The organism is Deltaproteobacteria bacterium, from assembly GCA_019912665.1.
Classification (GTDB): Bacteria; Desulfobacterota; GWC2-55-46; order GWC2-55-46; family GWC2-55-46; genus UBA5799.
In genome coordinates this window covers 1-57,671 of sequence record JAIOIE010000032.1, presented here as the reverse complement: position 1 = coordinate 57,671, position 57,671 = coordinate 1, and the positions used below count along the sequence as shown (strand labels likewise).

Below are 57,671 nucleotides of genomic sequence, written 5' to 3'. Positions count from 1 at the left end.
ATACTGGAACCCGCGATACTAAAAGGAGTTGATCTGGAAGGTGCTGAACTTGTTGGGGCGCAATTGGAAGGCGTTGATTTAGAAGGTGCAAGATTGGAAGGCGTTGACCTAAGCCAGACGATTGGCCTTAAACCGGATCAGCTTGGAAAATCTTGTATAGATGCTAAAACGATTTTTCCGGAAGGTGCCGAATTTGAAAAAGTGAAAAAGAAGAGAATCGAAGAACTGAAAAAGGAAAAAGATAAGAAAGAAAACGAGAAAGAATGTCCGTCAAAAAAATCTTAGCCTTGCGATAGCGTAACCCAACAAATTATATTCCTAAAAACTAGATTGTTTCGCTTTGCTCGCAATGACGGACAAAAAACCAAAGCCCCCCGGGTTTCCCCGGGGGGCTTTTCAATTCAATCCTTTCCCCGCCTGAAAACTACTTCGCGGTCCCGGCGAGTTTCTTCTTGTAGTCCTCGATAGCCGCGTGGAGGGCGTCTGCCGCGAGGTTCGAGCAGTGCATCTTTACGGGCGGAAGGCCGTCGAGGGCCTCGGCCACCGTGCTGTTCGATATCTGCTCGGCCTCGTTAAGCCCCTTGCCCTTAACAAGCTCCGTCACCATCGAGCTTGTGGCTATGGCCGCGCCGCAGCCGAAGGTCTTGAACTTGACGTCCGTAATCACGTCGTTCTCGACCTTGATGCTGAGCTTCATTATGTCGCCGCACGCCGGGTTGCCGACCGTGCCCGTGCCGTTCGCGTCCTCGATCTCGCCCACGTTCCTCGGGTTCGAGAAGTGGTCCATCACCTTTTCGCTGTACATATTTTTCTCCTTTTCCCTGAGCGTCATGACTTCACATAACTTAGTTCTGACGCTCCGGGTATATCCTTAAGTGTGTTTTCTGCCGCCCTATATATTATTCCAACTCTGGAATTTTTGTCAATCCTGCTTGGTTCTACTTTGCCGCGGCATACAGCGGCGACATGGCCCGCATCCGCTCGACTATGGGCGGCATGGTCTCGAGGAGGAAATCAATCTCCTCTGCGGTGTTCGATTTACCCAGGCTGAACCGTACCGAGCCGTGCGAAAGCTCGTGGGTCAGGCCCATGGCGATCAGCACATGCGATGGCTCAAGGCTCCCCGAGGTGCAGGCAGAGCCGCTTGAGGCCGCTATGCCCTTCATGTCGAGGTTAAGGAGGAGCGATTCGCCCTCCACGAACTCGAAGCTTATGTTCGACGTGTTGGGGAGCCTTTTATCCGGGTGCCCGTTCACCTTTATGTGCTGGACCCTCCCGGCCATGCCCTTCTCAAGCCTGTCCCTCAAGGCTTTAAGGTGCTCTATCTCCTTGTCCATGTCGCGGAGGGCTATCTCCGCGGCCTTGCCCATGCCGACTATGCCGGCCACGTTCTCGGTGCCGCCGCGCCTGTTCCTCTCGTGGTGGCCGCCGTGGATGAGGGGCACGAGCCGCACGCCCCTTTTAACGAAGAGCGCGCCTATGCCCTTTGGGCCGTAGAGCTTGTGCCCGGATATGGTAAGGAGGTCGCAGTTTATGTCCTTTACGTCTATTCTGGTCTTTCCGGCTGCCTGGACAGCGTCCGTGTGGAAGGCTATGCCCTTTTCCTTCGCTATCGCGCCGATCTCCTTCATGGGGAAGAGAACGCCTGTCTCGTTATTGGCGAACATGACGGATATGAGTATGGTCTTGGGGGTTATGGCGGCCTTAAGCTCTTCGAGGCTCAAGAGGCCGTCTTTATCAACCCCGAGATATGTCACCTCGAAGCCCTCTTTCTGGAGGTGCTTGCAGGTATTCAACACTGCCGGGTGCTCGACGTTCGTCGTTATGATGTGGTTGCCCTTGTCTTTTTTCGCGTAGGCGAGGCCCTTTATCGCATGGTTATCGCCTTCGGTGCCTGAGCTTGTGAAGATGAGCTCGGTATTCCCGCAGTTAAGGAGTGCGCAGACCTTATCCCGTGCGTCCTCGACCGCTTTCCTCGTGCCGCGGCCTGCCCAGTGTATGGATGAGGGGTTCCCCCACTGCTCTTTAAGAAACGGGACCATGGCCTCGAATACCTCTTCGGGCACAGGAGTCGTCGCGTTGTGGTCAAAGTATATCCGGTTCAATGTGCTCAAGCCTCCCTTTATTCAAAATTGATCTTTTCCCCGGACTCTGCGTCAGTCCGTGAATAAAAATGCTCACATATTATTCATATATGCTCCGCTTTTTATTCCCGGCCTTCCTTGATTGCGGGGAAAATCTCTAATTTTTGCGTCGCCTTTATGGCTCAAGACCGCGTTTGCTCGGTTATACCGCATACGTTGGTGTTTACGGGCGGGTGGCCGGATTTAAGGGCAAGGGCCTCCCGGCTAAGATCCTCTATGGAAACCGAATTAAGGAATTCGGAAATCTTCTCTGCAAGGCACTTCCAGACGCGCTGGGTGGTGCAGGTAGTCGCCCTGTCGCACCCCTCTGAATCGTCGTCGAGACAGGCGACCGGGTTCATTGGCTCCTCGACCACGGATATGATGTCGCCCACGCTTATGACTGAAGGCGGCTTGGCGAGCACATATCCGCCGCCGGGGCCCCTAACGCTTTTGACTATCTTTCCCTTCCTGAGCTTCACGAAAAGCTGCTCAAGATAGGAGAGCGAGATGCCTTCCTCAGCCGAAATGTCCTTCAAGGTCACTGGTTTTTCGCCGGAATGGCAGGCCAGGTTCACCATCGCCCGCACCGCGTATTGACCTTTTGTAGATAACCTCACTTAAACTCCCTTCCATGCGTAAGAAAAACCATGCTACTTTTACAATCTAATATACCTTATCAAAATTGTCAAGTATTAACACCCCTGAAAGGGCCGTTCAAAACGAGAGCTGGAAAAATTCAAAAAACCCTGTTTCAGGTATAGACATGTTTTTTTCGCCCTGATATAATTCCCTTGTATGGAAAAGACTCCGAAATTCAAATACTTACCTGACAGGGCGCTCAATTCCCTCGTAAAAGGCCTGGTACGTGAATACAAGGTCTACGGAACAATTGAGAAAGACGGCTTCCCCGCTTTCGGGGAGGTCTCGGACGCTGGTGAGCTTAAGCTTACGCAGTCGCCGAGCCACCTTTCGGCAAAGGGGTTCCTCTTCCCGCAAAGGGAGGTGCTCCTCAAATTCAACATGCAGTCATCCACCCATGTCCCGGTAATAGAGGCGGAAAGGCAGGTCCTTTTCGGCCTGCATCCCTGCGACATAAGGGCGCTCGCATTGATGGACAGGGTCTTCGCCCACGGTGTGGCGGACCCGAACTATCTTTTCAGGCGCGAACATACCATCATCATAGGCGCGGACTGCATGCCGGACGAATACTGCTTCTGCGACAGCCTCGGCACCGGCGAAGTCGAAGATGGCTTCGACCTGTTCCTTCATAAGATAGGCGGGGGGTACCTCGTAAGGATCGGGAGCGAGCGGGGCTTGGAGCTTCTGGATAAATACGCCCGGACGCGAGAGCCCGGAAAATCGGCGCTTAAAGAGCTTGAGGAAGCCAACGAAAGGCGGCGCCTTGCCTTCAGGGCAAAGCTCGACGCCTCGCCAGAAGAGCTTCCGGCAATATACGCCAGAAGCGACGAAAGCCGGGTCTGGGAGAAGATAGGCGCTATATGCACCGGCTGCGGCTCCTGCAATAACGTCTGCCCTACCTGCTACTGCTTCGACGTGAGGGACGAGGTCGGGGCAAGCCTCGCCGAAGGCGAGAGGGTAAGGACCTGGGACGGCTGCACGCTCGAAGACTTCGCGAAGGTGGCCGGAGGGCACAACTTCAGGAAGACCCGGGCCGAAAGGCTAAGGCACAGGTTCAACAGGAAGTTCAGGTATCTCACTGACACCTTTGATTCGCTCTTCTGCGTGGGGTGCGGCAGGTGTTCGAGATCGTGCCTGGTAAAAATAAACATAGTGGACGTAACAAATGAGCTCATACGCGAAAATGCCGGAACATAAGGAAGAGGCGCTCTCAAGGGGCATGGACTCCCCCTATCTCCCGTTCCTGGGGATGGTGGAGCGCTCTATAAGGGTGAGCGAAAAGGAGAGGCTTTTCGTAGTAGCCCCCTCGAATGAATCGCTCCTCGACTACGGGCCGGGCCAGTTCTTCATGGTCGGGCTCCCCGGCTACGGGGAGGCGCCCATCTCCATTACCTCCGGGCCCGGAGAGAAAAAGATCGAGCTATGCATAAGGGCCGTGGGAAACCTGACGAACGCCTTCCACAAGCTCCGTAAGGGCGACCGCATCTGGCTCAGGGGGCCGTTCGGCAGGGGCTTTGACCTCCACGCACTGGAGGGGAAAGACATAGTATTCGTGGCCGGCGGCATAGGCATAGTGCCCATGCGCTCGCTTCTTAAGGCCGTGATCGAGAAGCCCGAGCGCTTCGGGAGGCTTACGCTTATCTACGGCGCGAAGACCCCGGAGGAGATGCTATTTGCCGAAGAGATGGACGGCTGGAGGCGGCGCGGCCTCGATATTCAGGCAACCGTAGACAGGCCCGACGGGCTCTGGAAGGGGCATACAGGCCTCGTGACCGCCCTCATCCCCAAGATAGAGATGAGCCACATGAATACCGCTGGCGTCATAATCGGCCCGCCGGTCATGTACAAGTTCGTGATATTGAGCCTCAATGCCAGGGGGATCGGCTCGGAAGACATCTTCGTTTCTCTTGAGAGGCGGATGAAATGCGGGGTCGGCAAATGCGGCCACTGCCAGATAAACAGCATCTACGTATGCCAGTGCGGCCCGGTCTTCAGGCTGTCGGAGCTAAAGGGGATGCCGGAGGCGTTCTGATTTAGCAGGCTGCTGAAAAAGTCCATCTGCTTCGTTGTCTTCGTCACTGGACACTCCGGCGTACACGAAAAGTACGCCTCATTCCTCGCTCCCCTGTCCAATTGGGGCCTCGCATCTGGAGCTTTTTGAGCAGCCTGAATAAAACGGAGTTTTTCAGCAAGCTGTTAATTTAAACGAGGGAAATGAATCCCCCTCCTTTTTAAGGTGGGGGATTTTTTTTATTCTTTCCAAAAAGGCTTTTTAACGCGCTGCCGCTCTTTTTTGGGCATAAGGCTCTCGCTACCGCTCGCCCTTCCCCCAGCCTTATGCTCGCAACGCCTTATGCCCGGGTGTGGTTTGAAATGCAAAAAGAAAAAGATATAGTTTTTTTGTCTTGAAACAAACCCCGGAGGGCAAGGCGAGCGCTGCATAAGGGAGGAAGAGCGTGAACGGGGAGGGGGACAAGCGAGTCTTGCCCCGAACCGCGCGGAAGCGCGGAAAAGGTTTTTGCTGTTAAGAGTGCGAATAACGCACCCTGCCCTGTCCCTACATTATCGTCTGAAATAGCCGTATGACAGGCGCTATAAGGAAATCAAGCCACTTCTCCCTGTACATCGAGGGGTCGAACGGGACGGAGTCGGCCTTCCATTCCTCTATGATGCGCTCAAGGTCCTCTATCATCTCCCTTTCCCTGAAGCACACCCCGGCCTCAATCCCGTAGTCGAATGACAGTATGTCGAGGTTCTGCGAGCCCACGACCCCTTCCTTTCCGTCGACCAAAAGGACCTTCGCGTGATTCATCTCGTTCTGGATGTGGAACCTTATTCCGGTCGACGCGAGCGCTGATATGTAGAAGAAGTTCGTCTTCGTGATGAGCCGGTGGTCGGTGCGGCGCGGCAGTATCATCTCGACTTCCACGCCCCGGAGCACGGCCTGATGGAGGAGCGCTACCATCCACCGCCTCGGGAAAAGATACGGCGTCACTATCACGATGCTTTTCCGGGCCCTGGCTATGGCGCTCCTGTAGTGCTTCTTTATGAGCCTCTTGCCGCTCGGGGGCTGGTGCTCGAGGAACCAGATGCGCGCCCTTTCCCCGAGCCTCGCCCTCCTTTCGCAGAAGCGCACTACCGATGAGTCTCTCCCTCCGCACATGATGTATGTCCGGGCAAAGGAACAGCTGACGTTATTCACTATCGGCCCTTCGAGGCGAATCTGCAGGTCCTTCCACTTTAGAAATACCCGGTGGATGTTGACCCCGCCTATGAAAGCGACCTTCTCGTCGACGATGAGTATCTTTTTGTGCGTGTGGCGGAACCAGCGGCTGAAGAGCATGAGCTCCGCCCCGGACCCCCGAATATCCTCTATGGCTTCCCTGCTCAATTCCGAGCTCCCGAAGGAGTCGATGATTATCTTCACGCGCACGCCCTCGCGCGCTTTTCTCTTGATCGCCTCGAAGAAGGCGTGCCTGGGGGTGTTGTCCACGAAAATGTACATCTCGAGGTAGATGGACTCCCTCGCCTCAGATATGGCCTCGAGCATCGCGTCCCAGGCCTTCTCGGTCGTGGAATAGAATCTATATCTCATGGTCGGTTCCGCTTGCGAATCACGGTGCGAAAGATGAGGGCCGGGAAGCGAGACCTTTAAGGCGAGAGCCGCAGACCTTAGGCAACTCTAAAAATTAGAGATTTTTCACGCAATCAAGGAAGGTCTGGAATAAAAAGCGGAGCATATATGCGAATATGTGAGCATTTTTATTCCTGGCCTGACGCAGAGTCCGGGAAAAAGATCAATTTTTAGAGGTTGCCCTTACTTCCTGCCCGTCTGGATGAGATACTCCCTCCTCGAGTAGTCTATCCAGGTGTAAACCGTAATCAAAGCCGTGGCCCCGGCCAGGAACGGGAAAAAGGCGTCTCTGCCGATGAGCATGGCATAGACGACAGTCAGTATCTGCAATACCGTCGTGGATTTTCCGAAAACGCTCGGGGACGCAGTGACCTTTCTGCCCATGCCGCGGAGCGCCATGACTCCGGCCAGAAGGAAAGAATCCTTGAGTACGACGGGTATCGTGAGCCAGAGCGGCAGGAGCCCCTTGGCCGTGAGCGCAATGTACGCGCTCATAAGGAGGAACTTGTCCGCGAACGGGTCCAGGTAGGCGCCGAACTCGGTCCTGAGATCATACCTGCGCGCGAGGAAGCCGTCTATCCCGTCAGTGACCCCCGCTATTATGAAAATGGCGGCCGCCGTGTAAAGCTCCTCGATAACGACGAAATAGAGAAAGACCGGGACGAGTGCTATCCTCAGGACCGTAAGGAGGTTCGGGATATGCTTCATCTTCCGATGGAATTTCTCCCCCCTCTCAGGAGCCCCTGTCAGGGCAGCCATTTGAAATAGGTCTTTTTAGCCCGCTCCTCAGCCTTCCCCGGCGGCAGGGTCGTGAATACGGCGTCCACGAACTTCTGCACCCTCGGCTCATAGGCCTTGTACATGGCGAGGTGCATGGGCGCCCTGTCCAGGTTAAGGTCCGATTCCCTGCTCCTGTGGTCGGCTTTCCAGAGTAGCTGCCCCGCGGCCGAGCGGAGCTCGAATGAGGCCTCTATGCTCAGGGAAGCGTACGGAAGGAAGCTGTCCTTGTCCCAGTCGGTTACGCGTATGTAAAGGAGCGCGTCGGCCCCAAGGAGGGCGGCCGCCTCGTTAGTGGGCCGGGAGGCCCAGTCGTCGGCCTTCAGGCCGCCCTTTTCGAATTCCTCAAGCGGAACGGTAAGGTACTTGAGGCCCGCAAGCTTCTCCACGGACATGGCCCTGAAAAGGCGGCTTATGTCCTCGGCCTCGCCGGGGGCTTTCTCTTCCCAGACGACCGGGAGCACCGCGACCTTTCCGGGCGCGGCCTTCGCGTATCCGTCCGTGATGACGTGCCTGACTGCCGGCCCGCAGCCTCCGAGCATAAGGGCAAGCAGTATGGCAGTGAGGAGCTTTTTCATTCCAGCGAGAGCCCCTCCGAGGGCCTTATGATGATCTGCCCGGCCCCCTCCACCACGGCGAAGTTCTCGGGCACCTCATTGGCTATCCTGGCCGCGAGCATGCGCGCGCTTGCTCCGGTCTCCGCAATGAGCGTGACCCTGCCCGGAGAAAAAGTCCTATACGAGAGATGTTTTATGACGGCTATCTTCCTGAGAGATGAGAGGAGCCCTGTAAAGGTCTGGTAATCGCCGACATCTATTATGTTTATGACGAGCGGGCTCTGGTAGGCGCTTACGGAAAGGTATTTGGCTATCGCGTCCCGGAGCGCGTCCTTGTCGACCGAGGCCTCGATCCAGACATGGTAAAACTCGACACCAGCGCCGGGCGAGGCGTCGACCGGGAGCGGCCCGCCGGCCGGGAGCGCGTCCATGTGCATGACCAGGCCTTCGGAACGAATCCTGTAATTGAGGACATATGTGCCGGGGTTCGAGGTCAGGTCCTTTATGACCGCTTCGGGCGCAACGAGCGATTCTTTTACGAGTATGGAATTAACCGCGTCCCTCACGGCGTTCACGAGGGCCCCGTCCAGGGCCGAACGCTTCATCCGGGCCATGTCGTCGGACTTGGCGGCAGTGCCTTCCGTTGGTATAATTACGATATCAGCCGCTTCCGCGGTTTTAATGTGCCCGACAGCCGAAACGGCGAGCAATATGAAAATCAGCAAATATCTCAATCGAGGAACCCCCTTACAAGCCCTATTATACAGTTTTTGTCCCCCGGATTGAACCATCTTATTTCAGGGTCTTTCCTGAACCAGGTCATCTGCCTTTTCGCGTAGTGCCTCGTGTTCCTCTTTATAAGCCGGACGGCCTCGTCAAAGGCGTACTCGCCCTCTATGAAAGCGGTCATTTCCTTATAACCCAAACCGCGCATCGGCTTCAAGCCGGAATGGTGCCCCATCGAAAGGAGCCTTCTCGTCTCATCCAGGAGCCCTGCCTCGACCATCCTCTCAACGCGCCTGTCTATGGCCGCGTATAGCTCCGCCCTTTCCATCGAGAGCCCTATCTTAAGGGTCTCGAAGGGAGCCGGGGCAAATGAGTGCTCCTCCTGGAGATCCGAGATGGGCCTTTTGGAGAGGCTGTATACCTCCAGGGCCCTTATGACCCTGTGGAGGTTATTGGGGTGTATTCGGGAGGCGCTAACCGGGTCCGCCTCCCGGAGCTTTTCATGGAGGGCTTCCCTGCCCTTTTTTTCTGCCTCTTCGAGGAGGCCCCTCCGGAGGTCCCAGTCCGCTTCAGGACCTTCGAAAAGCCCCTGGGTAAGGGCCTTTATATAGAGGCCCGTTCCGCCTGCGATGACGACCCTCTTTCCCCGTCCGAGTATCTCCTGTATCTTCTGAAGGGCGTCCTCCCTGAATTTTGCGGCCGTGTACTCTTCCGAAGGGTCGACCACGCTTATCAGATGGTGCGCCACCCCGGCCATCTCGTCTTCCGATGGCTTGGCCGTGCCGATATCCATGTGCCTGTAGACCTGCATGGAATCGGCGCTTATGACCTCGCCGTCGAATAGGCGCGCAAGCCCGGCTGCCAGGGCCGATTTGCCGGAGGCGGTGGGCCCGGCTATGACAAGAAGCTTCTCCATCCGCGAAATTATACTATTTTCAAAGGGTTATGTCACGAGCCGGATGAGGGTTATCTCGGGCGGGCAGTTGAACCGGACGGGTATCATGACGACACCCACGCCCCTTGATACGTATACCTGGGTAGCGCCGTTCCGGACGAGACCGCCCGAATATTTCTGGCCGAAGCCGGAGGGCACTACCGGGGCGAACGAGAAGGGGAGCCTCACTTGGCCGCCGTGGGTGTGCCCGGATAGGACAAGGTCCACCCTCTCGTCATCAGGGAGGTACTCTGCGTAATCGGGGTGATGAGACAATAAGATCCTGGGCACATCCTTCGGGGCGCCCCGAAAGGCCTCTTTCGCATCAGGCGCGTCTTCGAGAAAGTCTCTTACGCCTCCTATGCAGAACGCGTCCCTGCCGGACTCAATGAAAGTGTGCCTATTCTGAAGGAGGGGGATCCGGTAGGAGTCCATGACCTCTTCGGTATAGCCCGTTCCGATGAAGTGGTCGTGGTTCCCGAGCACGGCCAGCGTCCCGAAGCGGGCCTTGAGCCCTGAGAGGGCCTTTACGGCAGGTGGCATGTACTTCCTGCCGTCGTCGATATAATCGCCGGTAAGGACAAAGAGGTCGGGGCTCAGGCTATTCGCCTCTTCAACGACCTTTTCTATATAGCCTAGGCCGACGACAGGGCTGTGGTGGATGTCGGTAAGGTGGCAGATGGTAAATCCGTTGAAGGAGGGCGGCAGGCCGTTTATCCTTATCGCGGCCTCCTGGACCCTTACGCCCCTTGGAGCCAGGACCGCGCTCTCGAAGAGGAGCGCGCCGCCGAGGAGGGCCCCGCCCCTAAGGAAGTCGCGGCGGGAGATCATCTTCCTACCTCCCGAAGAAGGACTCTATCTCCGTTCTTGAGAGCCTTTTCACGACCGGCCTGCCGTGAGGGCAGTGCCCGGCGAAGTCTATCATGGCCATCTCTTTCAAAAGCGCCTGGGCCTCTTCTTTCCTTAGCGGCCTCGGCCCCCTTATGACGCTGTGGCATGCGATCCTCATTAATACGGATTCGACCCTCTCCTCGGCCCTCCGGCTCCCTCCGTGAATGGAGAGCTCTTCTGCCATGTCCTTTATGAGGGAGGCCGAGCTCCTTCCGGCAAGTAGGTCCGGCACGGACTTAAGAAGGAATGTTTCTCCCCCGGCCTTTGTGGACTGGCCGAAGGGCATGAGCTCAAAACCCATTTCGGAAAGATACTTTAGAGACTTGAGTATCAGTTCCTTCTCCCCGGGTGTCGTCTCTATCCTCTCCGGGAGAAGGAGTGCCTGGCTCCTTATGGAGCCTGAGGCGAGCCTTTTCTTCAAGGCCTCGAAGGCGCACCTCTCGGCAGCGCCGTGCTGGTCTATTAGATACGCCTCCCCGCCATTCTCCGGGCTTTGGGCAACGATGAACTCGCCCCAGAGCTGGCCTATCACTTCAAGATCAAGGAACTCGGGGTTTTTTACGTCCTCGGTAAGTTCCGTTACTTCTGAGAGGCCTAGCTGGACGGGCCTTTCGGTGAACTGATAGCTCGCGGCTGGTTCGTTCAACGCAGACGCCTGCCGCTCTCCCCGGCCTATATAGGGAACCGTCTCCCTCCTCTTTATTGCGGAGACGGCCGGCCTGGCCCTGGCCGCGAGCGCGTCCCGTATCCCGAACCTCACCAGGTCGTAAATATAGCCCTGGTTACGGAAGCGTACCTCGCTCTTTGCCGGGTGGATGTTTACGTCCACGTCCTCCGGGGGGATTTTGAGGTCCAGGACCGCGAACGGGTACCTCCCGCCAAGGAGCCCCCCGTATCCTTCAAGTATAGCACGGTTAACGGACCTGTCGCGGACCCACCTGCCGTTTACGAAGGTATGGATGTGCCTGGCCGTCGGAAAGCTCAAGTCAACCATTCCAATAAAGCCCGTAAGGTCAGGCGTCTCTACCTCGGCGAGTCTTTCTCCAATCTCCGGGCCGAAGAGGTCAATTATCCTCTGCCTCAGTGTGCCCGGCAGGGCCTCAAGGGGCCTTCCGGAGCCGTGCACTATCCTCAGTCGCTTATCCGGGTTTATGAGGGCGATCTTCCTGAAGGTATCGAGGATGCGGCCATATTCGGATTCGGCCCCGCGCATGAACTTGAGCCTCGCGGGTGTGTTATAGAAAAGGTCCTTTACCTCGATAGACGTGCCCTCTGGGCAGCCGTCGGAGGTTATTATCGGCTCTCCTCCCCCCTCCACGACCACCCTCGTGCCCTCGACCTCTCCGGGCGGTCTCGTCCGTAGCGTTACGATTGAAACCGCAGAGATGCTTGAGAGGGCCTCGCCCCTGAATCCCATGGTCATAATCCTTTCGAGGTCCTCCTCGCTCTCTATTTTGGAGGTTGCGTGGCGGGCAAAGGCAAGGGAGGCGTCCTCCCTTGAAATACCGCAGCCGTTATCCACCACACGGATGAGCCTTTTTCCGCCCTCGGCTACGGTTACGGATATGGCCATTGCCCCGGCGTCGATGGAGTTCTCAAGGAGCTCCTTCAAGACGCTCTCGGGTCTTTCAACCACCTCGCCCGCGGCTATCTTCGAGGCAAGGGACTTATCGAGAAGCCTTATCCTTTTCATGCGATGGATTTTACTACTTGGGAGGGGAAATGCCAAGCGGTAGGAGAAGAACTAAGAGCAACCGTAAAAATTGGAATTTTTTTCCGCAGTCAAGGAAGGCCGGGAATAAAGATCGGAGCATATATGATAGTATGTGAGCATTTTTATTCACGGCCTGACACAGAATCCGGGGAAAAGATCAATTCTAGAGGTTGCCTAAGGGAGGTGCTTCGAAAGGGGACAGGAGCCGCACCTGGGCTCTCTGGGCCTGCAGAAGTCCTTTCCGGTCCGGACAATTAGGGCGTGATACTCGTTAAAAAGGCGCTCATCCAACGGCAGGTTCTCCATGAAAAGGGACTTCACGTCATCGTATCCGGCACCGCCATTAAGAAGCCCGTGCCTCTCGAATATCCTCTTGGTATAGGCATCGACAACGAACTCCGGAAGTCCGGCGGCGTAGAGGATAATGGAGTCGGCGGTCTCAGGGCCTATGCCGTTTATGGAAAGGAGCTCTGCCCTGAGCTTTCCGGAATCCTGCTTAAGGAGCTTATCGAGGCTACCCTTGTGCGCGGAGTGGAGGTGGTCGAGAAAGCTTCTTAGCCTCTTTGCCTTGATATTGAAGTATCCTGCGGGCCTTATGAGGGTTGCAAGCTCGTTATGGGAAAGCGCACGCATGCGTTCCGGGCAGAGGACCTTTTTTTCCCGGAGGTTCCTTATGGCCTTCTCGACATTGGTCCAGGCCGTATTCTGGGTGAGAATGGCCCCGGTGATTATCTCGAAGCGGGTCCTCCCCGGCCACCAGCCCTGGGGGCCGAATGCCGAGAAGAGAGAGGAGTAGTATGAAGTTATGATCGAAGAGAGGTTATTTCCGTGTTTCATCGAGTAGAAGGCAACCTCTAAAAAATAGAGATTTTTCCCGCAATCAAGGAAGGCCGGGATAAAAAGCGGAACATATATGACAATATGTGAGCATTTTTATTCACGGCCTGACGCAGAGTCCGGGGAAAAGATCGATTTTTAGAGGTTGCCAGAAATCAAATCCCGGAGAGTCCTTTAAGTTCAGCAATCTCCCTTTCGGTCAGATGCCTCCATTCGCCGGGTTTCAGGGCCCCTAATTTCAGCCCCGCGAACTCTATCCTCTTCAATTTCTGCACCGGGTGTCCGATGGCCTGGCACATCCTCTTAACCAGGTGGTTCCTGCCCTCGAATACGGTAAGCTCTATCCACGAGTTCTGGCGGGTGGCCCTGACGAACTTTACCTTTGCCGGAAGGGTCTTCCCGTCCTCAAGGTGGACTCCTTTTTCGAGCTTCTGAAGTTTTTCCTTGGTTGGGACGTCGCTCACCTTTACGAGGTACTTCTTCGGGACCTGGAATGTCGGGTGTATGAGCTTATTCGAGAAGTCGCCGTCGTTCGTAAGGAGGAGCACGCCCTCGGCGTCGTAGTCGAGCCTGCCCACTGGATAGACCCTGGCCTTTACGGCAGAGACGAGCTGGGTCACCACCGGTCTTCCGGCCTCGTCGGAAACAGAGCTAATGAAACCCTTGGGCTTATTGAGGAGGACATACACCCTGGGCCCGCCGTATCTGATCCTCTTTCCGTCTACCTCTATCCTGTCGTTAACGGGGTCTGCCTTGGCGCCGAGCTCAGTTATTGCCCTCCCGTTCACCCTCACCCGGCCCTCGGTTATCATCTCCTCGGCCTTCCTCCGGGAGGTTATCCCCGCGTTCGCTATTATCTTCTGGAGCCTCTCCAGTTGCGGCGCTTCCGGAGGCGCTTCCCTCTTCGGCCTCCTCCCAGCCGCCCCCCTCTCCGTCGGGGTCGACGGCTTCCGGCCCCTCTTGAGGTTCGGCGCCGCTGGCCTCTTCGTCCTCTCCGGCCGCTCCGTCCCCTTCCGGCCCTCTGTCCTGGGTCCTTTCCTCTCCGCCTTCGGAGCTTCCTTCCCCGTCCTGGACCGGCCTTTCGATTGCGTCTTCCTCGGCTCCCTGCCCTTCTTCCCGGGCATACTCTTCCTCCATTTTCTTAAGATCTTTGAGGCTCGGCAGGCAGGAGAGGTCCTTGAGCTCGAACGTCTCAAGGAACTCCTTCGTGGTCCCGTAGACCACGGGCCTGCCCGGCGCCTCTTTCCTGCCGACTATCTTTATGAACCTCTTCTCCATGAGGGTTGCGAGGACGCCGCCGGAGTCCACCCCGCGCACGGCCTCTATGTCGCCCCTCGCTACAGGCTGCCTGTACGCCACGACCGCCAGGGTCTCCATGGCCGCCTTGCTTATCTTCTGAAGGCCGATTTTAAAGAACTTCCGGAGGAAGGGGGCGAACTCCGGGTTTGTCCTGAACTGATATCCGTTCGCCACCTCTTCGATGAAAAAACCCCCGGCTTTTGTCCTGTAATCCTCTATCAACTCGTTCAGGGCGGCCCTCACGGCTGCCTTGTCCTCGCCTTCGAGCACCCCTGCGATCCTCTCGAAGCTTATCGCGTTCTCGGCGGCGAATATGAGCGATTCAATTACGGGCTTCAGGCTCTCTTTGTCCAGCATAGGCTCTACTCTTCCTTATCTTCGATCTGGTCTTCGTTTTCTCCGGGGCCGCGCTCGAAGGCGTCGGCGCCTTCGCCGCCCTCCTCTTTCCTCTCCTCGGGCATGTAGACCCTTATGACGCCGTCCTCTGTCTGGTGCACCCGTATCATGAGTAGCTTCGCAAGCTCAAGCACCGCGAGGAAAGTGACAACGATCTCGCCCCTGGTCGCGCCCTCGGGGAAGAGGGAGACGAATGTCGCGCTCTTCTCCTTTCCGAGGAACTCAATGATGTCGTTTATCTTGTCGGCGATCCTGAAGCGCTCGGATGTTAGCTCGACCGTCCTCTCTTTCGGGGCGCGGGCAAGCACCCCCTTTATGGCCTCCATGAGGTCGAAGACAGAGACGTTCACGAACCCTGCCCCGTCCTCGAGCTCCTCAAGCTCCACCTCCGCGCCCCGCGTGAACACGTCCCTACCGAGCAGGTTTTTCTCGGAGAGCTCCCTTGCCGCTTCCTTATATCTCTGGTACTCGAGGAGCCTTCTTACGAGCTCTTCCCTCGGGTCGCGGCCTTCCTCCTCCTCGGGCTGGGCCTCCTCGTCCACCGGCAGGAGCATCCTGCTTTTTATGTGGACCAGTGTCGCTGCCATGACCAGGAACTCGCCCGCGAAGTCGAGGTTCATCTCCTTCATCATCTCGATGTATTCAACATACTGCTCGGTTATGGAGGCTACCGGGATGTCGTATATGTCCACCTCGTTCTTCTTTATAAGGTGGAGGAGGAGATCGAGCGGCCCCTCGAATATGTCGAGCTTTATGTTATACGTTTGGGACATGGGGCGGCTACGAGAGGCCCATAGCGGACCTGACCTCCTTCATGGTCTCTGCGGCGACGGGGGCGGCCTTCTCGGCGCCCTTGTCGAGTATGCCGCTGACCCGCTCAGGGTCGGCGGCCAGGTCTTTGCGCCTCTTCTGGATGGGCTCGAGCATGGCGAGCACCCTGGGTATTACCGACCTCTTGCACTCTATGCAGCCTATGAGGGCCTTTGTGCAGCCTTCCCTCACCCAGCTTATGGTCTTCTCGTCGGAATAGAGGTTATGGAAGGTGATGAAGAACGGGCAGAGGTCCGGGCTGCCCACGTCCGTCCTCTTTTTCCGGGCCGTGTCGGTCATCATGGTAAGAATCTTCTTTTCCACCTCGCCGGGCTCGTCCGAAAGGAATATTGCGTTATTGTAGGACTTGCTCATCTTCCGGCCGTCGGTCCCGAGGACTTTGGGTATGGCCGTAAGTAGCGTCTCGGGCTCGGGGAAGACGTTTCCATAGAAATAATTGAAGCGCCTGGTTATCTCCCTCGAAAGCTCCACGTGCGGGGCCTGGTCTATGCCCACCGGCACCTTATTCGCCTTGTAGACGATTATGTCCGCGGTCTGGAGGACCGGGTAGCCCAGGAAGCCGTAGGTATGGAGGTCCTTGTCCTTTATCTCCTGCAGCTGCTCCTTGTAGGTCGGGTTACGCTCAAGCCAGGGTAGCGGAGTTATCATGGAAAGGAGGACCAGGAGCTCCGCGTGCTCCTTTATGGAAGACTGCCTGAAGATGACCGCCTTTTCAGGGTCTATGCCAACCGAGAGCCAGTCAAGGACCATCTCCCTCACGTTCTCCCTTATGCCGGAGGGGTTCGCGTAGTCGGTCGTGAGCGCGTGCCAGTCTGCCACGAAAAAGAAGCACTCGTACTCCTCCTGGAGCCTGAGCCAGTTGGCAAGCACCCCGTGGTAGTGGCCGAAATGGAGCTTTCCGGTAGGCCTCATCCCGCTCAGCACCCGATGCGCCATTTAGTATATACCTCCCATGAGTAAGCCTACCATCACGAAGATGACAGGCGAGATGAACTTATGGAGCGCCCCGGTCATAATAAGGAGGAGAAGCACGAAAAAGCCGTACTGCTCGAATTTGGCCCAGGCAAAGGCCTGGCTCGCGGGGAGGAGGTTTCCGAGGACCTTGCTCCCGTCGAGCGGCGGAACGGGTATCATGTTGAAAACTGCCAGGGCCACGTTTATACGGATGCTGAGCTCGACCATCGTGAAGAGCGGCCACATCACATTCGGCATGGACCCCAGGAGGGACGGCCCGGCGATGATTAGCGCCTTATAGGCCAGGGCCGAGAGAGCCGCAAGGAAAAGGTTGGAGAGCGGCCCCGCTACCGAAACCATTATTATGTCGCGCGAAATATTGCTGAAATTCCGAGGATTTATGGGCACCGGCTTGGCCCAGCCAAAGAGGCCGGAAAAAAATAGCATGATTGTGCCGATGGGGTCCAGGTGCTTTATGGGGTTGAAAGTGACCCTGCCCAGCATCTTGGCGGTCGGGTCGCCCAGGCGGTTCGCAACCCAGGCGTGGGCGCACTCGTGCACCGTGAGCGCCAGCAGGACCGGCGGCACCAAGAGAAGCGTCCTTTGCAGAAATTCCTGAACCATGCGAAATCCCTTATTTTGCCAGTAATCTAAAATTTTAACAGATGAATGAGAGACGGGTCAATGCAAATATTGGAACAAAAAAGACTGGAATAGATGAAAGCCCGGCGCGGACGACATGGCCGCTAAGCGCGCCTCCCGGCGCGGCCATGCCCTTTTTTTATGAAGGATTTAACGATCCGCTCTTCGTCCTCCCTCGTGGCCGTCTCGCCGTCGATGCGTTTCTTAAGGAGGGCCCTCAATATATCGCCCATGAGGGGCCCCTCGGCCACTCCGAGTCTCTTCAAATCTCCGCCCCTTAGTTCCGGCCTTATGTGCCTGAGTGTAGTAATATGGACTGAGAGCGCCTTCCGGGCCGGCTCCTTCCCGGCCTTTGCCATGAGGTAAAGGACAAGCTCCAGCGGAAGCGGGGAGAGGAGCTCGTAAATGTCGCTCCCTTTCCTTGCGGCCCCGGCCTGTATCTTGCCGAGGGCCTTCCGGGCCTCTTCCCTCCGGCCGAGGACGTCGAGCCTCTTCTTTCCCGATATCCCGAGCCTTGCCACAAGTGCCGAGAGCTCCCCATCTTTAAGCCTGTCCGTAAGGGCGAGGAAAAGGACGAGCCAGGATTCAACCCGGTCCTTCTCGTAGAGGAGCTCGTACCAGGCGAGCGCCTCCTTTCCGCGCCTGAAGAGCCTTTCGGATTCCCTGTCCCAGGCAATCGATGGGTGTATGAGCTTAAGGAGGCCCAGGTCAGAAAGCCGCTTAAGGGCCTTGCCCGAGGTCTCTTCCTCGAGTATGCTCTTAAGCTCCTCGGCTATCCTCGGCCCTGAGACGGTCCTGAAGCCGTCGAGCTTTACCGAGTTCTTTATGAGGTTCTGCGTGTGTTTTCCGATTGAGAAATCGAACTTCTCGGCGAACCTGACTGCGCGGAGCATCCTGGTCGGGTCCTCTACGAAGCTCAAATTATGGAGCACCCTGATGGTCCTCTCCTTCAGATCCTTCTGCGCCCCGAAAAAGTCTATGAGCTCGCCGAACCTGCCGGGATTGAGGGCCACCGAGAGGGTGTTCATTATGAAGTCCCTCCTGTAGAGGTCGAGCTTCAGGGACGACTGCTCGACTGTCGGCAGCGCCCCCGGCCTCTCGTAGTACTCAAGCCTCGCGGTCGCAACGTCGAGCTTGTAGCCGTCACGGAAGACCAGCACGGCTGTCTTGAACCTGTGGTGCGGCCTGACCGAGGCGCCGCGCCTCCGGGCAAGGTCCTCGGCGAAGACTATCCCGTTCCCGCCCTCTATAACTATGTCTATGTCCAGGTTTTCCCGCCTCATTATGAGGTCGCGGACGAACCCGCCGACAACATAGGCCTTGAAGCCCCTCGCCTCCGCGACCTCTCCGGCCTCCTTCAAAAGGTCCATTGCCCAGGCCGGGAGCCTCTCCTTCATAAGGCCGGAGACGACGCGCACCTTCTTTGTCTCATCCCGGGCGGCCCGTAGCTCTTCCTGGAGGAGCTTAATGAGGTCTGTCCGGGTTATTACGCCCACTACCTTTTTATCTTTCAATACCGGGAGGAGCCTTTGCCCATGGCCCACGACCTTCTCCCTAATGCTCTCTATCGAGGCGTCGTGGCCGACCCAATCGACCTCGGTCGTCATGTAGTCCTTTACGGGCGCGGCCCCCAGGCCGTGGTAAACGGCCTTGTCCACGACCTGCCTGGTTATGACCCCCTGCACAGTCCCGTTCCTCACTACCGGCGCGGCGTTTATGCCGTATCTGCGCATGACCTCCATCGCGTCCTTGAGCGCGGTCCTGGGGGAGAGCGTGATCGGCGGGAAGGACATGATGTCCCCGGCGGTCCTCGCGGGGACTATGTTCGCCCGGATGGCCTCGAGGAGCATCTCCCTGGCCTGCACGAGGGTCGCCCCCTTCAAGGTGGCTGAGGCCGCGTTCGGGTGGCCTCCCCCTCCCAGGGCCTTCAGTATCCTGCCCGCGTCAGCGCGCGGGTTTCTCGACCTGGCTATGACGTGGACCCTGTCCTCCGAATCGACGAGGAGGAAAAGGCATTCCATGTTCTCTATGTCCCGCAGCTTGTGCGCGAGCACCGCGATATCGCCCTTGTACTTCTCGAGGTAGGCCTCGGCCACTACGACCTCCACCCCTCCGACGGAGTACCTGGCCTGCGACTGCAGGAATTCGTTAAGGAGGGATACCTCCTCGGGGGTAAGCTCTTTCCGGAGGAGGTCCGAGACGGTCTTGAGGTCGGCGCCTGACGAAAGGAGGAAGGAGGCGGCCTCGTAATCCTCTTTAGTGGTGGATGGATAGGAAAGGAACCCTGTGTCCTCGTATATTCCGGCCATCATTATGGTGGCCTCCTCGGGAGTGGGCGCGATGCCCCGCTCCCGGAGCACATGCGCTAAAAGGGTGGTGTTCGACCCGAAGGGCCTCCTTACCTCAACGCTCCCCGAGAGGTCGCCCGGAGAGGCCGGGTGGTGGTCGTATATGTGTACGTCTGTTCCCGGCCTTTCCGCAGCCTGGACGAACGGCCCTATCCTCAACGGGGAACTCACATCCACGAGGATAAGGCGGCGGATTCCGCCTATGTCGATGTCCTTTATGCGGCTTACCTCCGTGGGGAGCGGGAGCGTCTTTAGAGCGTCCCGGAGCGGCTTCTCAACCGAGCCGGGGAAGGCGAGGAGCGCATCCGGATATAGCCTTTTGGCCGCGACCATCGAGGCGAAGGCGTCAAAGTCGGCGTTTACGTGGGATGTTATGACTTCCATAAGGGCGATATTAGCATATTTGAAAGGCGCGGGCGAAAAAAAGAGGGCAGGCCCAGGGGCCTGCCCTCTCAAGCGATCCGGATTTTACTATCAGGATATTGAAAAGTCCTCCTGGACTTTTTCAACCACGGCTTGGCCGGAATGAATCCGTCCAAGCCTCACAAATTGCCCGACTTTCAAGTCTTCGCGATTTGGCGATCCATCCGTGGATTGCTCAGCAGGGTGTTTTTCAATACCCTGCTATTTCTTTTCCGTCCCCGCCTCCCCGGCCGGCTTCTCGTCCTTTTTCCCGTCCTTCCCGGCATCCGCCTCCTCTATTACCGGAGCGGGCTGTGAATGGCACCTGAAGCAGTCGTCTATGGGGAAAGCCACCTTGGTGTGGCATACGCCGCAGTACTGCCCGGAGATTATCTTCATCATGTTCATCTCCGGGTTCCCGCCCTGCTGCTGCTTGAATATGGACTCGTGGCACGAGGTGCAGTCCAGGACCTTGGTATGCGCCTTATGCGGGTACTTGACATCCGGCGGGCTCGGCTTGAACTTGGTCGTGGGGATTATTATATCCATGTCGAACTCGAAGAGCTCGTCGGTGCCGTCAGGGTTTGCCGCGGCCTTTGAAGCGCCCGTCTCCAGGGCCTTTACCCAATCGACCTTGTTCCCGAAATAATCTTTGGGGTGGTCCTTCAGCCTCTCGGCCATGTTCCGGTCCTGCGGAAGGCCGTATGAATGGCACTTGTCGCATTCGAAGGGCGCGAAGGCTATGTTGCCGTTATGGCAGGTCCCGCACTGCTTGCCCTCGAATATCTCGGCCATGGTTATCTCTGCAGCGCCGGCCTTGAAGCCGAAGCCCAGGTCGGTATGGCAGACCTTGCACGAGAATTTATTCCGGTGCACCCAATGGGGGAATACCACTGGCCGCATGTCGTTCTTGCTCGCGTTCTTGTCCAGGACCACGTTCCCGTACGTTTCCGGGTTCTTGGGCTTCCTCAAGTCGGTCTCCCATGTCACGCCGGCCTGGGCCCATTGATAGACGAAAACCCCCCCGACGGCCAGGGCCGCCGCGGTCAAAAATCCCATTAACCTGATGCTCCGCACTTTGGACCTCCTTTGCTCCCTTACAATCTCAATAACCAGTATGGCATAAGGCGCATAACTTCATGTACTCTACTCTCAAAAAGCCTGGGTGGACCGCTTTCCCGTGAGGCTCGTGGCAGGTATGGCAGACCATCTCGCCGTCGTCCGTCAGGGGCAGCCTGGGCGGGACGTTTATATTCACTATCAACCCCATGGGATGGCGGGTGACCGGGTGGTTGCCAATGTTCCCGTGGTGGCACTTTACGCACGTGGTCACGGGGTCCCTGGTAAGAAGCGGCGGCTGCTCGCTATGGCACATCGAGCAGAGGTCTTCCCTGCTGAAATCATGCGGGTTGACGATGACGGCCCGCCCCTCCCCGCCGTCCTCGGCTGCCCTGCATTCCCTTGCAGCCAGTCCGGCGGCCACGGCCAGTAGCCCCAGCGCCGCTATAGTGGTCAATATTATTTTCATCAATCTCGAAGAGCGTCAGGCGCCTTTGCCCTGTCCTCAATAGGAGCAATCGCTCAGATTCTGGCAGTCATGATTGACTTCGGTCCCTGGTATAGCGATATCCTCGAAAGAATCGTTGCACACCTTCTCGGTCGACGGGGTTATGGTCCTGAAGGTTATCTGCCCGTCCATCGCCCCGGTGGTCCTTGGGCTCTTGTAAGAATCAACGCAAGCCCCGTTCATGAGCCTGTACCCGAGCGGGTCCGAGTCCTCGAGCGTGCCGGCCCCCGCATTGCTGCCGTGAATGCCTTTTATCTGGTCCACCGTCTCGGTCGGGTCATACCACCCGCCGTGGCACGAGAGGCATAGTATCCCGAACTTGTTCGAGTCGTTGCCGGTCCCGGTCCCCTGCTTATAGAAGGGGGAGTCGGTCCCTAGCCCGTCGGGCGGGTGCGAGACCCTCGAATAGTTAGCCTTCGGGCCGATGTAGCCCTCGTCCCCGTAGACCTCCCGCTTGTGGCAATTGTAGCAGAAGTTCTTGGTGGTGCCGAAACCGGTGGCGTTCGCCTTGAGTATCCATTTCTCGTTCGAGCCGTGCACGCCCGAGGGATCGGAAGAGACGCTCGAGCCGTGGCAGGCGGAGCAAGTAATGGTGCTGTCGTGCGTGACATTGTAATAGCCGGTGCGTTCCCAGGTGTCCGGGAGGTCGACATACCTGAACGTGTTCGTAAGCCCGAGGCCGTTGTCCGGCCAGTTTGCGTTGGCCGGGGGCGAGCTTACGGGCATGTTCCTGCCCTGGGCGAAGACCGGGTGAAAGCCCATGTTGTTGACGTTGAAGTCCGCCGTGGGGTCGGACTGCTCGACCTGCGACCCGTCCGCGTTGCCCGAAGGCGCATAAGGCGGCATGTTGCCGTAGGCGTAATACGAATGGCACTTTATGCAGAGATACCCTTCGAGATTGTTGCCGCCTGGGTTTGTAGAGGTGAAATCGACCACTTCGTAGGCCGTAACCGGCTCCCCTGCGGCGGGCCAGGACGAGGGCTTGACTCCCCAGCTCCCCAGTATGTTCGCGCCGATGATGTTCCCGTTCACGCCGCCCATGGCCTGGTTTCCTTCCATGGTGCCGTGCGGGTTGTGGCAGTCGGCGCACTCCGCGTGCCTGTTGTCCCTCAGGTTTTCAGCCGATTCCCTGGCCGGGTCGCCGGCGAACTCCCTCGAAGGGACATGCAGCCCCCATGTGGCCTTGACGTCGTGCTTATAGGGATATGCGAACTGGGCGGTGAGGTCCTTTGAAGCCACTTTGCCATTGTGGCAGTTGAGGCAGAGCCATTCCTCGTTCTCGATATTTGAGGTAGACGGGTTCGTGCCCTTCAACAGCGCCTTCCCGGCCGCGCCGCCGTGGGAGCGGTGGCAGGCAAGGCAGCTCTGCATCTCGGGCGTGTCGTCGCTGAAGCCGGCTTCGCCCAGGTCCTCGTGCCAGGGGTTCACCCCCTCGCCGTTCCATGTGGCCGTGGACGTGCCGTGCACCGACGGGTTGGTCTCCCAGTATCTCTTGTCATGGCATATCTGGCAGAGGCCGCCGTTGGAGAGGCTCCCGAGGAGGAACTTGGGGAACTCGGTGCCGTGCGGGTCGTGGCAGCTCGTGCATTGCATCATCCCCGTACCGTCGAGCTTGACCCTCTGCTGGGACTCGCTCAGCGGGTCCCTTATCTCTTCGTTCGACGGATATGAGCGGGAGTACTCGAAAGAAATGGGGTGGTCGTCCATCAGGTCCGTGCCGATATGCGAGGTGGAGACCGCCCCGAGCTTCCCCTCCTCTATGCCGGCGCCGGTTACACTCAGTTCCCTCCCGTGCCCCTTTCCCGGAAGGTTGAGGAGCGAGCCTATGGCAATGGTGCCGTCATGGCAGGCGAGGCAGAGCTTCGATGCGCCGGTCGGCTGCCCGAGCGTGGGGGAGTTGGGCTCAAGCGTCGCGGCCAGGGTCTGGCTCATGTAGACGTCATAGGTGGCCCCGGAGTCCTGTTTATTCCATGCGGGCCCGGATGGGTTTGCGTTGTGAGGCGTGTGGCAGAAGACGCATACCTCGGTCGTATCGCCGGATTTTATCTCGCCTGGGGAAAGCGAGCCGAAGTTATGCTTCGTGTTGGTAACGGCCGCAAGCGAATATCCGCCAGCCGCGGCCAGAAGCCCCGTTACCAGTGCGGCGGCCAGCGCATTCCGTCCCTTGTTCCCGGTCTTTCCCTTTATCGGATTAGACGACATCTTCCTTCCTGCGGTCGAGCCTGCGGGGCTTCAGCCTTCCCCGAGATAATCGAATACCTGCACCCTGCCATTATACGAATCCGAGACGTAGATCCTGTTGCCGTTATCTATGAATATGCCGCTCGGAAGCCAGAAGGTCCCGGCTGATTTGCCGAGGGTGCCGAAATTCAGGAGAAACCTTCCTTCCCTGTTGAATATCTGGATCGTGTCGAAGAGGGCGTCGGCCACATAGATGTTCCCGTCCTTGTCGAGCGCGATGCCCTTGGGCCTGCCGAAATCGCCCGTTCCGTCCCCCTGCCTGCCGAAGGAGCTCAAGAACTTCCCGTTGCCGTCGAATATCTGGACCCTGAAGTTCAGCGAATCAACGACGTACACGTCGCCGCCCCGGTCCAGGGCCAGATCGACCGGATAATTGAACTCCCCTGTCTCTTTCCCCCTCTTTCCGAAGGAGCCGATCTCCGCGCCCTTCAGATCAAAAATACGGACGCTGTGGGACGCGGTGTCGGATATGTATACTTTTGCTTCGGCCTTGTTGATGGCGATGCCCGTTGGCCTTTCGCCCGCGGCGAACGAGAAGAGGAACTTGCCCTTGGGATTGAAGACAAAGGCCTTACGGGCTACGGAATCGGTAACATAGATATTATTCTGGCCGTCCGTGGCGGCGGCTATTGGGGATTCGAACTGTTCGTCCCCGGGCTCTTCTATGAGGATGTAGTTCTTCCTGGCAAGGTCGAAGATATGTACCTTCTTGAAGGCCGTATCCGCGACTATGAGCCTTCCCGTTGAATCAACGGTTACGCCGTACGGCTTTATAAGCCGGTCGCTCTTTTCTCCGAGTATGAAATCGGCAATCCTCCTGAAAAACCCGGCGTTCGCGCCAATGTCCTGTGGCCTGCTGATAGTCCGGAGATAACTAACCCTTGCCGGTTCAGGAGGAGACGGCCAGATAAGGGGGGTCTGCGGCGTGAGCATTTCGCTTTTCTGCTCCGGGCCGGAAGCGCAGCCCGAGAGCGTAAACACGGCGAACGCAAGCGCTGCGGCGAGCCCGAGGACGCCTGAGGACCGGGCCCTTTTGGCCCTTTTATTTTTCGGGACTGCATACATCAGGAAATGACCCTATTTCCTGTGACAGTACTGGCAGATATCAAGTCCGGCGGACCTGAACCGCCGGGTGGTGTCGGCACCCCAGTCGGCCCTGCCCGGAAGAAGCCCTCTCTCGTGCGGGTTGTGGCAGGTGGAGCACATTATCTGGCCTGTTTTCGGGTCGAGCGGCAGGATAGTCGGTATGTCCTTCAAGGTCATCCTGATGTTGTCATGGATAATCTTGGGAGGCACCCTCAGGTGGTTCGGCGCTTTCTTCAAAACACTAAGCATGGCGGTCGGCTGGACGGTCGGATGTACTGGGACAGTATGGCAGCTCCTGCAAAGCTGGACCGGGTCCTCGAAATAGAGCTTCACGTCCTTTATTGTGAGGTTCTTGTCAATTGCCGGGACTTCCTTATGGCATACCACGCACGTGCCCCAGAGCACCTCTCCTGTCTCGCCTATCTGGTTGTGCGGGTTGATGACCGTGAGGAGCGCCTCGGCCCTCTGGTACGGAGGCGGCTCGGGCGGGGCTGGGACCGGGGCGGCCGGGGCCTCTGCTGACCAGGCTTCGCCGGAGAGGAGGAGCGCGCCGGTTAGAAAGATGACCTTGAGGATGCCTGATTTCCTGGACATGTTGGCTACCTTCTTTAAGATGCCGGCCTGAGGCCGTTTCGTTTTTAGGCAAGCTCTAAAATTGATCTCTTCCCCGGACTCTGCGTAGGTTACGCGAATAAAAATGCTCACATATTCACATATATGCTCCGCTTTTTATTCCCGCCCTTTCTTGATTGCAGGAAAAATCTCAAATTTCAGAGCTTGCCTTTAATCACTGCTCCGAAAAGGCGTAAATGGAGCCGTCCTCGGAGCCTACGTAGACGGCCTTGTCAGTGATTGCCGGAGAGGACTGAATGCTACCCTCGGTCATGTATTTCCAGACCGTCTCGCCGGTATATATGTCAACGGCATATAAGCCGCCGTCGTCGCAGCCGATATAGAGAAGCCCGGAGGCGGACACCGCCGGGGTGGAGTTCACCTCGTCCGGGAACTTGTAGACCGCGAGCTCCCTTCCGTCCGTCCTGTTGAAGACGGTCACGTCGCCCTTCTTGGAGGCCATATATATCCTGTCGGCGGTGACGACCGGAGAGGCATAGGCGAGCTTGCCAAGGTTCTTCCTCCAGACATATTTGCCGTCTTTGACATTTAGCGCGTAGAGGGTCCTGTTATACGAGGAGACGTAGACTATGCCGTCCCGCACTACCGGCGAGGAGTATATGGCTGATTCGGTCCTCAGCTGCCAATTCCTTCCGCCGGTCTTTGCGGAGGCGGAGTATATCACCCCGTTCTTGCCCGCGTAATATACCGCCCCGTCCGCATATGCCGGGGAGGCGTATATGCCGCTGTATTTCTCATAATCCGGGACGTTCATCCTCCAAACCCTTTCGCCGTCCTTTGTGCCGAGGGCATAGAGGTAGAGGTCCTTGGAGCCTATGTATACCTTGTCCTCGGCCACGACCGGCGAGGTGAGGACCGGGCCGCCGGTCTCATGCTTCCAGACGAGCTTGCCGGTTTCGGCTTCCAGCGCATATACGAAACCGTCCCTGGACCCGAAATAAACCCGGCCCTTGTCAACGGCCGGGGAGGAGAATATCTCGCCGCTTGTCTCGAATTTCCAGACGACGGCCCCGGTCTTCTCGTCAAGGGCGTATAGGTGCTTGTCATACGAGCCAACGAAGACCTTGCCCTTGTAGACCGCCGGGGAGGAATAGACCCGTCCGCCGGTCTTGAACTTCCATTTGAGCGCCAAGGGCGGCCTGGGCGCCCTCTCGACGAAGGGGACATTCTCAGGGCTCTTCATGAACTTCGGCCAGTCCGCTGCGGCCTGGCCGAAAAAAAGCGGCAGCGCGGCCATTGAGAGGGCAAGCGCTGCTGTGACCTTCCTTGCTGTTAACCTCGACTGCTGCATAGTTCCTCTCAGACCTTCATCTTTGAGATTTCGTGGGATATGCTCTTCCGCTCCCGGGCTATACCCTTGAGGGCTGCGGCAAGCTCTTTTGCATCGCGGGCGGGACCCTCCAGCCCCCTCGACTCCCTTTCAAGGGCTTGCCCGGATTTTTTGAGGGAACCGAAAAGGGACGCGAGTGAGACGGTCATCGCATTGAACGCGTCCGCCAGCCCGCCCGGCATATCGTTCGAGACCCGCCGCGTAAGGTCGCCCCGGGAGACCCCTTTCACTGCCTCCCTGAGCTCAAGGAGCGGGAGCTCTATCCGGCGGAGGACAAAGTAGCCGATGACCGCGGAGACGGCCAGGACCGCGGAAACGGTTACGGCTCCGAGCTTCAGCAAGACAGGGACCGCGATTTCAGAGGTGGTCCGTATCTTTATATGGATTTTATATAACCCCTGTCCAAGTTCCCTGTCAATTAAAAAATAGGCGGCGAGGAGGTTCGCCGCAAGCCCCAGGAGGACCGTTCCAGCAAAGACCGCCGCGAACCTAGACTGGAGCTTTTTATCTACGAAATAGTTCCTTCTCCTCCAACTCGTGCCGCGCGGCTCACGCATCAGGCCTCCGGGCCCGGGCTCGATCCGGGCTATATGATAGTACCCTGGAATTAAAACCCGATTAAACCAGGGTTAATTCGTCCGGCGCTCCATTTAGCAGGTCATTTATTGTGGCACGCAAGGCAGAGCCTGCTGTATTCGTTGCTCATAACGAGGTCGTTATGGAATTTCGAGAACGGGTTATGGCAGCTCCCGCATCCGACGTTCCCGGCAAAGAGCTTTATCTCGGGCGGTAGCTTGTCCACCGGCTTATACGCTCCGCGGTATTTGCGCCTTGCGTCTATGTAGGATACCCCTATGGGATGGCTGAGCCCCGAGAGGCCGGACCTGTGGAAGAGCGGCCCCGCTATTTCCCTACCGCCCACGACGGCATCACTCCCGGTGAGGGCGTCGTGGCATGCCATGCATCTCAATGAAAGCTCGTCGAGCACGCCCCCGACCTCCATGGGGATATACTTCAATGAAGCGGAGCCCGTGACGTGGGCGGAGCCGAGCGAGATCTTGTGGAGCTCGCTCTCCAGGTCGTTATGGCAGAACATGCAGAACCCCGGCCCGGCGGCCCTGGAGCGGAGGCGGAACGGCCCGAACCCCTCCATATGCACCGGGTGGCATGTAACGCAGGTCACGTCCCCCTTCCAGTCGAGCGGCAGGTTGGCCGGCACCTGCATCGAGGGCCTCACGTCGACCGGATGCGACAACTCGAACTCGGTCTCGTGGCAGTCCATGCACATACTCGATATGTCTTTGAGGAATGCGCGCGGGGTGTCGCCAGGGGCCGGTTCCTTGATATGGCACTCTAGGCACCTGCCGTTGAAATCGTGATAGCTTGTCCACTGCCGGGAGTAGAGGAGCGCTGCCGCGCCCACTGCGGCTATTGCCATTAATACGGCCAGCGCGCCCTTAATCGCTGTCATGGGTCTTCACGCTTGAGAGGGCCTGCTGGAGCCTTTTTACGTTCTCGCGTAATTCGCGGACCGCAGACCCGGCTTCCGGTGGGGGCGGCCCTTCTTTTTCGAGCAGTTTAAGAAGCTCCTGCTCGGATTTTTCAAGAGCTTCGACTGCGTCGGCTACGGCCCTTGCCGAATGGTTGATTGACCTGACCATCGAATTGAGGTCCTCTGCGAGCGCGACGAGCTGGTCGCTACCCCGAAGGCGCGTAAAAAGTGCAAGGTCGCCAGAGCCTATCGCTTCCATATTCCGGGCGAGCCTGAAGACCGGCCCAGCTATCCTGTGGGAATAGAGTATTGAGACCACGGCAACTGCCGCGGTTGCGACCCCGAGGATAAGCACCGAGTACGAGGAGGCGAAGACAAGTGGCAGGGCCTTTACCTTGAGCTCGTAAAGCGTGAAGACGGCCTGGCCATATGAATCCCCCATGCCCCTCGAAAGGGAAAAGACAAGTAGCAAAAGGAGCCCGGCGGCCCCCGCGAGCGTCGCGAGGCAGAGCTTGAGGCCGAACCTGAGCTTGAAGCCCAGCCTTAAAAGGCGCGAGGCGTCCGTATTTTTGCGGGTATCCGGAGCGGCCATTTTTCCCGGCTCTATTAAAGGATTTTTCAAACCGGACTGGGAGAAAAGGTCGAGGTGAATGAGAAAACCGAGCGGCAGGATTCACAGGCATTATATCCGAATACGCCGCGCATGTGAAGCCGGGGAGCGCGCACCTCTAGTTCCTCTATTGAAAATTATTGAAAAAACCAGCCGTTATGAATATAATAAAAAGCTCTTTTCCGTCTTGCCCGCCGGAAAGCTCAACTGAACGGCAGGGCAGAAGCCGCGGGCTCCCTTTCGCGGCCAAGTCAAGGCGCGGCGGGAAAAGGCGGGAATGACGTTTTCCCGAACACAATTTGGGAGGAGAACCGAAGATGTCAAAGGTCATGGCAAAGGACGCGTTTCTCAAGGCATGCCGCAGGGAAAAGGCCGGCTACACCCCGGTATGGCTCATGCGCCAGGCGGGCCGTTACATGAAGGAGTACATGGCCATACGGGAGAAGCATTCGTTCCTCGAGATGTGCAGGAACCCCGAGATAGCCGCCGAGGTGACCCTCCAGCCCATAAAGGCGTTCGACCTTGACGCCGCAATAATCTTCGCGGACATACTCCTCCCGCTCGACGGCATGGGCATTAACCTCGAGTTCGCGAAGAACGAGGGGCCCGTGATATCGAACCCGGTCAGGACAAGAAAGGACATAGACGCCGTAAGGGTCATAAACCCCGAAGAGCATGTGCCCTATCTCCTGAAGGCGATTAAGCTCGTTAAATCCGAGCTTAATGGCAAGGTCCCGCTTATCGGTTTCTCCGGCGCCCCCTTTACGCTCGCGAGCTATATCATCGAGGGCGAGGGCTCCAAGAACTACATAAACACGAAAAAGCTCATGTACTCGGACCCTGAGGGCTGGAAGGCCCTCATGGAGAAGATATCCGACGTCATAATCGTCTACCTCGAGGCGCAGATAGAGGCCGGGGTGGACGCGGTCCAGCTATTCGACAGCTGGGTCGGCTGCCTCGGGCCTGACGACTATAAAAACTACGCCATGCCTTACAGCAAGAGGATCATCGAGACCGTAAGGAAAAAGGGCGTGCCTTTCATAAACTTCAGCACCAATACCGGAACATACCTCGACACCATCGCCAAGACCGGCGGGGACGTCGTGGGCGTGGACTGGAAGGTGAGGCTTGACGAGGCCTGGAAGACCATAGGGTATGACAAGGCCATCCAGGGGAACCTCGACCCCGTGGTCCTCTTCGGCCCTGTAAGCGAGATACGGAAGAGGGTGAAAGAGATACTCGACATGGCTGGCGGCAGGCCCGGCCATATATTCAACCTCGGCCACGGCATCATACTCGGCACGCCGGTCGATAACGTAAGGGCCGTAATAGACAGCGTGCACGAGCTTAGCGCAAAGTAATTAAAAGGGGCATCCAGAAATGGCTGAACTTCCGTTAAAGGGAATACTCCTTCTCGCGTTCGGCGGGGCGGATTCGATCGAGAGCGTCGAGCCTTTCGTAAAGAACGTCCTGAAGGGAAGGCCCGTGACGCCGGAGCTCGTGGCGAGGACCGTCGAGCGCTATAAGCTCATAGGCGGAAGGTCCCCTCTCCTGGAAATAACACTCGCGCAGGCCAGGGCTCTCGAAGATGAGCTCAACTCCGGCCCGGACGCCGCCTTCCGCTACAAGGCCTACGTGGGCATGCGCTACTGGCACCCCTTTATAGCCGAGACCGTGAGGCAGATGAAGGATGACGGCGTCGAGGAGGCGGTAGCCATCATCATGTCGCCCTTCACCTCGATTGTGGCCACGGGCGCATATGAGACGGACGTTGAGAACGCGCTCAATTCGCTCGGCAACGGCCCGGCCATATCTTTCATGCCCTGCTGGCACATAGAGCGGGCCTTCCTCGACCTCGTGGCCGGGAATATCCAGAGAGAGCTTTCGGAATTTACGGACCTCAAGGACGCGCTCGTCATATTCAGCTCGCACAGCCTGCCGAAGGTGGCCCTGCAGGGCGACCCTTACGAGATGATGGTAAACCAGTCCGCCTCTCTCATAATGGAAAGGGTCGGGAAGGCCGACTACAGTGTCGCGTACCAGAGCAAGGGCTCCGGGCCCAGGGAATGGCTCGGGCCGCAGACCGAGGACGTCATAGCAGAGGCCGCGAAGCGCGGGAAAAAGGGCGTCGTAGTGGTGCCGCTCGGCTTCGCCGCCGACCACGTGGAAACCCTCTACGACATAGACATACTCTTTAAAGACCTCACGCGCTCGAACGGGCTGGAGTTCAGGCGCACTCCGTCCCTCAACACGGACCCGGCCTTCATCCGCATGCTCGCCGGCATAATGAAAAAGCCGGCTGAAAAGAAATAATGAAAAGAGTCGTAATAATCGGGGGCGGCATAGCCGGCCTCGCCACCGCATGGAGCCTCCGCGAGCAGGAATCCGAGGGCTCCGCCTTCGAGATTGTCCTCCTTGAGCGTAACGACAGGTTCGGAGGCAACATACAAACCGAAAAAAAGGACGGGTTTCTCATAGAGGGCGGCCCTGACTGCTTCCTCTCGGAGAAGCCCTGGGCCATGCAGCTCTGCAAGCGCATAGGCCTTTCGGGGAAATTCCTCCCCACGAACGACAAAAACAGGAAGACCTTTGTCCTCTCAGGCGGCCGTCTCCACGTGCTCCCGGAGGGGGTCATCCTCATGATCCCCACCAAGATACTCCCGCTTGCGACCTCAAGCCTCATATCCTGGCCCGGAAAGATGCGTATGGCAATGGACCTCTTTGTCCCGAAGAGGAAAGGCGGGGGAGACGAGAGCCTCGGTGATTTCGTACGAAGAAGGCTCGGGAAAGAGGCGCTCGAAAAGATAGCCGAGCCGCTCGTGGCGGGAGTCCACGCCGGAGACCCTGAGACCATGTCGGTCAGGGCGAGCTTCCCGAAGTTCGTCCAGCTCGAGGAGGAAAGCGGAAGCCTTATCCGCGGAATGATTAAGAAAATGGCCCAGGCAGCTGCGCACAGGAAACCGGCCCAGGCCGGAGGCCAATCGGCTCCGGGCGGGCGGGTCACAATGTTCATGACATTGAAGGACGGCCTCTCGGAGCTTATCGAGACGCTCACCTCAGGGCTTGAGGGCATGGAGAGAACGGTCTTAAGAAAGGGCGTCCAGGCCGTCTCAATCGAGAAGGCAGGGGCAGGATACCGGGTGACCCTCGAAGGCGGCGGCTCGATAGGTGCTGACGCGGTCATAGTTGCGGCCCCGGCGTGGGCGGCGGCATCGATATTGAAGGGCGAGGACGCGGCGCTCTCGGAGAAACTTCTTACTATCCCCTACGTTTCCACGGCCACCGTCTCCATAGCGTTCAAAAAAAAGGATATAAAGCACCCGATGAACGGCTTTGGGTTCGTGGTGCCCAAGGTGGAAGGGCGCAAAATCATGGCCGCGACCTGGACCTCGGTAAAGTTCGCCGGACGCGCCCCGGACGACTCGGTCCTCATACGGTGTTTCGTTGGGGGGTCGAAAAACGCCGAGCTCGTCTCGCTAGGAGACGCCGAGATGATAAAGCTGGTAAGGGAGGAGCTCCGCGACATAATGGGTATAGGGGCCGAGCCGGTGCTCGCGAAGGTATTCAGGTGGCGGAACTCCATGCCCCAGTACACCATCGGCCACGAGGAGCGCGTCGCCTGGATAGACGAGCGCCTTAAAAACCACCCGGGGCTTTATCTCGCGGGAAGCGCCTATTACGGCATAGGCATAAGCGACAGTATCCGCTACGGCGAGGTCGTTGCCAAGCGGGTCGTCAATCAGCTTACGGCTAATCGCTGACACCCCTTTTCGGAATCTCCTCAGACCAGGCTATCCGTCTGCCGGGATCAAATCCCGCTCGCGAAAAATAATGCCGCTCCATTCCAGAAAACCTGAAAAAAACCTGCTTTCTTCAAAAGATATGCTCGGTAGGGAATACTTTTCGGTTCCTGCCCCATTTGGGTAGGAAGGCTTGATTGAAAAGATATTCGGAATTTGCAAAAGACTTTTAACGTGCTACCGCACTTTTCGGCATAAGGCTCCGCTCCCTTTCTGCCTCCATCCTCCGGGCTCGGCCCTTGAGTCGTTCGGCCCCAAAGGGGGCCTCGCTTTTGCAACCCCGCCTCGCCCGCCCCTCCCCCATCCCTATGTTTGCTCCGCCTTATGCCCGGGTTATTTTGAGAGCAAAATAAAGACCCGCAGGCCGGAAAACCCTAAAGAAAAGCCGTCTTTTTCCCGATAAGTAATCGGGGCGGGGGATGCGTTTATTTCCTCCCCCCATTTCTTTTTTGGAAGGAAAGCTTGATGAAAAAGATATTCCGGGTAATCTGGTCCGATTGCAGGCCTACCCTCTCCATAGGGACAAAGACACTCCTCGCATTCCTTCTCATCATATCGGTGCTCACCGGCGGCTTCTATTTCTTCGTCTCAGTGAAGTTCTCCTCCCAAGCCCACCAGGAGGCCATTAACGAGATCGACTCGAAGCTCCGGGGAGCTTGGAGCCTTTTCCAGTCGCGCCCCGAGCAGATGAAGTTCGGCATGCTCCAGGCCGCGAGCGAACGGGCGGTGAAGGCGGCTGTCAAGGCGCGCGATTCCGAATTCCTCGGCAGGAACCTGATCGGCTACTCCGAAATGAGGCCTTACGTAGACCTCTGGGCCGTCGTTGACGGCGGCGGGCGGGTCATCGCAAGGAGGGACAGGAGAGCCGGGGACCTCCTTGAGATAAACGGCGCGGTGGGAAAGGCCCTTGAAATCGGCGGGCCTGTCATATCCACCGAGCTCGTGCCCAGGGAATTTCTTGAGAGGGAAGGGCTTAAAATCCCCGAGACCGACGAGCACGGGCTTATGCAGCTGGTAGTGGTGCCCATTATCGAGAACGGCGATGTAACGGGGGCTTTCGTCACCGGCACGCTCCTTAACGGTAACGGCTGGCTCCCGGATACCGTATACAGGTATTTCAACGTGAACGCCTCGGTCTTCACGATAACGGAAAAGGGCGCGAAGGTAGCTTCGGCCCCGGGGTTTCAAACCGGGGTCTTCAGCCCGCTCACCCGGCTGGACCACGGCATAGAGGGCCTGCTGCCCGAAGGGGGTGGCTTCATCGGAGAGACCGAGCTCGACGGAAAAGGCGTCTTCCTTGGGATAGAGCCGATATTCGGGCTCGACGGCAAGCCCATAGGCGCGCTGGCCGTGGCCGAGCCGATCTCGAAAGTCGAGGCGCATATAGCTCGCATGAAATCGCAGATACTGTGGGTGGCCGCGGCCGGGGTCCTCTTCTCGCTCCTCCTCGCGGCCCTCACTTACAGGGACACATTGAAGCCCGTCAGGGCCATAAGGAGCGCGATGGACGAGACGGCCTCAGGCAACCTCGACGTGGCCCTTGACATCAGGACCAAGGACGAGTTCGAGAGCATCGGGCAGGGCTTCAACGTTATGGTCGCGTCCATAAAGACCAGGGAGGACCGGCTTGAAAGCTTTAACCAGCTCTCAAAGGTGCTCCTTCAGTACAACGACCCGGAGATGCTCCTGGAGAGGGCCCTTTCCAAGATAGCGGAGCTTACGGGCTCTGAGATCGGGGTCATATACATATACGACGACGAGACCGGGATATTAAAGCCCGAGGTGCTCTGCGGGATAAGCAAATCAGGCCTTTCCGGCACGGAAAAGGGGGAAGGACTTGCCGACCGGTGCTTCTCGGAGCAGAGGACGCTCGCCCTCCTCGACCTTAGAAACGCAAGCGGGCCGGTAATAGACGCCGGCATACTCAAGTTCAACCCCGCGGGACTCGTCTGGCTCTGCCTCACCTATAACGAGAAGCCCATGGGCGTATTGCTACTCGGTTCGATCGAGCCGTACGAGAAGGAGATGCTCAGGCACATGGAGCACCTTGTAAACCAGATATCAATCGCCCTTGATAATGCGATGGTCCACAAGAAAATCGAAAAGCTCTCCATGACCGACCCCCTTACGGGAGTCTTCAACAGGCGGCGCTTCGGCGAGCTGTTGAAAGAGCAGTTCAAGGCCGCCTCGCGGTATAAATACGAGACCGGCCTCCTGATGATGGACGTGGACAACTTTAAATACATAAACGATACCTTCGGCCACCAGCAGGGGGACCTGATACTCTCGGAGATTGGAAGGCTCCTCAGGGAGAACACCAGGTCAACGGACGTGCTTGCAAGGTACGGCGGAGAGGAATTCGTCTGCCTTGTGACCCATACCGGAAAGGAAGGGCTGCTTGCGCTCGCCGAAAAGATCAGGAAGACGGTCGAGATGCACCGTTTTCCGGGCTTGAGGGACTGGCAGGTCACCATGAGCGTGGGCGCAGCGCTCTTCCCCTCCGATGTGGTAAGATGCGAGGTAGACCTCGTCAAGGCAGCGGACGAGAACCTCTATTTCGCGAAGAGGAACGGGAAGAACCAGGTCGCTTTTGAAAAGCAGTCTGAAGCCAGGCTGGTATGAATATGTTGATTTTTAATATTGCCAGAAAACCCTCCGGTTCGTAAAGGCCCTACAATCACGCGCCCTATCCTGATCCGCTTAACGCTTAAACCTTTTTTAAACATGAATCAAGACCGTCTGGACTAATCCGGCCCAAAGAAGTTATAATCGTCGCATGAGTACCGGCGTTAAGGAAAGGTCTTCTTTCTCTGCCATATGCGTCGAGCGCTGCGGGGGCATTTGCTGCGACCCCTGGTGGGGCATCATCTCGTATCCGTTCGCAAGGGAAGGCGGCCTCAGAAACCCTTCCGCTTTCAGGGCCGAGGTGCTTAAGGGCATAAAGGCGCGGGTGGAGAGGATAACGGACGCCTACAGGACATCCGGGGAGGAGCCCCGGAGACTATTCGGCCAGCCCGAGAGGTATAATGTAGTAGTAAAGGACATACGGCGGTCCGGGCAGGCGCTCACTATGAATCTCATTGCCATGTTCGCCTTCAGGTGCTCTCTATTAGCGGAGGACAAGTCCTGCTCCATCCATCCATCCATTATCGGGCGCGAGATAAGGCCCCCGCATTGCGGCGAGCTCGGCTCTCCTGATGCAGGCCCAGGGGAAAAGGGCTTTTGCAGGATAATACACGAGGCCGGCGCTGCCAAAGGCGATGGAACGGCGGTCCATGCGGCCATAGAAAGGGAGAAGGGCATCTCGAAGAGGAGCTTCAGCGAAGGCGCGGAAAATGCCGAGGAAGCGGCGGAAAAGGTGGTCGAGGCCGTCCGGTCGTGGTGCGAGGCAAGCGCGCCTGACCTTTTGCCTGAGGAGAGGCCCGCACAACCCGGCCGGAACGACCCCTGCTGGTGCGGAAGCGGCGCGAAGTTCAAGAAGTGCCACGGCAGGTAATGTCTTTCCTTTATCAACGAGCAGGATATTGAAAAAGCCTTTCCTGGGACTTTTCAAGTTCTCGCAATTTGGCAATCCGTACATGGATCGCGTAGCGGGGTGCCTTTCAACACCCTGCTAAGGCCTCTCTCCCCTTGCGATGAGCGCGACCGGCCCCCTCGGCCCTGCCGGAACGCTTTCCTTGATAAGCGCCACATCCTGGCCGCATACCCTGTAATCGAAAAACTTCTCTCCCGACTGATGGTATGCCGTGTACTTGACGGACACGCGGCTGCATCCCTTTTCCATGCTGCTGTACTTTGCCTCGTACCTCGCGTCGTTTCCGGCCCTCACAAAATCCATCTGCAATGACGAGGCCTGGAGGGCTATCTCTTCAAGCAGCCCTTTGTCTTCCTGAACCTCCGTTTTTCCCGCCCTGACGGACATGGCCTCAAACCTTGCTATCTTTTCCTGTTCTTCTGCTTTGACATAGTCCAGCCAATCAAGCCCGCGGCCCCGGCTCAAGCGGAATTTTTGAGGCTCGCCAGGGCTGTATTGATAGTCCTTTTCGATTATGAACCTCGGGTCTCCCTCGCATGCGAAATACCAGGGGTACTTGCCTTTTCCCGATGATGCGATATGTTCTGCGGCCTCATCGGGAGTGACTTCGATTAGCCTTACGGTCCTTCCGAATCTCTTAGAGACGACCGCCAAAGGCTTTCCGCCCTCATCTTTACAGAGCGCACGTATGTGGTTATAGACCTGGATGCCCGTAAGGCTTCCGTCGATGTATTCCCCAGACAGGGCCGAAAGCTCATCAAGGCCGCTCCCTGCTGCGCGGGCGCCCCCTGACGCAAGCAATGCCGCCAGAAGCGCCGCCAGGATTATCCGATATATCAGCATAAAGACCTCCTCTTTCTTGAAAAGCCGGAAATGGAAACCGCCCTAGCTTCTACCCGGAGGTAATAGCAAGAGGAGTGCCAGCCTGAATTGAAAGGAATTGCTGTTATTTAGGAGGTCTGATACGAAACGGAGGAGAGGCTTATATGGAATCCATTCCATAATCATGGAACTGATTCCATATCAACCGAGGTCGTACGCCCTTATCTTGGTAAGGAGGGTCTTGTAATCTATCTTCAGGATGGAAGCGGTCCTGGCCTTATTGCCGGAGGATAGCTTGAGCGCCTCCCTTATCGCGGCCCTTTCCGCCTCCCGCGCCGCATGGGACGAGACCTCCTTCAACGGGAGGACTTCCCCGGCCAGACGGTCATAGTTCTCCCCGGCCGCGAAGCCGAGGTGCGTTGGGTGGACCTCGCCGCCTCCCGCCAAAAGAGCGGCGCGGCGCATAACGTTCTTAAGCTCCCTTATATTGCCCGACCAGGGATGGCTGAGGAGCGCCTCCATTGCGGGACCGGATACCGAAAGGGGCGGCCTCTTAAGCTCCTCGCACGCGTCCGCAAGGAACCTGCCGGCTAAAAAGGAAATGTCGTCCGCCCGCTCTCGTAGAGGCGGAAGCGTAACCGTAAATTCGTTCAGCCTGAAATAGAGGTCTTCCCGGAAGCTGCCCTCTTTCACAAGGGCTCTCAGGTCCTTGTTCGAGGCCGCGAGTATCCGCACATCGACCGGGAGAGGCTTGCTTGAGCCCACACGGCAGACCTGCTTTGACTCTACGGCCCCGAGGAGCTTCGATTGGAGCGCGGCAGAGGTGTTCTCGAGCTCGTCTATAAAAAGCGTGCCGCCGGAGGCGGCCTCGAAATATCCGCCACGTGCCCTGTCCGCGCCGGTGAAGGCGCCCTTCTCAAAGCCGAAGAGCTCGCTTTCGATGAGCGGCTCGGGGATGGCCCCCATGTCGACCCTTACGAACGGCCCTTCTTTCCTCCGGCTCATTCGGTGGACGAGACCGGCTATCATGGATTTGCCCGTGCCTGTCTCGCCCTGTATGATGATCGCAAAATCGCTTGCGGCAACCCTTACGAGCTGGCTTATTACGCGCCTTATGGCCTCGCCCCTGCCGAGCGCCGCTTCGAGAGAGGCGTCGACTGCGGTCTTAAGCCTCACCACCTCGCGTTCGAGCTCGAGCTTTTCGATCGCTTTCCTGATAAGCACCGCCAGCGATTCCATGTCCGCGGGCTTGGTCACGAAATCATGGGCCCCGTTCTTTATGGCCTCCACAGCCGCCTGTATGTCAGCGTATGCGGTGAGAAAAATGACCGGGACCGCCGGGTCTATCTCCTTCAGGGCCCTTAGCGTTTCAAAGCCGCCCATGCCGGGCATCCTGTGGTCGAGGAGAACGGCATGCGGCCTGAACCTGCCGAATTCCCTTATCCCCGAGGGCCCGTCAGATGCCTGGGAAACGGAGAACCCCCTCATGGAGAGGAGCTCCGAGAGGACGAGCCTTATGTTCTCCTCGTCGTCTATTACGAGCACCTTGTGCAATTCTGGCCTTCCCGCTTGTAAGATAGCGGCCCTGGACCATATCGGGATGGATTTGACGAGGGTGCCTGATGGGATTCGGACTCAAAAGGTGAGAGGGGCCGTACAGGATGAGCATACTAAAGTTCTTACTGCAAATCAAGGCTGCTTCTGGAGGGGGTTGACAATCTGCGGGAGAGCTCGTCGATGAGGAGGTTTATCCTGGCCCGCTCGCTTTCGGGCAACCCGCTGCCCGAGGTCTCCCGGAATACCCCCCAGATCACATTCCTGCCGCCCATGACCGAGGTAAAGGCGTTTGCCTCCGCCTTGACCGCGTTTCCGCTGGAATGGCGCATCATTATCTCCATTTTCCGCACCGCCCTGTCTTTCACGGCCTTCCTGAAAAGCATGCCGTAGTATTCGGTATCTTCAACAGGATGGAGCTCGGTCTGGTGCATGCCCGCTATTTCGTCCACGGGCCTTCCGATTAGCGCGCCCGCGGCACTGTTTGCCTGAATTATGAGTCCGCTCCCGGCGTCAGCTACGAATACGGCATCGCTTATTGAATCCAGCAGCTTGCGGTATACATATTGATACTCGCCTAGGGCCTGCTCCGCTTTTTCCCGAGCGTTTATTTCCGCAAGAAGCATCTCATTGGCCTTTATGAGCTCGGTCGTGCGCGAGCAAAGGAGCGCTTCGAGATTGAGCCTTTCGCCCTCAGCCCTCAAAAACTCTTTTAATTGCTCACTGAGCTTCCGGATCTCACTTACAAGGCCCTTTTCCCCTTCGCCCATGATATCTCCACAGGAACAACAGCGAGGTTATTATTTTAAGGCTCTCTTTACGGCCAGAAGAGCTATGTTGTAAGCTAAGCCGGCCTGATAAGGGCGATGGCGAGGGCTGCGAGCGCAAGTGCCGAAAGGCCGTAAACCGCGACGGTGAGCCTTTTTATGATTTTCCTCGTCGATTCGAGCTCTCTTTCGGCTGACTTGAGCCTCTGCTCAAGGTTAATAAGGTATTCGCGGAGCCTCTCGTCCTCCACGTCCCTGTACTCCCTTTTCAGGGAGCCGAATACGGTGCGGGACGCGTCCATGACCGTTCTCGATGTAAGGATGAGCCCGGCGATCTTCGCTGCCATAGTCCATAGTTTCAGGGACATCCGATTCCCCTCAGTGTTAATGCCTTGCTCAGCGGCTTATGACCGGAAGCTTGGAGAGGGCCTCCCGTATCTTTTCCCCGGGGTACTCGTAATCCGTAAGCTTACCCGCCAGGTAGTCGGCATAGGCCTGCATGTCAAAATTTCCGTGGCCCGATAGGCCGAAGAGGATTACCTTCTCTTTCCCCTCTTCCCTGGCCCTTACCGCTTCGGTTATGGCGGATTTTATCGCGTGTGCGCTTTCCGGCGCGGGGATTATGGCCTCTGTCCGGGCAAACAGAAGGGCCGCTTCAAAGACCTCGGACTGGGGCCATGCCGCCGCCTCGATGAGCCCATCATGGAAAAGCCTACTTACGAGCGGCGCTTCGCCGTGATAGCGGAGCCCTCCTGCGTGTATGCCGGGAGGCACAAAGTCGTGGCCAAGGGTGTACATCATGAGGTACGGGGTAAGGCCGGCGAGGTCGCCAAAGTCGTAGCGGTACTCGCCTTTTGTAAGCGTGGGGCAGGACGAAGGCTCTACGGCTATGACGCGGAGGTCCCTGCCGTTTATCTTATCGAGGAGGAACGGAAAAGAGAGGCCCGCGATGTTGCTTCCGCCGCCGCTGCAGCCGATGATCACGTCGGGGTAGTCGCCCGCGATCTCAAGCTGCCTCCTAGCCTCCTGTCCTATTACGGTCTGGTGGAGGCAGACGTGGTTCAAGACCGAGCCGAGCGCATAGTTGGTATCGCTCCTCCCGGCCGCGTCTTCGACCGCTTCGGAGATGGCTATGCCGAGGCTTCCGGGGCTTTCCGGGTCGGCCTCAAGTACCTTCCGGCCCGATTGGGTCCTCTCTGTGGGGCTTGCGAGGACCTCGGCGCCCCAGGTCTCCATGGCCACCCTCCTATATGGCTTCTGGTGATAGCTCACCTTTACCATGTAGACGGTTATCTCTAATCCGAACATGCGGCCGGCAAGGGCGAGCGCGGAACCCCACTGGCCGGCTCCGGTCTCGGTCGCTATCCTCTTTATGCCCGCCTTCTTATTATAATAGGCCTGGGGAATAGATGTATTGGGCTTGTGGCTCCCGGCCGGGCTTACTCCCTCATATTTGTAATAGATGCGCGCCGGGGTTTTAAGCAGAGCTTCCAGGCGGCTAGCCCTGTATAGCGGGCTCGGCCTCCAGAGGCGGTAGATATCGCGCACCTCTTCAGGTATCTCGATCCACCGTTCGGTAGTGACCTCCTGCTCTATAAGCGACATGGGGAATATTGCCTTGAGGTCGTCAGGGCCGCAGGGCTCAAGAGTGGCGGGATGAAGCGGCGGGGCCGGGAGGTTAGGCATGTCCGCCATTATGTTATACCATTTTTGAGGTATATCCTTTTCAGGGAGTACTATCTTGGTCTCCTTCATGGACGCCTCCGGGTTTTCTGTGTACGGCTATTTTAACATATGAAAGGGCCGATGCAAAGATACCCGATTTGTTGATTAAAAGTTTTCGGTTGGAGTATTCGCGCCAGCAGTATTAATTGGAGCCGGCAAGATTGAGAGCGGGGTGGATGGTTTGACGAAGTAGCCTGTTTCAATATAGGCGGCAATGCTACCGGATCTTTCGAGGGGTCTTTCGGTCGCGGCTCTTCTTTCCCGCATACTTTTTTGTATTGCCCCGGCATTCCGGCAGGGTCACTTCTTTCCACTCACCTGGCTTAAGATTTCCGAGCTCCCACTGCCCGATGCCGGTCCTGATTAGGCGGAGTACGGGATGGCCCACGCTCGCGGCCATGCGGCGGACCTGCCGGTTCCTCCCCTCAGTTATCGTCATTCTCAGCCATGTATCGGGGACTGTCTTCCTGAACCGGACGGGCGGGACCCTCTCCCAAACGGCCGGGGGCTCTTTAAGGAGCTCAACTTCTGCCGGGAGGGTCATGCCGTCATTCAAGAGTACGCCGGATCGGAGCTTATGAAGGACCTCTTCAGAGGGTACGCCCTCCACCTGGACGAAATAGGTCTTTGGTGTCTTGTTTTCCGGCCCGGCTATAAGGGCCTGAATAGGTCCATTGTTCGTTAGCGCAACAAGGCCTTCGCTGTCGTAATCGAGCCTGCCGGCAGCATACACGCCGGGGACGGGGATGAAATCCGCAAGGGACCTTCGCCCTTCGCTATCAGTAAACTGGCAGAGTACGCGGAAGGGCTTGTTAAAAAGGAGCACCCGCGGGCGGGTGTATGCTTTTTGAGTCTGTCTTTTTCGCATGGGTGGATAAGGCTAATGCTTTTTTTCTTTATAGCATTTCCTGACAGCAGGGGCCAATTCAAAGAGAGGGTATCCGCTTCACTTCAGTTAATGAAGGGGGATAGAGGAAGTGAAGCAGCAATGTGGTGTAGAATTTTCCCGAGTTATCTTCAAAGGCTACTTGGTGCCGGAGCAGGAACGCGCTGCCCCGGCCTCATGCATGCTGAACAGCAAGCCGGGTCCGTACGGTTTAGCCTAATATCGTTATTGCCAGGCATCCCGCTCCTCTGTTTGACGGGGTTATAGGAGGGCAACACGTAAAAACACTCTTGACGGACAGTAAGAGACATATTAATATTAGTAGCTTATATCCCCCGGGGAACGGGGGTCTTTTTCTGAAAACCTATTCCCAGGTAGCTCAGCCGGCAGAGCAGGTGGCTGTTAACCACCGGGTCGGGGGTTCGAATCCCTCCCTGGGAGCCAAGAAAATCAAGGGGTTAGCCGATTTTGGGCTGCCCCTTTTTCATTGGACTGTGACCAAATTGTGACCGCGCGGTCCAAAACCTCCACTCCATCCCTCAAACTTTCAGGATAATGATGCGAATACCGCTGGGTCATGGCTATGGTCTTATGCCCCAGAAGCTTCGCTATCTTATAGAGGTCGATACCCGCCTGAGCGAGCCTTGTCGCAAAGGTATGGCGTAGGTCGTGAAACCTGAAGTCCTCGATCTTGGCCCGGTCCAGGGCGTCGTAGAAACCCCGCCTCAGGTTCCGGTCTATGATCTTGGTTCCGGCTTCACTCGCGAACACATAGTTGCTCTTTATGTGCCGCACCTTCGCCTTCTCCTTTAAGAGCTCAAAGGCCCTCCGGTTCAAGGGTATGGTCCTCTTCTCGCCGTTTTTAGACCGGACGACAGTTGCCGTCCTTCTGAAGAGATCGACATGCGGCCACTCCAGGGAAAGCAGCTCGTCCATCCTCATCCCGGTATTCAGGTCAAAGATCACGATCTCCTGAAGCCAGTAATGCGGAATCTGGACGTTCTCCTTGCCGGTTGCATAAATCACGCAAACGTCAATGAGCCTCTTTTCCTCTTCCAGAGTCAGCCACCTGTCGCGTTCGTTCCTGACCTTTTCCCTTGATACCTTCTCGACAGGGTTTTCCTTGACCCATTCCCATTCGCGGATAGCCTTCTTGAAGGCATGGCACAGGACGCCGCGCTGCGAGTTTATCGTGGCTGCGGCCAGCCCCTTTGCCCTCAAGTGAGCTTTGTAGGCCGATATGCGTCCAGGGGTGATCTGAGTCAAAGGTACATCGCCGAAAAACTCGATCATGTCCTTTTTGTACCCCTTGTCCTGCCGTATCGACCTGTCCGACTTGTTGGGAGTAGAGTGCTCGGCTATGTACTTGTCGAGCAGCTCGCTCAAGGTCTTGTCCTCACCCAATTGCTTGTCAAACCATTTGCCTTCGACCAGTTGGGTCAGCACCTTGGCATGGATCTTCTCGGCAAGCTTCCTGTCCTTAACGTCGGTTGATTGCCTGACCCGTTTGCCATTGTACTTCAGATTTATCCACCAGACCTGGCCTCGTCTAAAAAGACTCATCAGAAACCTCCTTCCTGAGGCCTTGATTCAGGCTGGTTTCCCGTTTGGAAGGATTATACCCCTTGCCTTTTACCCCCTCAATAGTCTTTTTTATGAGGCTGTTTATGTCCCGGTTTTCAGGCCTTTTTATTGAAAGGCGCTCCTGAACCTGTATTGCCTTGGAGCTATTTACCCAGTCTAAAATCTCGTCCATATTGAAGCGGAGAAGCCCGTTGAGTTTGTAGAAGGGAATAGTCCCTTCATGAACCCAGGAATACAAGGTAGACTCCTTTACCTTAAGGAATACGGACAGGTCTTTTATGGTAACAAGGCGCATGGCGTTTGCTTTCTGACTTCTAATATGGACATTTATTTACGGCAGAATCCCCAGAACATATTGATAAATCACAAGAATCGGCAGAAATCATAGACAAGTCCTGAAAGGACTCTTTGCCTGTTTTCCTCTGAAAGGACCTTTCCGATATGGTTCCGGAATTCTTCCAGTTTGGCTTCTTCGAGAAACAGGGTGACAACCTTGGCGTATCCAGCATTAAGGCACTTTGCCGTATTGCCAGCCTCATGCTCAATGCCCGTAGTTATCGAGACCTCGACCGCTATCCGTATTCCGTCCCGTTCAAGGCCGAGGTCTACCGTTTCCTTGCCCTCTAGGGTCGGCTCCTCAATTGCAGCCTGGTATCCCTTACCTTCGGCATAGGACTTTATTACCGACTGCCAGTATCGATGCTGAACCCCTCCCTTGCCCTCCTTGCCGGGCTCTATTCCTATGGCATTGAAGCCCGAGGGCGTAAGGAGAAGGAATTTGGCAATACGGGAGCCCTGGCCGAGGTGCGTTGTAATCTCACGGACAAGCCCTTTTCCCTTGAGAGCGCTCTTGATCTTGTCGCCCATGTAGGCGCTCAATCCCTGCTTTTTGTAAGTTGAAGTAACCGAAAACAGGGGATGATTGTAGGCGGACTCCAAAAAGGCCTTCTCCTGGACAGATATCAGCGGAATCTTTTCTTTGGGCATTGAGGCCTTTTGGACTAGCTTATCCAGTCCGACCGGCTGTCCCTTATCCGATGCCGTATACCTTGCCCGTGAACGGGCTATGATCTCGTCCGCATAATTTACGCTTGGCGGCTCCGGAGCCTTTTCAGTCACCATGTTGAAGGCGCTGCTAACCATTTTGACCAGGGTCTCGCCACGCCTGAGCTGGCCGATCTCCTCAGCCTTGAACTTCCTGGAAAGGTTCTTTTCCATAAGGAGCTGATCATTGGGCGAATCGCTTGCAAAGAAAATCATGGTCGAGGCATTGAACACATGGCGAAGGATATAGTCCGGAATATCCCCGATCATCTGGTTTGCCAGGCAGAGATGCAGCCCAAACTTTCTCGCCCCCGACAGGATATCCGCCATGCTCGAACAGGCCATGTGCTGGAACTCGTCTATGAATAGATAAAAGTCAGGACAAGCGCCCTCCCTCCTCATGGCTGCAATCTGGATTTTTGAGACAAGGAGCTTACCAAGCAACTGACTATTCCTCTTACCTATATCTCCATGCGACAGATTGCAGAGAAAGATTTTGCTCTTATCCATGATCTCAAGGAAATCTATCTTGTTCTCCCGGTTTGAAAGCATGGGGCCAATGGTCGAGTCCGGAAGAATCAGGGGACTCAGCTTATTGGTTATGGCCGTGGCGATCCCGCGCCGATCAAGGGAAGGAAACTCCAGCTCCCAGAAGGCCAGAACCCGCTCATCCTCAACTCCTTCCAGGAATTCCTTCCTGAAGTCCTTGTCAATCATGAGCCGCTCCATATCGAGCAAGGTCGAGTCCTGGCGCGAGAGGAGCGTGACCAGCAGAAAATTTAGCGTATGCTGGACATTGACGCCCAGCGGTGCCTCAAAGAGGTCCTCGAAGAAGTTAAGGAGGTCGGTCCTTATATGCTCCTTCTCCAGCTTGCTTCCGCTGTGGGCAAGGGGATTGATTGCCATGGGAAAGCCGAAGTCACCGGCGCTGAAGTAAATCGTATCGTCCTTTCTTTCAGCCGGAATCCTCGGCAGTATGCCTTGCCTTACAAGCGAGCCGTGGGGGTCGATTACGGCAACTCCGTCTCCGGCTTCAATCCTTTGGATAACGGTCTGAAGTATCAAATTCGACTTCCCATAGCCACTTTTGCCAGCTTGGTAGCAGTGCTGGTTTGGCAAGTTTCGCGAATGGCAGACCTGCTTTTTAATTCCCCTGTACAGGTTAATGCCGAGCACAGGGCCGCCGCTGGTAAACTCCTCAGGCACAGGATAGGCGGCTCTGGCAGTCCTTATATTGTGTGTGGCAGAAACCAGCTCCTGAGAAGGAAGGTGGACCAGGGAGGCCAGCTCTTCAGAATTCAATATGGCCCCGTACACGAAAGAGTTCCGGCTTAGGATGCTTTCAGAGGGATATGCACCCCTTACACGCTCTATTCCGTTCTCAGCCGTACTGAATTGATTGAAAAAGCCCTCCATTGCCTCAAGGACTGAACCGTCTGTAGCAAGCGTTCTGATTGAAACGGCAAAGAGGGGCTTTGATATTTTCTTGTCCACGAGCTTGGGAAGATGCGGAAGGTCGGCAAACGGCGACTGGCCAGGATCGTACTGGCTTCTGGATGCAAGATAGAGATTCTCTTTCCAGTTATTTCTGACTGGTATAAAGGCCACCTGGAAGGCGGCCACGCCGGAGCCGATATTATCAAAGACGCCGAAAAGCGCCCTGTATGGGTCAAATCCTGTAGCCTGGACCAAGGGGAAGAAGTACGAAGCCCTGAGCCTGTAGGCGCGCGCAATAAGGTTTTGGTATTTTGCCTCTTCAAGCAAATCTTTTTCCTCGACCATAGCGTCGGCTCCGGGGAAGTGGGCTCTTATTTGGGCGGCTATGTTTTCCGTTTGCGCCTTATCGACCGTAAGCTGGAATCCGATTTGCTTTCCCGTGCAAGCAATCTCCAGAAATACCGGGGAGCCGCCCGGAAATGAGGTCAGAAACTGCTCTGCATTCTCCAGCGCGCATTTTTCATCCCTTGCAGGAAGTATCCGGATAAATCCGGGATTGAAGGAATTGATTTTGACCTGAACGCTTCGGCTCTCACTCTTTCGATCAAAGAAATTTTGGAGAAATGAACGCTTCTCCAACTTATGGGTAAATGGCTTGAAAGGAGGCTCCAACTCGACAGGATAGGACAGTACGGCAGGCGAGCCCTGGCCTCTCCCCATCTCCTCTAAAACTAATCTTCTTTTCTCTTCCAATACTCTCATTTTTCAAATCGGTATCGAGGTTTCGCATGCCGGGCAGACCACCCAGAGGAATCCCTTGCCGCAATTAGGGCATGAGCTGAAGGCATGTCTATCCTTGAATGATATGAATCCGCAGCCGCACCTATATCTGTTGACGAGATCAACCGTCGAGCCGCAGGCAAAGCAGGCAGCTTCAGGGATAAGCCATTCCTGAAGCCACCTGGATACCGGGACCGCCTTGAACGTGAGGGTATGTATAATGAAAAGGCCTATGGCGGTCTGGAAGACAAGTTCGCTTCCAAAGGCAATGCCTGCCCTTGCCCCTGCATAGCACACGGTAATAACCGAGCAATGGTAGGCGGTAGCTATCAACCGGCGCTTTAGCCTTATGCCCATTCACTGCCTCCATCTCATCCTCGTTTGCCTGATAGTTGCTCCGCCTTTTCTCTCAGCCTGCCCCCAAAGCCAGCCTGCAAACCCCTTCAGGAACCGGATTACAAGCCCCTTAAGGAGCTTGTAGACGTTCGGGAGCCATCTTTTCATGGCGTAGATCACAATTAGGGCTATTACCAGGGTAAGCAAGTGGCTCCTTTGCCCTAATCGGTCACTAAAGGCGCTGCCAGGGCTGCCACACCGATTACCGCAGCTGCGCCAAGAATTGAACCGAACCCCGGATTCTTATTTTGTGCGGCCTTCGACGCTGAAAGCGCCAAATGGAACCTGATCAGCCGCTTGCCCCTGACATCCTCGACAACGAAGAATTCGACATTGTTATTTTCGATCAGGGCAACGGCAAAGGTCTTGCCTGCCTTGCCACCGGCATCCAGAACCTGATCCCTTGTTTCGCTCCATTTTTTCCCTTGCTTCTCCTGGACAGCGAGCGGATAGGCTACTTCACTCCAGTGCAGATTCAGAGTCCCTCCTTTTATGTCTTGAGGCTCGCGGTCCAGAACCGCAAGCCTTCTGGCGCTGTGCACGGATACTTTCTTTCGTGCAATATGGAGCGCGTCGGCATTAAGGAGATTGTCCCTAATCGCCCTGGAGCTTTGAGGTTTTATAAAATCGGCAAGCGCTTCAATGAGCTGGGCAGAGGAGCGCCTGCCGTTCTCATCCCCTTTAGTGACAGTACCGCTTAACCCTATAACAGCCCCGTTGGAGCCTGGCCCGCGTGCCAGAAGCTGCCATTGGGTAGGCACGCTGTCATCATTGAGAATCTGCGCCATCGGCTTAAGCGTGTCTATAGAGAGTACCGCCCTATCCGGCCTGATTTTCTCGATAGCCGTTTCACACGGCTCCTTCAAGCCGGTAGCAGAAATTCCTTTATTGCTCCAGGCTAGGGCCAATCTTTCCGCCCGTTCCTCTTTTGGATCAGCAATAAGTACCTGGTTACTCGCATCCAGAAAGCTTCCTGCCAGGACCGCTTCCGAAACTGCGCTGCCCCCACGGTTTGCACCACCGATGAAAAGTGTCTTTCCCATATTGTCCTCCTTCTTAGTTGAAGCTACACACTTCTGATATTTCTGCTTTTACGCCCCACTTGCTGAACACTTCAGTCCAAAGGTCTACCAGCTTTCCGTAGCTCTCAGTCGTCATCCTTGACGTATTGTCCGGCGTATAGGGATGAACACCGCAGGCCATAAGACTGGTTTCAGGCGGAAACTTGGGCTTTATGGATTTCGAATCGAGCCACCTTACAAACTCCGCCTTGCCCGGCACCCTTTTCTCGAAATTGAAGGCTCCACTTACCTGGCGCATGTCCGAAAGTACGTAGACCCGTATTGTGCCGCTTTGAGGGAGCCGTAAAGAAGCCCTATAGAGAGCTTCGGCAATCGCAGATCCTTTGTTTTTGGGTAAGCCTTCTGCCTTTTTATCCAGCTTGTCCATAAACTGATCTACCCATTTTCTCTTATTGAGCGTCACCGGCCCTGGAAACCGTTCAGGATACTTTTCTGACAAGGCTAATTCTGCCGAATCAAAACCGGTATCTATTATGACGAGCTCGAAAGAACCGCCTCCGGCATCTCCCGCCTGTTCAACCCAAAGCCTTCCGGCTTTTTCCAAATTGCTTTTCGAGCAGGCGTACTCTCCTGCCGAACTGCTTCGGTCGCATATGGCGATCAGATTGAAACCTTCAGAAGCTTGAGCTGGTGGAGTAATGCCTACCAGGGAAATGAAAATCAAAACAGCCGGAAGATACTTCGACCCTGGGCTCTGTCCCTGATTTATTTTCGACCTTCGCCAGCCGCTCCAGAATCGATATGCTATATGCAACTCGGCAAGATAGTTTTCAGTGAAACGAGCATATTTCTCCCACTCAGCTTTTTGCCTTTCTTTATTCCTTTGGTCTTTCTGGTAATGGCTCACATATTCGTCAATCAAACGATCAAATTCCCTTTCTGAGTTCGCCAGATGCTGCACTCTTTTCCTTAGCCTTTCTTCATATGTCTTTTCTTGTGCGTCAACACCCCTGATCTTTGCGCTGTCTTTCGCAATCGCAATTGACGCCGCCCTCCATTTATTTATGAAGAAGGCAGCCGCAAGCGGGAAGGAAAAGGCTGTAAAGCTAAAGAGGAATGGCATCAGTAATACCCCTATTGCTATTTCATCCTGCATGGCGAATATCTGCTTACCTCTCATCCACCCTATGGCAATGGCTAAGACACCGAGCGCGAATATACAGGAATTACGTCTCTTGCCTGCCAGAACCAATTCCGCGATCATTAATGACGCTATGAAAAGCCCAAATGACGGTAAAAGGGCCACTAGGAAGGACGTGGGCTCTTTTAAAAAGGCTCTGGACAGCCGTGTCGGATCAAGGCCAAAGAAATCTGCGAAAAGGGTAAAGACGGCACCTATCTCACCAAGCGCGAGAATCGTGAATAGCACGAGGCTGCCTAGTGCCTCTGTCCGCTTCAAACCTATTTCATAGGTATTCTTGACCTGGAGATTGCGCCTATCCTTTTCATCTTCTATTGCTTCGGATGTTGCCCTTATATCCAACTCGCAAGTCGAGATTCTCTCTATGACTCCTTGGGCTTTCCTCTGGAGAGTGTCAGCATACTTGTCGCCCATCTCAGCCCGAAGCGCCAATTCATCGAGCAGGTCCCTATTCTCATCTTGAACTTCAGCCCTCAGTAGGCTCCCATCCGGCTGGACCGAAATATAATAGGGCGGCTCGCCTTGAGGAGCGTGCTTCACCAGCGCCCGTGCCTTTGCCTTCAGAAACTCCGGAAGAGGTATGCCGCTCCGCTCGGCAAAGTAGGCTTCACTGTAAATTTTGGCTTTCCTAAAGATACCCATGCGCTGCCTCCTCAGTACCCAGTGAGATTGCCAGTCGATTCAAAAAGATGCTGAAGCACCGCTTGAGAAACTTTTTGGATTTGAGGCTGTGGACCCCTAGCCGTTTTCGGCTCCTTCAAATCTTGATCCGAACTCCGCTCCATAATTCCTCCTATGCTCTGTTTTAAGCCACAATAAACTCTGCATTGGCAATCAGTATACAGAGCTGAGAGAAAACCGCATTCCTGTGTTTCCGGGACTTCCAGATTCTCCTATCACTCTTTTTTTTGCTCTAGATTCCTATTATTCCGATCACACATCTTGCATCTGAACAAGAAATTCATTTAATGAAGGCACGTATATATACTGTTTTTTCTCTCCGAGCTTTATTGCAATTATCTTGTCATAGAGAATCCAATCTCTAATTGTCCGTGCATGCAGATTCAGTAACTCGGCAACCTCGCTAACAGGGCGAAATTCTTTTAATCGCTCCTCAGGAGTGAGGGTTATGAACCGTAGGAGCAACTCTTCCCTGCTAAACCGGCCTGAAGCTTGCTTCGAATTGTCATCATTTTGTCGAACAGACATATTGACCTCAATTCGTGCCACTCTTGACGATTTTTAATTTTTTCCTTTATAATGTTTTCACTCCCTGGAGCGCATTTGTGAGCCAGGGGGTGAGCAATCCTCCTGTGCCTAACGATAATCTCAAATCACAGGAGGCCCTAAATGCAGGTGCAAATTACAGAGCTCAATTCGATCATTCAAAAACTCGAAACAGAGAACAAAAGGCTTAAAGCCGCAAACATGAAGCTCAAAAGAGAAGCTGCCAATTATGAGGACCTCTATCGAACTACTAACCGCTGGTTAGAAGATTTAGGCATAGGTTCCGATCAGTTGCTGGAGGATTTAAGGCGTCTGCTGACCGGGTTCCTCCAAAGAACCAGGGCTACTGACAAAAACCTCGATCAGAAAAAACTCCACGAGGACATACGGTATCTTCTAAAGACCATCCTTAACAGACTTGGCGAATATGAGCAGAACACGCCCCTTTCTTTTTTAGAGCTTTACGAATAGGAATCTTATAGGACTATGCAGCATCGCATAGTCCTTTTTACAAACATTTGATTTTATTGTCAATTTGTCTTACCAATGCTTACCAATAACTACGAATAAGCTCTTTTTATTTGTTTTTATTTGTTTTTTTCCTATACATGAATTGGTAGACAAATTCGCTCAGGGATAAAAAAGTGAAGAAAAAAAGGAAACCATCAAAATCAGATATTCCGGATCCTGAAAAGAAAATAACTTTTAAGGACATCGATGAGGTTTGCAAAAATTTTGAGCTGAAATTTAAGGGAGAAGAATCTCTAGAGCTGTTCCGGGCTATTTGCTCAATTTACCGAGAGCATGCTGAGAAACTCACAAATAAGAATGTTAATCTAAGCCTCCCTAAGAATAGGCCTGCTGTGTTAAGGAGTGAACTGATTAGTAGATATAGAGATCGGGAGCCTGATGATGATTTAATCAAGGACTTTAAGTCTCATAAGGGCACGATAAGGCAGAAACTCAAGGAAATGATTTACCTTCAAGATGAAAACAAAACAAACTTGAACCCTAAATGTCTGGTTATAAAATCAACTACAAGAAGTGGGGGTGAGGAATCGAACTACTTCGTTTCCATTGTGCCGCCAAAGCAGGCTCCTACAGAGGAGGAAGCAACGCAATCAGACATAATAGGCCTTTTTCAGAAAAATTTAGAAGAATGGAAGGCTTCTAATTATCTTGGGCAAAAAGCGCTCTCAAAAGAGGATCTGATTGAAATCGAGAGAAGAATAAATCTCACCAATTTAAATGATGAAAGCATTGCCTATCTTACTGTTAGTGCGATTTTTAGACATTATGAGTATGAACGGTGGTGGAGGAGTTACCAGAAGAATGAAACAGTCCTCTGGCACATGTTAAACTTACTTACGCAAATATATCGCAAGCCTTTCTGGCGTATATGCTTCCTTTTGCAGTGCGCCGACCCTAAACTGCTTGCCAAATGTATTTCATTATTCCCCAAGAGCGAGTTCGCGCCAGAACATCTCAGACAAGCACTGGAACACATAAAAGACAAAACAATAAAAGATTTTTTGCTAAAATCTATAGAAGAAAAAAGTTTTCTCATTGAGCCATACGCAACAGTACTTTTAAGAGAATTTCGCAATTTTGATTGTAGCAAGCTAATGGGGAAGCAATGAACCTGGGTTTTCGCATCTCGGATGATCAATATTTGCACAAATTCGATTTGGATCTGGTCCAGATATCTGTTTGGCACGGCAGTGATGGGGATTTTGAAAGGGTCGCCTATCTTGCCAAGAAACTAAAAAATCAAAAAAGGCGTTTTGTAATCCATCCCAGCCGACTCTACCTTTCCGAGACCAGGCCTGAGGTCAGGGAATATTTTCTTCGCCACCTCAAGAAGTACGCTTCCATTAGTGATCTTGGCTTGATTGTTCATGATGAGACATTAGCTTGGGGTGGGCGGCTACGAGGGGCTTGGGCTGAAGCCTATCGGTCAGCCTTAACTGAGCTTGAGGCGATCTGCCCAGTATCCGTTGAAAACGCAGCATATTCACCAGATGCTTTATGGTTTTGGGAATCCTTTGCCAACTCGATTACTTTTGACATAGGTCATTTCGAAGCCGCCGGAATAGACTGTTTGGAATTGATAAACCGTCTCTCATCTGATCTAGTCAAAAAAATCCAGTTCATCCACCTCCATAGGAACAATGGTCCTAAAGATATAGGCATAACCGACCACTGGCCTTTGGAGGAAGGATGTCCCGAAATTGGTATTTTGAGCAGATTATGTGCGCTGCAGCCTGACGCTAAGGTTATCTTAGAAGTCGATGGAGAAGCAGATATTAGAACCAGCCTTAAAATTTTATCAAAATGAATCTGAGGAGCATTGCACATTTTCAAATTTGAATATATAAGTTAAAATAAATCAAGATAAGGAGCTCAACTCTCGAATAAGTAGCATAAAAGCTTTTAGCCACTTCGAGGAATTCCGCCACTTTATCCGCAGGACCTCATTCACGAATTTGCCTAATTTCGCCTCTATAACATCTCTCTATGGGTAACATCTACTATCTGTGTTCGAATTGCATAAAAAACCAGTCTTTGTCTGAGATTTCATGTCATTTTAATTTTTTAAAAAAATATTAAAAAATATATTAGAATCCTGGCAGTATCAAAACAAAAATGCTATTTTACCGGATGTCTTCGTTTCATCAGAGGAGGTTAATTTATGTATTTAGACGCATATAAAATTAAAAACTTTCGCCGCCTGAAAGATGTTCTTATTACTCTTGAGAAAGATATTTCGATTTTCGTTGGCGCCAATAATAGCGGAAAGACGTCAGCAACCCATCTTTTGCAGCTTTTTATCCAAGGAGCAAAGGAAAAGTTGACAGTATATGATTTTAGTGCAAACTGCTTGGACAAGATCAACGAAATTGGAGCGCAGATAGAAGCAGGCAGCTCTGACGCAACCGCCGATCAGCTTCCTTGCATTACCGTTGATCTGTGGTTTAGTGTCCAAGAAAATGACCTTGGCAGGGTTGTTGATTTGCTGCCGAGTTTAGAGTGGGCGGGTACTCATGTTGGTATTCGCATCTCCTTTGGTCCTTCTGATCCGAATGCAATGATTCAACGTTATCTCGATGCAAGAGAAAAAAAGCCCAAGACAAAAGACGAAAAGGACCAATATGATTATTTACCGAACAGCTTGGTTGATTATTTAAGGGAAAATATTGGTAGGGAGTTTAATTTTAAATACTACGTCCTCGATAGAAACTTTTTCAATGATAGTTTTGCGCAAAAATCAGAGTATGAACCATTACTTCTAACCTCTGAAAAAGGCAGAACGGGTCCGCAAATAATTAAAAATCTCCTTAGGGTAGATTGCCTTGATGCCCAGCGGCACCTTTCTGACAATTCTGCTGCTCGCTCAGAGAATCTTTCACGATGTCTATCTCGCTTCTATAGTAGAAATTTAAAGAAAAGAGAAGACGATCCCGAAGTACAGGAGGCACTCGCAAAAGCAAAAGCAGGGCTTGATTCGCATTTTGCGACTGTCTTTGGGCCTACTCTCGGTAGGCTGAGTGATATTGGATATCCAGGATTGGGCAATCCGCGACTTATGATCCGCTCTGCACTTAATCCTTCTGCAATAATGACAAGTCACGATGGTGCAACTGTGCACTATGCTTTAGAAAGAAAGATTGGCGGCACAGGCGAATCCCACATTCTTCCCGACAGATACAATGGGTTAGGTTTTAAAAACTTAATATATATGGTTATCGAGCTCCTGGATATTCATGCTCAGTGGCTAGACCCAGAAGCTGACGACCAGCCACCCCTTCATCTGGTATTCATTGAAGAACCGGAAGCACACTTGCATACTCAGCTACAGCAAGTATTTACTCGTAAGATACTTGATATCTTAAAAATTGAGAAAGAGCAGGCTGACTATTTTACTAGTCAGCTTGTGCTAACAACTCATTCTCCCCACATTTTGTTTGAACGAGGATTTAAGCCAATTCGCTATTTCCGAAAATTGCACACAGATGATTTTCAAGTTTCCGAAGTTTTGAACCTTTCTAAGCTTTACGAAGAAATGGGTGAGCCCGACCGAGATTTCCTAGAGCGTTATATGAGGCTTTCACACTGCGATCTTTTCTTCGCTGATGCTGCAATATTAGTTGAGGGAAATGTCGAGCGATTATTAATGCCCATTATGATAGAAAAAGCTGCTCAGAAGTTGAAGTCTAGCTCAATTTGTATTTTGGAAATCGGAGGAGCATTCGGCCATCGATTTAAAAAGTTGATTGAATATCTTGGAATCGTATCTTTAATTATAACTGACCTGGATAGTATTGGCGTCGATGCTGAGAGCGGGGCTTCACCTGATGACGACAATGAGGAGGAAGAAGACAGCGCCGCACTGAAAGCTTGTCTCGTCTCAACAGCTGGAGCTGTTACGTCAAATCAGACCTTGAAACAATGGCTGCCCGGGATGGAAAATATCTCCGATCTTATATCTGCTACCGATGAGCAGAAAACACGTAAACCTGATGCAAATTCTCCTTCACATATAAGAGTCGCTTACCAGAAGCCACGTGTTGTGACTTGGGGTATGGATTCAATGGGAATTGCAGGTAGGACATTTGAGGAGGATTTTGCTTATGAAAATTTGGCCTGGTGCCAAAATCCAGCAAATAAGAGTGTCAAATTATTTGTCACAAAAAGTGCAGAGAAAAATCTGTTAGAAATGAGCAAAAAAATATTCTCCAAAGTTAAAAGCTCAAGCTTTAATAAGACAGACTTCGCTTTGGCGGTTCTTGAAAAAAAGCCGAGCGAATGGCAGGTTCCAAGCTATATTAGTGAGAGCTTGAAGTGGCTTGAGGAGCAGCTTGTTTCCCCAGTAGAGGAGATAACGACCAAGGTTGATGAGGCGTCTCCAATGGAGGCTGAAAAATAGCTTATGACTATTCGTATAACACAACCTGATACGCAAGCTGACATCGCTCTAAGAGAATGCCTCGATGCTGATAGACCGGTTAGTTTTGTTATGGTCGCCGGAGCGGGATCAGGAAAGACAACTTCTTTAATCAAAGCATTGGATCATGTTGGCAAAAAGTATGGCGCTAAACTAAACAGGAGAAAGCAAAAGGTTGTTTGTATTACATATACAGAAATTGCCCAACAGGAGATTTGGAATGATGTAGGACAAAATCAGCTTTTTCACGTTTCAACCATACATAGTTTTTTATGGACGGTAATACGTCCATTCCAGTCTGACATTAAGAAATGGGTGTTGGAGAGAATTAATGAAAAGATTGCCGAGGCCAAAGAGCGTATAGAAAAACCACGCACAAGACCTGCAACAATTGAAAAACTTAAAGAAGAAATTGCTGACTATGTTGAGATTATAGAGAACCTTGCGTCGGTATCTCGGTTTACTTATGGCACTGGAAGCAGTTATGATAGAGGCATTTTAGGGCATGACGATATTATTAAGATGGTCCCAGCACTTATTATCAGCCGTCCTTTATTGCGGTCGATTATTATCGATAAATATCCATATATTTTTATTGATGAAAGTCAAGATACAACAGAAGTAGTGGTTCAGGCCATGAAAGCAATTGAACGACAAGGAAGAGGAAAAATTTGCATAGGATTTTTCGGGGATCCAATGCAGAAAATTTATTCAAACGGCATTGGCGATACACCTCTTGAAGAAGGGTGGATAAGAATTGAAAAACCGGAGAACTTTCGATGCCCTGATAGCGTCCTTTCTGTAATTAACAATATACGAGCAGGTGGCGATGCCTTGGTTCAGGTTTCTGGCAAGGCCGGGATAGATGGAACAGCAAGGATTTTTATAATTCCTGCTGATGAACAAAGGAGTGAGCGCCTGCATGGTGTTAAGAAATGGCTGGCTGAATCGAACAAGGATCCACTCTGGCTTTCTGATGAGAAGGATGCCGATGTAAAAATTTTAGTTACTCTTCATAGGGTAGCTGCTTCCCGCTTGGGCTTTGCTGAGCTTTATGCCGCTTTTAATGATAATGACGCACCATCAGCACTTAAAACAGGGTTCAGCGATGGAAGCAGTTGGGCACTCGCCCCGGTCCTTTCTTACATTTTACCCTTGTACGAATTAGCAAAAAAAATGAAAGAATTTGAGATAATTACTTTTCTCAGGAAAAATTCACCCCTCCTTTCAGAAGAAAACATCAAAAAAATAAAAGTCGGCAAAATTTTGACAGAACTCAGTAATGCTGTCACTAAGCTTGTTGAGCTTATAGATTCTGTTGATTATACTGTAATTGAGGTGCTTTTACATACGAGAGAGAGTCAAATATTTCTCTTCGAAGATCGCCTTAATGATTTTTTGAATGCTTATGAGTCAGGTGTTCTGGCAAGCAAAGAAAGTCTTAGTGATGAAATGTTTAGATCATCTGATGCGATGATGGCGTTTTTCAGATGCCCAGCTTCTCAACTCGTTGCATACAAATCCTATATTGTTAACGAATCACCATTTGCGACACAGCAAGGTATTAAGGGAGCAGAATTTGCTCGAGTGCTCGCCGTCTTAGATGATGAAGAAGGACCACATATTATGTTTTCTTATAATAAATTTTTTGGTATCGATCCTCTTTCTGATAGGGATAGGGATAATCTAGCTAACGGGAGAGAAACAGTAATAGACCGAACAAGGCGATTATTTTATGTTATTTGTTCTCGTGCAACAAAAGACCTTGCAGTCGTAATGTATGCCGTTGACCCTGATGCTGTTTATCGACAAATTGTTTCAGAAGGACTTTTCCCAGAAAAGGACGTTATTGTGTTAGAATGAGAAAATTCTAAAAAATAAGTCTAAATTTATGTCAAAAGAAAACAAGGGTTGGCCTAGAAACGAATATACGGGCCCCTTAGGCGGCTTTTCAACAGGTCCAAGAGGCGGACTGTCTACAGGCCCTGGCGGAGGAGCTTCAACGGGTCCAGGAGGTGGTATGTCTACTGGCCCTGGTGGGGGGTTATCCACTGGTCCTGGAGGCGGTCTCTCTACAGGCCCAGGGGGTGGGCTTTCAACTGGACCTGGAGGAGGTTTGTCTACTGGCCCTGGTGGGGGCGGACCTGCCCCCATCTATAATGCCATTCGTAATTAGACTAATGCAGCCATTTTCTCCTGTTGAAGCCTTGCGAATTCATTCGGAGAAAGGTTTCCGAGTGAACTGTGCGGCCTATCCTCGTTATAGTCCCTGCGCCATTC

At 54.5% G+C, this 57,671-nt stretch carries 51 protein-coding genes, 1 tRNA gene and 2 pseudogenes (1 of these 54 running past the window's edge); 14 read left to right on the top strand and 40 right to left on the bottom strand.

Annotation, left to right across the window (positions count from 1 at the left end):
• Positions 1-285 carry the 3' portion of a pentapeptide repeat-containing protein gene (locus K8I01_12930; GenBank protein MBZ0221320.1) on the top strand. Its footprint begins 1,005 nt before the window's first position, so 285 of the gene's 1,290 nt are visible here — the last part of the coding sequence; its start codon lies beyond the left edge, outside the window; the stop codon is at positions 283-285.
• A gap of 139 nt (positions 286-424) precedes the next feature.
• On the opposite strand, the gene nifU is transcribed toward K8I01_12930, so the two are convergent.
• From nifU to K8I01_12915, 3 genes are all read right to left on the bottom strand, one after another.
• The gene (gene nifU, locus K8I01_12925; protein MBZ0221319.1) at positions 425-805 is read right to left on the bottom strand and encodes a Fe-S cluster assembly scaffold protein NifU; all 381 of its coding nucleotides are present in this window, start codon (positions 803-805) and stop codon (positions 425-427) included.
• Positions 806-938: 133 nt separating this feature from the next.
• The gene (gene nifS, locus K8I01_12920; GenBank protein ID MBZ0221318.1) at positions 939-2,105 is read right to left on the bottom strand and encodes a cysteine desulfurase NifS; all 1,167 of its coding nucleotides are present in this window, start codon (positions 2,103-2,105) and stop codon (positions 939-941) included.
• A 161-nt stretch (positions 2,106-2,266) separates the two neighbouring features.
• Positions 2,267-2,743, bottom strand: coding sequence for an Rrf2 family transcriptional regulator (locus K8I01_12915; GenBank protein MBZ0221317.1), 477 nt, complete (start codon positions 2,741-2,743; stop codon positions 2,267-2,269).
• Between the two features lie 178 nt (positions 2,744-2,921).
• Here K8I01_12915 and K8I01_12910 point away from each other — a divergent pair, with 178 nt between their 5' ends.
• On the top strand, positions 2,922-3,962 hold the full coding sequence (locus K8I01_12910) for a 4Fe-4S dicluster domain-containing protein (protein MBZ0221316.1): 1,041 nt from the start codon (positions 2,922-2,924) through the stop codon (positions 3,960-3,962).
• Positions 3,949-4,797 (top strand): FAD/NAD(P)-binding protein, encoded by an 849-nt coding sequence (locus K8I01_12905; GenBank protein ID MBZ0221315.1) that lies wholly within the window; start codon positions 3,949-3,951, stop codon positions 4,795-4,797. Before K8I01_12910 ends, K8I01_12905 begins: the two co-directional genes overlap by 14 nt.
• Positions 4,798-5,322: 525 nt before the next feature.
• Here K8I01_12905 and K8I01_12900 read toward each other — a convergent pair.
• From K8I01_12900 to K8I01_12790, 23 genes and pseudogenes are all read right to left on the bottom strand, one after another.
• On the bottom strand, positions 5,323-6,360 hold the full coding sequence (locus K8I01_12900) for a phosphatidylserine/phosphatidylglycerophosphate/cardiolipin synthase family protein (GenBank protein MBZ0221314.1): 1,038 nt from the start codon (positions 6,358-6,360) through the stop codon (positions 5,323-5,325).
• A gap of 222 nt (positions 6,361-6,582) precedes the next feature.
• Entirely contained in the window at positions 6,583-7,107 is a 525-nt protein-coding gene (locus tag K8I01_12895) for a CDP-alcohol phosphatidyltransferase family protein (GenBank protein ID MBZ0221313.1), read from the bottom strand.
• Between the two features lie 38 nt (positions 7,108-7,145).
• Positions 7,146-7,754 carry a hypothetical protein gene (locus K8I01_12890; GenBank protein MBZ0221312.1) on the bottom strand — a complete coding sequence of 203 codons (609 nt, stop codon included), beginning with the start codon at positions 7,752-7,754 and terminating at the stop codon, positions 7,146-7,148.
• Entirely contained in the window at positions 7,751-8,467 is a 717-nt protein-coding gene (locus tag K8I01_12885) for a hypothetical protein (GenBank protein ID MBZ0221311.1), read from the bottom strand. The genes K8I01_12890 and K8I01_12885 overlap by 4 nt, the downstream gene beginning before the upstream one ends.
• Positions 8,464-9,384, bottom strand: a complete 921-nt coding sequence (gene miaA, locus K8I01_12880; protein MBZ0221310.1) for a tRNA (adenosine(37)-N6)-dimethylallyltransferase MiaA — start codon at positions 9,382-9,384, stop codon at positions 8,464-8,466. The genes K8I01_12885 and miaA overlap by 4 nt, the downstream gene beginning before the upstream one ends.
• Before the next feature lie 18 nt (positions 9,385-9,402).
• On the bottom strand, positions 9,403-10,224 hold the full coding sequence (locus K8I01_12875; protein ID MBZ0221309.1) for a metallophosphoesterase: 822 nt from the start codon (positions 10,222-10,224) through the stop codon (positions 9,403-9,405).
• Between the two features lie 4 nt (positions 10,225-10,228).
• Positions 10,229-11,977 carry a DNA mismatch repair endonuclease MutL gene (mutL, locus tag K8I01_12870; GenBank protein ID MBZ0221308.1) on the bottom strand — a complete coding sequence of 583 codons (1,749 nt, stop codon included), beginning with the start codon at positions 11,975-11,977 and terminating at the stop codon, positions 10,229-10,231.
• A 195-nt stretch (positions 11,978-12,172) separates the two neighbouring features.
• Positions 12,173-12,835 (bottom strand): endonuclease III domain-containing protein, encoded by a 663-nt coding sequence (locus K8I01_12865; protein MBZ0221307.1) that lies wholly within the window; start codon positions 12,833-12,835, stop codon positions 12,173-12,175.
• A 155-nt stretch (positions 12,836-12,990) separates the two neighbouring features.
• A complete protein-coding gene (locus tag K8I01_12860) occupies positions 12,991-13,710 on the bottom strand; it encodes an rRNA pseudouridine synthase (GenBank protein MBZ0221306.1) in 720 nt (239 codons plus the stop codon).
• Positions 13,711-13,969: 259 nt separating this feature from the next.
• Positions 13,970-14,491, bottom strand: a pseudogene (gene scpB, locus K8I01_12855) (SMC-Scp complex subunit ScpB).
• A gap of 5 nt (positions 14,492-14,496) precedes the next feature.
• Positions 14,497-15,303 carry a segregation/condensation protein A gene (locus K8I01_12850; protein ID MBZ0221305.1) on the bottom strand — a complete coding sequence of 269 codons (807 nt, stop codon included), beginning with the start codon at positions 15,301-15,303 and terminating at the stop codon, positions 14,497-14,499.
• Positions 15,304-15,310: 7 nt separating this feature from the next.
• The gene (gene trpS, locus K8I01_12845; protein MBZ0221304.1) at positions 15,311-16,297 is read right to left on the bottom strand and encodes a tryptophan--tRNA ligase; all 987 of its coding nucleotides are present in this window, start codon (positions 16,295-16,297) and stop codon (positions 15,311-15,313) included.
• Positions 16,298-16,939 carry a site-2 protease family protein gene (locus tag K8I01_12840; GenBank protein ID MBZ0221303.1) on the bottom strand — a complete coding sequence of 214 codons (642 nt, stop codon included), beginning with the start codon at positions 16,937-16,939 and terminating at the stop codon, positions 16,298-16,300.
• Positions 16,940-17,061: 122 nt separating this feature from the next.
• Positions 17,062-19,689 (bottom strand): CBS domain-containing protein, encoded by a 2,628-nt coding sequence (locus K8I01_12835; GenBank protein ID MBZ0221302.1) that lies wholly within the window; start codon positions 19,687-19,689, stop codon positions 17,062-17,064.
• A 240-nt stretch (positions 19,690-19,929) separates the two neighbouring features.
• The gene (locus K8I01_12830; GenBank protein MBZ0221301.1) at positions 19,930-20,766 is read right to left on the bottom strand and encodes a hypothetical protein; all 837 of its coding nucleotides are present in this window, start codon (positions 20,764-20,766) and stop codon (positions 19,930-19,932) included.
• Between the two features lie 46 nt (positions 20,767-20,812).
• The gene (locus K8I01_12825) at positions 20,813-21,235 is read right to left on the bottom strand and encodes a hypothetical protein (GenBank protein ID MBZ0221300.1); all 423 of its coding nucleotides are present in this window, start codon (positions 21,233-21,235) and stop codon (positions 20,813-20,815) included.
• Between the two features lie 36 nt (positions 21,236-21,271).
• Positions 21,272-23,476: a hypothetical protein gene (locus K8I01_12820; GenBank protein MBZ0221299.1), complete on the bottom strand. Its 2,205-nt coding sequence runs from the start codon at positions 23,474-23,476 to the stop codon at positions 21,272-21,274.
• 30 nt (positions 23,477-23,506) lie between these two features.
• Positions 23,507-24,580 carry a 6-bladed beta-propeller gene (locus tag K8I01_12815; GenBank protein ID MBZ0221298.1) on the bottom strand — a complete coding sequence of 358 codons (1,074 nt, stop codon included), beginning with the start codon at positions 24,578-24,580 and terminating at the stop codon, positions 23,507-23,509.
• A gap of 12 nt (positions 24,581-24,592) precedes the next feature.
• Positions 24,593-25,195 (bottom strand): hypothetical protein, encoded by a 603-nt coding sequence (locus K8I01_12810; GenBank protein ID MBZ0221297.1) that lies wholly within the window; start codon positions 25,193-25,195, stop codon positions 24,593-24,595.
• A 193-nt stretch (positions 25,196-25,388) separates the two neighbouring features.
• Complete coding sequence (locus tag K8I01_12805; GenBank protein ID MBZ0221296.1) at positions 25,389-26,525, bottom strand: PQQ-binding-like beta-propeller repeat protein; 1,137 nt, start codon at positions 26,523-26,525, stop codon at positions 25,389-25,391.
• Positions 26,526-26,533: 8 nt separating this feature from the next.
• Positions 26,534-27,121: a methyl-accepting chemotaxis protein gene (locus tag K8I01_12800; protein MBZ0221295.1), complete on the bottom strand. Its 588-nt coding sequence runs from the start codon at positions 27,119-27,121 to the stop codon at positions 26,534-26,536.
• 101 nt (positions 27,122-27,222) lie between these two features.
• Positions 27,223-27,717, bottom strand: a complete 495-nt coding sequence (locus K8I01_12795) for a hypothetical protein (protein ID MBZ0221294.1) — start codon at positions 27,715-27,717, stop codon at positions 27,223-27,225.
• A 304-nt stretch (positions 27,718-28,021) separates the two neighbouring features.
• On the bottom strand, positions 28,022-28,648 hold the full coding sequence (locus K8I01_12790; GenBank protein MBZ0221293.1) for a methyl-accepting chemotaxis protein: 627 nt from the start codon (positions 28,646-28,648) through the stop codon (positions 28,022-28,024).
• Between the two features lie 347 nt (positions 28,649-28,995).
• On the opposite strand from K8I01_12790, the gene hemE reads away from it, so the two are divergent.
• The 5 genes and pseudogenes from hemE to K8I01_12765 all read left to right on the top strand — a co-directional run bounded on the left by hemE (position 28,996) and on the right by K8I01_12765 (position 35,962).
• A complete protein-coding gene (gene hemE, locus K8I01_12785; GenBank protein MBZ0221292.1) occupies positions 28,996-30,027 on the top strand; it encodes a uroporphyrinogen decarboxylase in 1,032 nt (343 codons plus the stop codon).
• 19 nt (positions 30,028-30,046) lie between these two features.
• Positions 30,047-30,979, top strand: a complete 933-nt coding sequence (gene hemH, locus K8I01_12780) for a ferrochelatase (protein ID MBZ0221291.1) — start codon at positions 30,047-30,049, stop codon at positions 30,977-30,979.
• Positions 30,979-32,427, top strand: coding sequence for a protoporphyrinogen oxidase (gene hemG / locus K8I01_12775; protein ID MBZ0221290.1), 1,449 nt, complete (start codon positions 30,979-30,981; stop codon positions 32,425-32,427). Before hemH ends, hemG begins: the two co-directional genes overlap by 1 nt.
• A 504-nt stretch (positions 32,428-32,931) precedes the next feature.
• Positions 32,932-35,088 (top strand): diguanylate cyclase, encoded by a 2,157-nt coding sequence (locus K8I01_12770; GenBank protein ID MBZ0221289.1) that lies wholly within the window; start codon positions 32,932-32,934, stop codon positions 35,086-35,088.
• Between the two features lie 796 nt (positions 35,089-35,884).
• Positions 35,885-35,962, top strand: a pseudogene (locus K8I01_12765) (SEC-C domain-containing protein).
• 117 nt (positions 35,963-36,079) lie between these two features.
• Here the strand turns inward: K8I01_12765 and K8I01_12760 are convergent.
• From K8I01_12760 to K8I01_12735, 6 genes are all read right to left on the bottom strand, one after another.
• Complete coding sequence (locus K8I01_12760; GenBank protein ID MBZ0221288.1) at positions 36,080-36,844, bottom strand: hypothetical protein; 765 nt, start codon at positions 36,842-36,844, stop codon at positions 36,080-36,082.
• A 180-nt stretch (positions 36,845-37,024) separates the two neighbouring features.
• A complete protein-coding gene (locus tag K8I01_12755; GenBank protein MBZ0221287.1) occupies positions 37,025-38,377 on the bottom strand; it encodes a sigma-54 dependent transcriptional regulator in 1,353 nt (450 codons plus the stop codon).
• A gap of 125 nt (positions 38,378-38,502) precedes the next feature.
• Entirely contained in the window at positions 38,503-39,147 is a 645-nt protein-coding gene (locus tag K8I01_12750; protein MBZ0221286.1) for a PAS domain-containing protein, read from the bottom strand.
• Positions 39,148-39,221: 74 nt separating this feature from the next.
• Positions 39,222-39,512 carry a hypothetical protein gene (locus tag K8I01_12745; GenBank protein ID MBZ0221285.1) on the bottom strand — a complete coding sequence of 97 codons (291 nt, stop codon included), beginning with the start codon at positions 39,510-39,512 and terminating at the stop codon, positions 39,222-39,224.
• Between the two features lie 28 nt (positions 39,513-39,540).
• A complete protein-coding gene (locus tag K8I01_12740; protein ID MBZ0221284.1) occupies positions 39,541-40,899 on the bottom strand; it encodes a TrpB-like pyridoxal phosphate-dependent enzyme in 1,359 nt (452 codons plus the stop codon).
• A gap of 187 nt (positions 40,900-41,086) precedes the next feature.
• Positions 41,087-41,737, bottom strand: a complete 651-nt coding sequence (locus tag K8I01_12735) for a pseudouridine synthase (protein ID MBZ0221283.1) — start codon at positions 41,735-41,737, stop codon at positions 41,087-41,089.
• A 386-nt stretch (positions 41,738-42,123) separates the two neighbouring features.
• On the opposite strand from K8I01_12735, the gene K8I01_12730 reads away from it, so the two are divergent.
• Positions 42,124-42,199 (top strand) — tRNA-Asn (locus K8I01_12730).
• A gap of 6 nt (positions 42,200-42,205) precedes the next feature.
• Here the strand turns inward: K8I01_12730 and K8I01_12725 are convergent.
• From K8I01_12725 to K8I01_12695, 7 genes are all read right to left on the bottom strand, one after another.
• A complete protein-coding gene (locus tag K8I01_12725; protein ID MBZ0221282.1) occupies positions 42,206-43,318 on the bottom strand; it encodes a tyrosine-type recombinase/integrase in 1,113 nt (370 codons plus the stop codon).
• Positions 43,305-43,634 (bottom strand): helix-turn-helix domain-containing protein, encoded by a 330-nt coding sequence (locus tag K8I01_12720; GenBank protein MBZ0221281.1) that lies wholly within the window; start codon positions 43,632-43,634, stop codon positions 43,305-43,307. The genes K8I01_12725 and K8I01_12720 overlap by 14 nt, the downstream gene beginning before the upstream one ends.
• Positions 43,635-43,702: 68 nt before the next feature.
• Positions 43,703-46,573 carry a hypothetical protein gene (locus tag K8I01_12715; GenBank protein MBZ0221280.1) on the bottom strand — a complete coding sequence of 957 codons (2,871 nt, stop codon included), beginning with the start codon at positions 46,571-46,573 and terminating at the stop codon, positions 43,703-43,705.
• A gap of 12 nt (positions 46,574-46,585) precedes the next feature.
• Positions 46,586-46,957 (bottom strand): hypothetical protein, encoded by a 372-nt coding sequence (locus tag K8I01_12710; protein MBZ0221279.1) that lies wholly within the window; start codon positions 46,955-46,957, stop codon positions 46,586-46,588.
• Complete coding sequence (locus K8I01_12705) at positions 46,958-47,143, bottom strand: hypothetical protein (GenBank protein ID MBZ0221278.1); 186 nt, start codon at positions 47,141-47,143, stop codon at positions 46,958-46,960.
• A 14-nt stretch (positions 47,144-47,157) separates the two neighbouring features.
• On the bottom strand, positions 47,158-48,039 hold the full coding sequence (locus K8I01_12700) for a hypothetical protein (GenBank protein MBZ0221277.1): 882 nt from the start codon (positions 48,037-48,039) through the stop codon (positions 47,158-47,160).
• A gap of 13 nt (positions 48,040-48,052) precedes the next feature.
• Positions 48,053-49,861: a hypothetical protein gene (locus K8I01_12695; protein ID MBZ0221276.1), complete on the bottom strand. Its 1,809-nt coding sequence runs from the start codon at positions 49,859-49,861 to the stop codon at positions 48,053-48,055.
• A 708-nt stretch (positions 49,862-50,569) separates the two neighbouring features.
• Between K8I01_12695 and K8I01_12690 the strand changes: the two genes are divergently transcribed.
• The 5 genes from K8I01_12690 to K8I01_12670 all read left to right on the top strand — a co-directional run bounded on the left by K8I01_12690 (position 50,570) and on the right by K8I01_12670 (position 57,254).
• Positions 50,570-50,917: a hypothetical protein gene (locus K8I01_12690; protein MBZ0221275.1), complete on the top strand. Its 348-nt coding sequence runs from the start codon at positions 50,570-50,572 to the stop codon at positions 50,915-50,917.
• A 173-nt stretch (positions 50,918-51,090) separates the two neighbouring features.
• Positions 51,091-52,086, top strand: a complete 996-nt coding sequence (locus K8I01_12685) for a hypothetical protein (protein ID MBZ0221274.1) — start codon at positions 51,091-51,093, stop codon at positions 52,084-52,086.
• A gap of 32 nt (positions 52,087-52,118) precedes the next feature.
• Positions 52,119-52,784: a hypothetical protein gene (locus tag K8I01_12680; protein ID MBZ0221273.1), complete on the top strand. Its 666-nt coding sequence runs from the start codon at positions 52,119-52,121 to the stop codon at positions 52,782-52,784.
• 354 nt (positions 52,785-53,138) lie between these two features.
• The gene (locus K8I01_12675) at positions 53,139-55,373 is read left to right on the top strand and encodes an ATP-dependent endonuclease (GenBank protein MBZ0221272.1); all 2,235 of its coding nucleotides are present in this window, start codon (positions 53,139-53,141) and stop codon (positions 55,371-55,373) included.
• Positions 55,374-55,376: 3 nt separating this feature from the next.
• Positions 55,377-57,254: an AAA family ATPase gene (locus tag K8I01_12670; protein ID MBZ0221271.1), complete on the top strand. Its 1,878-nt coding sequence runs from the start codon at positions 55,377-55,379 to the stop codon at positions 57,252-57,254.
• Between the two features lie 309 nt (positions 57,255-57,563).
• Here K8I01_12670 and K8I01_12665 read toward each other — a convergent pair.
• Positions 57,564-57,671, bottom strand: a 108-nt coding sequence (locus K8I01_12665) for an integrase core domain-containing protein (GenBank protein ID MBZ0221270.1), incomplete at its 5' end; no start/stop codon positions are given.

Coding starts and splice junctions, on each gene's coding strand:
- K8I01_12760 (MBZ0221288.1), bottom strand. CDS start 36,844: ATGCTGATATATCGGATAATCCTGGCGGCGCTTCTGGCGGCATTGCTT.
- K8I01_12800 (MBZ0221295.1), bottom strand. CDS start 27,121: ATGCGTGAGCCGCGCGGCACGAGTTGGAGGAGAAGGAACTATTTCGTA.
- K8I01_12695 (MBZ0221276.1), bottom strand. CDS start 49,861: ATGGGTATCTTTAGGAAAGCCAAAATTTACAGTGAAGCCTACTTTGCC.
- K8I01_12745 (MBZ0221285.1), bottom strand. CDS start 39,512: ATGTCCCTGAAACTATGGACTATGGCAGCGAAGATCGCCGGGCTCATC.
- K8I01_12675 (MBZ0221272.1), top strand. CDS start 53,139: ATGTATTTAGACGCATATAAAATTAAAAACTTTCGCCGCCTGAAAGAT.
- nifU (MBZ0221319.1), bottom strand. CDS start 805: ATGTACAGCGAAAAGGTGATGGACCACTTCTCGAACCCGAGGAACGTG.
- hemE (MBZ0221292.1), top strand. CDS start 28,996: ATGGCAAAGGACGCGTTTCTCAAGGCATGCCGCAGGGAAAAGGCCGGC.
- K8I01_12820 (MBZ0221299.1), bottom strand. CDS start 23,476: ATGTCGTCTAATCCGATAAAGGGAAAGACCGGGAACAAGGGACGGAAT.
- hemG (MBZ0221290.1), top strand. CDS start 30,979: ATGAAAAGAGTCGTAATAATCGGGGGCGGCATAGCCGGCCTCGCCACC.
- K8I01_12770 (MBZ0221289.1), top strand. CDS start 32,932: ATGAAAAAGATATTCCGGGTAATCTGGTCCGATTGCAGGCCTACCCTC.
- K8I01_12835 (MBZ0221302.1), bottom strand. CDS start 19,689: ATGGAAGTCATAACATCCCACGTAAACGCCGACTTTGACGCCTTCGCC.
- K8I01_12905 (MBZ0221315.1), top strand. CDS start 3,949: ATGCCGGAACATAAGGAAGAGGCGCTCTCAAGGGGCATGGACTCCCCC.
- K8I01_12875 (MBZ0221309.1), bottom strand. CDS start 10,224: ATGATCTCCCGCCGCGACTTCCTTAGGGGCGGGGCCCTCCTCGGCGGC.
- K8I01_12825 (MBZ0221300.1), bottom strand. CDS start 21,235: ATGAAAATAATATTGACCACTATAGCGGCGCTGGGGCTACTGGCCGTG.
- K8I01_12900 (MBZ0221314.1), bottom strand. CDS start 6,360: ATGAGATATAGATTCTATTCCACGACCGAGAAGGCCTGGGACGCGATG.
- K8I01_12735 (MBZ0221283.1), bottom strand. CDS start 41,737: ATGCGAAAAAGACAGACTCAAAAAGCATACACCCGCCCGCGGGTGCTC.
- K8I01_12865 (MBZ0221307.1), bottom strand. CDS start 12,835: ATGAAACACGGAAATAACCTCTCTTCGATCATAACTTCATACTACTCC.
- K8I01_12750 (MBZ0221286.1), bottom strand. CDS start 39,147: ATGGGCGAAGGGGAAAAGGGCCTTGTAAGTGAGATCCGGAAGCTCAGT.
- K8I01_12890 (MBZ0221312.1), bottom strand. CDS start 7,754: ATGAAAAAGCTCCTCACTGCCATACTGCTTGCCCTTATGCTCGGAGGC.
- K8I01_12700 (MBZ0221277.1), bottom strand. CDS start 48,039: ATGGGAAAGACACTTTTCATCGGTGGTGCAAACCGTGGGGGCAGCGCA.
- K8I01_12725 (MBZ0221282.1), bottom strand. CDS start 43,318: ATGAGTCTTTTTAGACGAGGCCAGGTCTGGTGGATAAATCTGAAGTAC.
- K8I01_12670 (MBZ0221271.1), top strand. CDS start 55,377: ATGACTATTCGTATAACACAACCTGATACGCAAGCTGACATCGCTCTA.
- mutL (MBZ0221308.1), bottom strand. CDS start 11,977: ATGAAAAGGATAAGGCTTCTCGATAAGTCCCTTGCCTCGAAGATAGCC.
- K8I01_12805 (MBZ0221296.1), bottom strand. CDS start 26,525: ATGCAGCAGTCGAGGTTAACAGCAAGGAAGGTCACAGCAGCGCTTGCC.
- K8I01_12840 (MBZ0221303.1), bottom strand. CDS start 16,939: ATGGTTCAGGAATTTCTGCAAAGGACGCTTCTCTTGGTGCCGCCGGTC.
- K8I01_12790 (MBZ0221293.1), bottom strand. CDS start 28,648: ATGGCCGCTCCGGATACCCGCAAAAATACGGACGCCTCGCGCCTTTTA.
- K8I01_12795 (MBZ0221294.1), bottom strand. CDS start 27,717: ATGGAGGGGTTCGGGCCGTTCCGCCTCCGCTCCAGGGCCGCCGGGCCG.
- K8I01_12850 (MBZ0221305.1), bottom strand. CDS start 15,303: ATGTCCCAAACGTATAACATAAAGCTCGACATATTCGAGGGGCCGCTC.
- K8I01_12810 (MBZ0221297.1), bottom strand. CDS start 25,195: ATGTCCAGGAAATCAGGCATCCTCAAGGTCATCTTTCTAACCGGCGCG.
- K8I01_12740 (MBZ0221284.1), bottom strand. CDS start 40,899: ATGAAGGAGACCAAGATAGTACTCCCTGAAAAGGATATACCTCAAAAA.
- K8I01_12910 (MBZ0221316.1), top strand. CDS start 2,922: ATGGAAAAGACTCCGAAATTCAAATACTTACCTGACAGGGCGCTCAAT.
- K8I01_12830 (MBZ0221301.1), bottom strand. CDS start 20,766: ATGGGATTTTTGACCGCGGCGGCCCTGGCCGTCGGGGGGGTTTTCGTC.
- hemH (MBZ0221291.1), top strand. CDS start 30,047: ATGGCTGAACTTCCGTTAAAGGGAATACTCCTTCTCGCGTTCGGCGGG.
- K8I01_12710 (MBZ0221279.1), bottom strand. CDS start 46,957: ATGGGCATAAGGCTAAAGCGCCGGTTGATAGCTACCGCCTACCATTGC.
- K8I01_12815 (MBZ0221298.1), bottom strand. CDS start 24,580: ATGTATGCAGTCCCGAAAAATAAAAGGGCCAAAAGGGCCCGGTCCTCA.
- K8I01_12895 (MBZ0221313.1), bottom strand. CDS start 7,107: ATGAAGCATATCCCGAACCTCCTTACGGTCCTGAGGATAGCACTCGTC.
- K8I01_12690 (MBZ0221275.1), top strand. CDS start 50,570: ATGCAGGTGCAAATTACAGAGCTCAATTCGATCATTCAAAAACTCGAA.
- trpS (MBZ0221304.1), bottom strand. CDS start 16,297: ATGGCGCATCGGGTGCTGAGCGGGATGAGGCCTACCGGAAAGCTCCAT.
- K8I01_12720 (MBZ0221281.1), bottom strand. CDS start 43,634: ATGCGCCTTGTTACCATAAAAGACCTGTCCGTATTCCTTAAGGTAAAG.